Here is a 57,498-nt window from a genome sequence, read left to right as displayed (position 1 = left end):
CGAAGTCGGTGCCGAAGGGATGCGTCCAACTCGGCGGCGCGTAGAGCGCGCTGTTGTCCCGGGGCAGGTGCGCGGGGTAGAGCAGGGGGCCGAAGGCTCCCATCGCGGCGAACACGGCGATGATGACGACGCCGGCCATCCGGCTCGGCTTGCGGCGCATCACCCGCCACACGCCGCGCCAGAAGTTGCGCCGCAGCGTCGCGCGCGTGTTCCCGGCGGCTGCCCGGGGGATCGCCGCCTCCCCGGCGTCGGTGATGGCGGTCATGCCGAGCCTCCACTTCTGACCCGCGGGTCGATCGCGGTGTAGAGCAGGTCGGCGGCGATGTTGGCCACCACGATGCCCACCGTGATCACCAGGAACGTGCCGCCCATCAGCGCGTAGTCGCGGGTGCTGATGCTGTTGACGAGCAGCAGCCCGAGACCCGGATAGTTGAAGATTTCCTCGATGAAGATCGATCCGCCGAAGAGCATGCCGATCGACAGGGCGAGGACGGTGAACAGCGGGAGGATCGCGTTGCGGGCCAGATAGCGGAAGACGACGCCGCGCCTGAGCCCGCGGAGCTCGGCCGCGAGGATGAAGTCGTCACCGAGTACGGCGACCACGTTCGACTTCATCGCCAGGATCCACCCGCCGTAGCTCGCCAGCGTGTACGTCACGACCGGCAGTACGGCGTGGTGCGCCAGCGAACCGACGTATCCGGCGTTGAGGCCGGGGACGGCCTCGATCTCCACCGGGCCGCCGGACGGCATGATCGGCCACAGCGTCGCGAAGATCGCTGTGAGCAGGAGCCCGATGACGTACACCGGGACGCCGTGGAGCAGCGAACCGGACAGGGCGAGCACGTCGCCCAGCCGTCCCGACCGTTTGATCGCCGCGTAGACGCCCATGACGACGCCGAGCAGGAAGCTCAGCAGGGTGCCCGCCAGCACGGGGAGCACGGTCCACCGGGCCGCCGCGCCGATCAGCGTGGTCACCGGGACGCCCGGTGTGCTGAGCGACTGCCCGAGGTCGAGGTGGAGCAGCGAGCCCATGTATCCGACGTACTGCTCCCACAGGCTGCCGGTCGGGAGGAAGCCGTACAGCACGGCCGCGGCCCGCTCGGCCTGCTCGGGCGACATGCCCTTCTGGATCAGGCTCTCGTACTGCCCGGCGACGGGGTCACCGGGGATCTCCCGGATGATGACGAAGCTGATCGTGGCGACGACCCAGACCATGACCAGGCCGCGGACCAGATGGCCCGCCACCCGCCGGGCGACCGCGCCGCCGGGGAGGCGGCCCCTGCGGACGGCCGCGCCGCCGGGGGGACGACTCCTGATCGCGAGAGTCATGCCTGCCTCCTTCTGATCATTCCGAGCTGCATCCACACACCCGACGACAGCCGCAGCGCCTCGCTGTCGTCCGGGGGGAAGGCCGTGTACCGGGAGGTGTTCACGAACTGGGCGTTGACGTAGTCCCAGAGCTGGATGACCGGGAGCTGCTCGTTCGCCACCCTGGCGAGGACGCCGACGATCCGCTTCTGCTCGTCCGGGGCGGCGAAGTTGAGCCTGGCGGTCAGCTCGCCGGGGTTGACCGTGCCCGCCCCGGTGACCTGGGCGGTCTCGGCGCCGCCCATCCAGTTGCCCTGGGTGCCCGGCGCCACGTGCTTCAGCCGGCCGCCGAACATCTGCCAGCCGTTCGCCTGTCCGAACAGGCGCTGGTAGATGTTGTACGGCGCCGGCCCGAGGCCCATCAGCCAGAACCCGATCCCGTACTTGCCGGCCGCCAGATCACCCAGGTAGAGGGTGTAGTCGGCCGCGGTGATCACCTTCGCGTCGATCCCGTGGTCGTTGAGCTGACTGCTGATCGACTGGGCCGCCGAGACCCAGTCGGAGAACGACGCCGGCACGTGGATCTCGACCTTCCACGGTGTCCCGTCCGGCATGGCCCACGTGCCGCCCCGCCGTGTCATGCCTGCGGCTTTCAGCTCCGTCGCGGCTTTCACCGGGTCGAACCCGTAGCGGGTGAGGCTGTCGAACCCCTTGCCCAGCCAGGCCCGGGCCGCCTTGGCGTGGATGCCCGACGTGGTCGCCGCCGGGGTGCCGCCCTCCGGCGAGGCGATCCTGGTGACCTGGTTCCGGTCGATCAGGTAGGCCAGCGCCCGCCGCACGTGCACGTTGTCGTACGGCTTGAGCGCCTGGTTGAACGCCAGCGACGTGACCACGGGCGAGTAGCCCCGGACGATCCGGCTGCCGCCGGTCTGGCGGATGCGGTCCATGACGGCGGTGGGCACCGAGGTGAACGGCGCGTTGTCGAGCTTGCCGGCGATCAGGTAGTTCCAGATCTGCTCGTTGCTGGTGTAGTTGAGGACCTTGACCTTGTCCGGCACGACGGCGGCGCTGTCGTAGAAGTAGGGGTTCCTCTTCAGTAGCGCCGCGCCCGGGTTGACCCGTTCCAGTACGAACGGCCCGGCGGAGACGTCGTGCGGCGGCCGGAAGGAGATGACCTTGTCGGCCATCCCGGTGATCACGGACTTCGCGCGCTCGGCGGCGGGGCCGTCCGCACCTTGGGCGATCTTGAGTGTCTTCCAGAAGCCGGTGGGCAGCAGCCGGCCGTAGACGTGAGCGGGCACGATCACGGTGGACAGCAGGTTGTTGAGGAACATCTGGCTCCGGTTCGGACCCTGCGTGATGCTGATGGTCTTGGCGTCGACGACCTGGATCTCGGCCGCCGCACCCGCCGCCTTCGGGTCGAGCGCGTACGCCGTACCCCCCTGGCTGTAGGCGAGGCCGATCGAAACCCGGACGTCCTCGCTGGTCAACGGTTTGCCGTCGGACCACCTGGCGTTCGGCTGCAGGTGGATGACGACCGCCGACCCGTCAGGGGCGGCCGTCCAGCTCCTGGCGATCGCCGGGTAGAACCGGTTGGGGTCGGTGGGGTCGTTCTTGGGCCAGGCCAGTGCCATCCCGTTGTAGCCGTTGAAAACCGATCCCACCGGGTTGAACGGGTTGGTCGGCGCGCTGGCGTTGATCTGCTTGGTGCCGTCGATCGTGGTGTAGGTGCCGCCCGACCGGTCTGTCTCCGACTTCCCGGTGGTGCCGCAGGCCGTGGCGGTCACGATTGACGCCATGGCCACGATTGCCGTGAGTCGCTTCATCGACTTCTCCTGGTCCCCGATTGCCTGGACGATACGGGCGGTTTTGCGACGTAGTCAATTTTTTTCACGTAAAGAGTCAATGGTGGAGTTATTCTTTACCAACTCCTCTTACCTGCGAAAACGCAAAAACGGGCGCCCGTGGGGCACCCGTTTCGGTTGGCTGGAGGCGGTTATGCCTTGGCGGCGGCGCTCTCACCGGTGAACGCGGCCACGGCGCCCAGGCCGAGGTAGACCACACCGCTGGTGACGTCCAGCCGGCGGCGGGCGCGGGCGGAGCGGCGCAGCCGACCGGCCATGGCCGAGGCGAGCAGCGCGAAGGCGCCGTCGCTGGCCATGCCGAGCGCGATCCAGACCATGCCCAGCAGCAGGATCTGCGGGGCGATCGGCCCCCTGGAGGGGTCGGTGAAATGCGGCAGGAAGGCCAGGAAGAAGATCGCGGTCTTCGGGTTGAGCACGTTGACCACGAAGCCCTCCCAGAACATCCGGGACCGGGTCGCGACCACCGGTTCGGCCGCCTCGGTGTCGTCCGGGCGAGCCATCAGCTTCCGGATGCCCAGCCAGATCAGATAGGCCGCACCCGCGTACTTGACCACGGCGAACGCGGTCGCCGAGGCGGCCAGCAGGGCGCTGACGCCGAGGGCGGCGGCGGCCACGTGGACCACGGAACCGAGATGGATGCCCAGCACGGACACCAGCCCGGCACCGCGGCCCTGGGCGACGCTGCGGGTCACGATGTAGAGCACCGCGGGGCCCGGTACGAGCAGCAGGGCGAGCGTCGCGGCGGCGAACAGCGCAAGTGTTGTCAGGTCCGGCATGTCAGGATCGTAGGCTCACCCGACCTCTGCCCGCTCCGGGTTTTCCGGGGCGAGGATCCTGGTGAGCGTTTCGAAATGAGAGCGGTGTGACGGCGGCCTGGGTCGGGTGGACATCGCGCCGTGGGCCGACAGTCATCGAGATCTTCTCGGCACCGGATGACGGTGGATCCGTATGGCAGTGTTCCGACCATGTTGATCGTGATGAGCGGCCTGCCCGGCGCCGGTAAGAGTTCCGTGGCCCAGGAACTGGGCCGTCTGCTGCCGGCGCCGGTGCTGTCGGTCGACCCGGTGGAGGCCGCGATATGGCGAGCGGGAGTCGACCGCCGCCAGCCGACCGGACTGGCGGCCTATGTCGTGGTGGAGGCGCTCGCCTCCGACGTTCTCGCACTCGGACAGACGGTCATCGTCGACGCGGTGAACGACGCGAGGGCGGCACGGGAGCAGTGGCGCGGCCTTGCCCTCCGCCGGAACGTGGTGCTGCGCCACATCGAAGTGACCTGCTCCGACCAAAGTCTGCACCGGCGACGGCTTGAAAGCCGGCAGCGCGACATCGATGGTTTCGTCGAACCGGCCTGGGCGTCGGTGGAGGCGCGCCGCGCGAACTTCGATGCCTGGGATGAGGATCGTCTCGTGCTCGACTCCGTCGCTCCGCTGCCCGGCAACGTACGGATCGCCATGGCCCACCTCCGTGGGGCTCGCTGAAATCCTCTATCCGTTGTCGAACGTGGCACAAAAGGCAAGGGCGGCAGCCACGACGATCAACGGCGCGCTACCCGTTCTTTGATGTGCTCGTAAATCCTGTCGTCCATGGCCTCGGCGGTCAGGGGGCGCCCGCTGTTGAAAACGGGTAGTGCTCGGGCCTGGCTGGGGCGCGCCGAGTTGTCGAGCAACATCGCGATGCCCCGCCGGATGAGCTCGGCCTTACTGACCCCTGTGGCCGCGGCCTCGGCGTCCAACCGCACCTCAAGCTCTTCCGGGAGATAGACGGTTGTTTTCACCATGCCTTGTATGGTGCCATCCGCCATATGCGCCATGCTCAGATCGATGTCGGCGCCTCATCGAGGTCTCCCTGTTCCGGCGTGGACCTCGGCTGCCGGAGACCGGGTCGGATCGCCGAGGTCAGGGCGGTCAGCAGGGCGGTGGTCGCCGGGGGGACGGGGGGCCCGCCGTAGGTGGCGGCGTAGACCTGGCGGATCGAGCCGGGCAGTTCGACCGCGTTGACCTTCGGGTGGCGGTGGGCCCGCAGGGCGAGGCCGGGCAGAGTCGTCACTCCGATCCCCGCTGCCACCAGGGACTGCACGGCGACGATGTCGTCGGTGGTGAAGCAGATCTCCGGCTCGAATCCGGCCCGGCCGCACAGGTCGAGCAGGTGGCTCCGGCATCGGTCGCAGCCACCGATCCAGCGGCTGTCGCGGTGCGACGCGAGGGTGCCGGTCCGGCCGGAGGTGACCAGGTAGCTGGGGTCGTCCATCAGGTGGAGCAGCCGGATGCCGTCGTCCTCCGGTTCGGTGTCGTCGTAACGGAAGACCACGGCCACGTCCACGTAGCCGGCGCGGAGCATGCGCAGGGCCTCGGGCGGTTCGGTCTCGGTCAGGCGCAGCTCCAGGCCGGGGTGGTCCCTGGCGAGCCGGGCGGCGGCCTCCGGAACGAACGTGCTCAGGGCCGAGGGGAAGGCGGCCAGCCGGGCCCGGCCCGCGCGCAGCCCCACGTGCGCGGAGAGCTCGGCCGAGGCGGAGTCGATGCGCCCGATGATCTCGGTGGCCCGTTCCGCCAGCATCCGGCCCGCTTCGGTGAGCCGGATGCCCCGGCCCACCCGCTGGATCAGCTTGGCTCCGGTCTCGGCCTCAAGCTTGGCCAGGTGGTGGCTGACCGAGGGCTGGGAGTAGTGCAGCTCCCGGGCCGCCGCGGTGACCGATCCGTGCCGGGCGACGGCGGCGAGCACGCGGAGCCGTACAACATCGAGCATGTATCAAGGTTATCTATGAATAAGCGGGGGGATAGGCATTAGACGTTATGGATGGCCCGGCGCACCCTGGACGTATGGAAACCACGACACTCACCCGCCCCGGTCTGGCGGAACTGGTCACCGGGGTCCGGGAGCTGACCGGCCGGTCCACCGCTCCGAGGACGACGGCCTTCGCCGTGGCCGACCTGCTGCGTGAGCGGCTGCCCTCCCCGGAGATCCTCACCGAGGAGGAACGTCTCGGAGACCCCGCCCACTACGTCGGCCACACCCTCCACACCGAGGCGGCCTTCTCGATCCTCGCCGTGGTCTGGCGGCCCGGCCAGGAGACCGTGATCCACGACCACATCGCGTGGTGCGCGTTCGGGGTCCTGCAGGGGGTCGAGTACGAGACGCTCTACCGCCTCGACGGCGACCACCTGACGGAGATCGGCCGGACGGCCGGCCAGGTGGGAGAGGTCAGCGGCTTCGCCCCGCCCGGAGACATCCACCGGGTGCGCAACATCGGCGACGACACGGCGATCTCCCTGCACATCTACGGCGCCGACCTCGGCACCGCCCCGAGCAGCGTCCGCCGCGTCTACGACCTGCCCGTCCGCTGAGCTCCACGCCCGGTCGGTCAGCGGTCGGCCGGCCGGATGCGAAATGCGGTGCGCCCACGGGTAAGGGGCTCGATCGCCCGGAGGCCGCGCCGGTCGAGCAGTATCGTGATGCTCCCCCGGATCAGCTCTCGATCCCGGGCTTCCTGTCCCGGTTGAGGCTCTCCTTGATGGCCTCCAGGCGGGCGGCGCCCTCGACGTCGATGGCGGCGCGCTCGACCTCGATCATCCGGGCCTCCACCGAGTTGGAGGTCAGCTCGGCCTCACCGAGGGCGCGGGCGTAGCGCTTCTCGATCTTCTCGCGGACCTGGTTCATGGTCGGGGTGTCCCCGGCGGGAGCGAGCCCGGACAGGTCGCCCATGGCCTTGTTGAGCTGCTCCTGCATCTTGGCCTGGTCGAGCTGGGAGAGCAGGCGCATCCGCTCGGCGATCTTTTTCTGCAGGGCCATGGCGTTGTTCTCGACCGCCGCGCGGGCCTGGGCCGAGGACTGCCTGGCCCGCTCGTGCATCAACTGGGCGTCCTGCATCGCGGTCTCGGCCGCCACCAGCCGGGAGGCGAAGGCGCGGGCCGAGTCCTCGTAGGACAGCGCCTTGCGCTCGTCGCCGGCGGCCCTCGCCTGCTCGGCCAGCAGGACGGCCTGGCGGGCGTTGGCCTGGAGCTTCTCGGTCTCCTCCAGCGAGCGGGTGAGTTTCATCTCCAGCTCGCGCTCGTTGCCGATGACCGCGGCGGCCTGCTGGGAGAGCCGCTGGTGCTGCTCCTTGGCCTCCTGGATGGCCTGCTCGATCTGGACCCGGGGGTCGGCCAGCTCGTCCAGCCGGCCGGACAGGGCGAAGACCAGGTAGCGCCAGGCCCTGCGGATGACCTTGAACATGGGGGGCTCCTTAGCGATCCAGCGCGTCGCGAGTGATCTGTTCGGTTTCGTGCAGGCCCTGGCGGACCCCTTCGAGGTTGTCCGCGAGCTCGTCGAGCACCCGGGTCGGCTCCAGCGCCCCGGTCGCCGACATCGCCGACAGCTCCACCACCCGGGCGACGAGCTCCTCGATGCTGATCGTGCTCGACTCCATCCGGGCGAGCACCCGCTCCCTGGTCTCGGCGAGCCGGTCGGCCACGGCCTGCTGGGAGGCGAGCGAGGCGAGAGCGCGGTCGAGGTCACCGACCAGCTCCTTTTTCGCCCCCTTCCGGGCACGCGTCAGCCGCGCGTGCTCCTGCCTGAGCCGGTCGAGGTCGAACCGGGCGAGCGCGGTGCCGGTCAGCGAGGCCTGCTCGGCCAGGCGCTCCAGGGTGGCCGTCGAGTCGTCCACCTGGGGGCGCATCAGCGCGATCCGCTCGGCCAGCGGGCCGTGCCCCATGGAGGCGCTCAGCTCACCGAAACCGCGCGCGGCCGAACCGGCCCGCCGCAGCCAGGAGGCCTCCTGGCTGCCCGGCGTGACGACCCGGGCGGTACGGCCGTCGCCCCGCCCCTGGACGGCGGCGGTGGCCGCCTTGGCCAGCCAGACGGCGACCCCGACGAGTCCGGCGGCGGCCGGGTGCACGCTGACCGCCCAGGCGGCGCCCCCAGCGGTCGCGCCGAGCAGCAGACCCCATGGGTCACGTAATTCATCGAAAAATCGTGACATCAGAAGTTGGATACCACCGCGGTGAACACCTGGTCGATACTTCCGGGTTTCCGGGAGTCGTAGGCGGCCGCGTCGGTCGTCTCGGAGATCTGCCGGAGCACCTCGAGATCGGCGTCCTGACCGTAGGCGATGGTGAACATCCGCACCGACTCCTCGGCCGACTCGGCGCGCAGGTCGGGCAGGAGGTTCGCCAGCGAGACGCTGTCGGTGTCCTCGTTCTTGCCGTCGGTCAGGAAGACCACCGCGTTGATCGCGTCACCGCTGTGCCGGTCGCGCACATGCCGGTAGGCGGCGAGCGAGGTGTCGTAGAGGCCGGTCCCGCCGTCGGGGGTCAGGCCGTTGATCCTGGCCTTCAGCCTTTTGCGCTGGGCGTCGTCCACGGTGCCCAGCGGAGCCAGCTCCAGGTGGTCCTTGTCGCCGTCCCGCTTGGTGGAGAACATCCACAGCCCGACCTTGTCGTGCGGCCCGAACTGGGGCAGCGCGTTGATCGCGGCCTGCTTGGCCAGGTCCAGCTTGCTCTCGCCGGTGCCGGGCACGTCGGCGCCCATCGAGCCGGAGACGTCGATCACCATGAGCACGTTCGCGGGCTTGCGCAGGTCGGACCAGCTGGAGAGCACCTTGTCCAGCACGTTGGGGGCGGGCGGGCTGAGCGTCGTCTCCGGCTCGGCGGGGAGCAGGCCGTTCGCCTTGGTGATCAGCTTGCCGGCCTTCCCCTCGTACGACCGGAAGGCCGCGTCGGCGAACCGCTGCTGCTGCTCCGGAGCCTGCAGGTAGGCCAGGAAGTCGGCGGCCACCTTGCGCTTGGCGTCGTCCACCCACGGCGCGGTCAGCACGGCGTAGGGGTTGTCGGAGGAGAGCGTGCCTTCTTTGGGGTAGATCGCCACCAACGGCACCTTCGGCTTGCCGTGCTTGCCCAGGGTGCCGGGGTCACCCGTCGGGTTGCCCTGGTTGTAGTCCCAGACCGACTTCTCCTCCACGGCCACCGCGGAGATGTAGCTCAGTCCCGCTCCCGCGTCGTCGGCCCGCTGCAGGTTCGACAGGAATGTCAGCGTCGTGTCGCCGTAGTGCACGATCGAGCGTTCCACGCCCCGCACAAACTCCCGGGCCCCGGCATCGGCCACGTTCCGCTCCGACAGGTCGCCGGAAAGGCCGGTGGCGGCGAAGTAGGCGCCGACGGTGGCGTTCAGGCCGCTGGTGGAGAAGTTGGGGTTGGTCTTGCCCAGCCGGAACCGGCCCCACTCCGGATGGTCGTACTTGGCCCAGGAACCGGCCGACAGGTCGAGCAGGTCGGACCAGCCGAGTTTCTTGCCCGGCCAGCCCAGCGCCTCGGCCATCGGCTTGGGCATCGCGATGACCAGGGGCGTCTTGGCGATCGACGGGTTCTCCGGCGCGATCAGGGAGCCGGTGTCGTTCCCGTTGGCACGCTGCTGGAGCAGGGTGACCCAGCCGCTGCTGGCCGGCGACCAGACGTCCGGCCGGGGCCCGTCCTGGCGCTCGTCCCAGCCGCGGGCGAGCGCCTGCATCGCCCCGCCGCTGGCCTTGGTCTCGACGACGACGTCGGCGCAGCGCCCGCCGACCTCCCGGCCGTTGTAGCCGGCCGCGAGCTCCCGGAGCAGCTCGGCCTTCTCCGACGACGCGGCCACGGTCAGGGTGGTCCCGCCGTCCCCGCAGGCCTTGGTCTGTTCCGCCCCCTGCCGCCGGGACGGCTCGGTGCCCCCCATGTACAGCCGCAGACCGACGATCAGCGCTCCGGCGAGAATGATCGCGATGACGAACGGGGCGAAGTTCCTGCGCCGTCGCTGCGGCTGCTCGTACAACCCGGCCTCCCGGTGGTGTCAGTACTTATCCGACGAACGAGCCCCTGCCGGAGTTCGCCGCTACCGGAAAGCGTTCAGAAGTTGGAGATCACGCTGGTGAAGACCTGGTCGATGGTGTCCGGCCGGGAGGAGTCGTAGGCGGCCCCGTCGGTGGCCTCGGCGATCTTCTTGAGCACGCTCTGGTCGGCGCCCTCGCCGTAGCCGATGGTGAACAGGCGCACGTCGGAGTTGAGCCTGCGGAGCAGGTTGTCCAGATCGCTCCCGCCGGTCTTCTCGTTCTTGCCGTCGGTGAGGAAGACCACCGCGTTGATCGCCCCGCTGTCCCTGGCTCCGCGCATCCGCTCGACGGCCGCCAGCGTGGTGTCGTAGAGGCCGGTGCCGCCCCCCACAGTCAGCCCGCCGAGCTGGTCGCGGAGCGCCTTTCCGGACTTCGCCACCGTGTCGATCGGGACCAGCTCCCGGTAGTCGAGGTCTCCGTCCTGCGCGGTGGAGAAGGCCCACAGGCCGACCTTGTCGTCCGCGCGGAACTGCGGCAGCGCGTTGATCGCCGCCTTCTTGGCCAGCTCCAGACGGGTCTCGCCGGTGCCCGTCGCCTCCTCCTCCATCGAACCGGACTTGTCCACCACGATCAGCACGTTGGCCCGCTTGCGCAGCTCCGACCAGCTCCGCAGCACCTTGTCCAGGACGGTCGGGGTGGGCGGGCTGAGCGTGGTGATCTTCGCGTCGGGGACGACGCCGTTCTTCTCGACGGCCTGCGGACCGGTCCTGCCGTCGAAGGTGCGGTAGCCGTACTCCTGGAACCTCGCCTGGACCGGGCCGCTGTGCAGGTAGGTCAGGAAGTCGTCGGAGACGGCCTTGCGGGCCTGGTCCATCCAGGTCAGCGGGACGTAGGGATGGTCGGAGAAGAGGGTGCCCTCCTTGGGGTTGACGGCGACGAGCGGGGTCCGCGGCGGGGCGTGCTCGCCCAGGGTGGCCGGGTTTCCCGAGGGGTTGCCCCGGTTGTAGTCGGTGACCGAGTTCTCCTCGACGGTGATCGCCGAGATGTAGGCCATCGCCTCGCCCCGGTCGTCGGCCCGCAGCAGGTTGCCCAGGAACGTCATGGAGATGTCGCCGTAGTGCACGATCGACTGCTCCACGCCCCGCACGAACGACCTGGTCCCGCTGTCGGCCACATCTCCCGAGGTCAGGTCGGAGGTGGTGCCGGTGGCGGCGAAGTAGGCGCCGATGGTGGCGTTCAGGCCGCTGGTGGAGAAGTTGGGGTTGGTCTTGCCGAGCTTGAACTGGCCCCACTCGGGGTGGCCGTACTTCGCCCACCCCTTCGGATCGGACGCCAGCCCGGCCAGCTCCGCCCAGCCGATCGCCTTGCCCGGCCAGCCCAGCGCCTCGGCCATCGGCTTGGGCATCGCGAAGACCAGCGGCGCGGTCACGACCGGGACGGGCTTGCCGTCGGCGACCGGCACGGTGCCGTCGACGCCTCCCGCCTGCTGACGCAGCAGCGTCACCCAGGCGGAGGCGGCGGGGGACCAGACGTCCGGCCGCTTTCCGTCGGTGTCCTTCCACCCCTTGGCCAGCGCTCGCATCGCGGTGCCCGAGTTGGCCTCGTCGATGACCACCTCGGCGCAGCGCCCGCCCACGGTCCGGCCGCTGTAGTCCTTGGCGACCTCGCGCAGGATCCAGATCTTGTCCTGGGAGGACGCCACCCGGAGCGTCACCGACTCACCCGAGCAGGCGCTGGTCCTGCCCTCCTCCCCTCCGCTGCGGCCGAAGAACCAGCGCAGTCCGGCGATCAGCGCGATGGCCAGGATCACGGCGAGGACGTAGGGCAGGACTCGCCGGCGGGGTCGTGCGGGGGAATAGGCCACCGGCTGATCGTAGGAAGAACCGAATTACCTGGACAAGGGGTAGGCCGTTTCCTGCGGACCCATCGCCCACCGGAGGAAACGGCCTAGCCGGACACCCGCCGGTGCAGGAGATCGACGAGGGTGGCGTGGAGCTGCTCGATCGGGCGGTCCGGATGCAGCGCCCGGCGTTCGATCGAGACGGTCAGCACCATGCCGAACACGGCCGTCGCCGCCGTATCCACATCCAGGTCCTCCCGGATCGCGCCCTCGGTCACGGCCCGCCCCAGCACACCGGCGTAGACGCCCAGCGCCTGCTCGCGCAGCCTGGCCACCGCGTCCTGCCAGGCCGTACGCCACATCTCGGCGAGCAGCACCCGGGCGAACGCGCCGTACTCCTCGAAGAACCGGAGCTGCGCCATGACCACCGAGTCGAGGGCGTCCAGCGCGGGCTGCCCGGTGTCCGCCTCGCCCAGCGCGCCGGCCAGCCGTGCTATCCCGTGTTCGAGCAGCGCGGCGAAGAGCGCCTCCTTGCTGCCGAAGTTGTAGAACACGGTGCCCTTGGCCACTCCGGCGCGTTCGGCGATCGCGTCCACCGTGGCGGCGGCGTATCCCTGCTCCGCGATCACCTCCACCGCCGCGGTGAACAGCCTGAGCCTCGTCTCGGCCCGGCGGCCGTCCCCCTTCTTCGCGCCCGCGCCGGCCTTCTTCGCGCCCGCGCCCGCGGCGCCGGCCCCCCGCCGGTCCCGCTCCGCGCCCGCGCCGGCTCCCCACCGGTCCCGCTCCGTGTCCGCATCGGTCTCCCGCCGGTCCCGCTCCGTGTCCGCGGCTCCGGTCCGCTCTTCCCTCATGTGAGGCAACCGTAGATCAGAGCGCCAGTTCGGGGTGGAGCCGCCGCATCGACCAGGTGCGTCCCCTGTGCACGGCGTAGCCGGTCAGGCTCAGGCCCACCGCGACGGTCAGGGCCAGCACCCCGCAGGCCTGCCAGGCCACGGTGAGGTCGCCGCCGCTGATCAGCCGGCGCAGCGCGCTGACCACCCAGCTCATCGGGAGCCATGGGGAGATGGTCTGGAAGAAGCCGGGCGAGGTCTCGATCGGGTAGGTCCCGGCCGACGAGGTGAGCTGGAGCATCAGCAGCGCCAGCACCACGACCCGGCCGGGGGGACCCAGCAGGGCGTTGACCGCCTGCACGACCGCCAGGAACGCCGCCGCGGTCAGCAGCAGGATCCCGGCGACCCCGGCCCAGTGCGCGGCCTCCATGCCGAGTCCGAACCTGATCACCGCCAGCAGTACGCCCACCTGCGCGGCGCCCAGCACCAGGCCCGGCAGCCAGCCCGCCACCGCGATCCGCCAGGCGGCGGCCGTACCGGCCAGGAGTCGGGGGTTGACCGGGCGCAGCACCATGTAGCTCACCATCGCGCCGACCCAGAGCGCCAGCGGGACGAAGAACGGCGCGAACCCGGTGCCGTAGTTGGGCACCTCGTTGAGGACCTGGCCGGCCAGCTTGACCGGCTCGCTCATCATGTCGCTGCGGTCCGCCCGCTCGCCCCTGCCGTAGTCCGGGATCTGCCGGGCCCCGTCTCCGAGCTTGTCGCTCAGTTCCGCCGACCCGTCGGTCAGCCTGCCGATGCCGGTGGTGAGCTCCCCGGCGCCCTCGTGCAGGCGGCCCACCCCGCTGTCCACCCGGGCCGCGCCGTCGCTCAGCTTGACGAGCCCGCCGCCCAGCCGGGACAGTCCCGAGGTGAGCTGGACGGAACCGTCACCGAGCCGGCCCAGCCCCGAGGTGAGCTTGCCGCCCGAGGCCGCCGCGTCACCGAGGCCCGCCTCGACCTTCGCCGATCCGTCGGCCAGCCTGCCCAGCCCCTCGTCCAACTCGTTGATCTTGTCCCTGGCCTGGCCGAGCCGCTGACCCGCGGTCGGCGCGATCTCCGCCGTGCGGTCCGCGATCTCCGCGATCCGCCGGGCGTCCCGCTGGAGCCGGGCCGCCGCGTCGCCACCGCCGCCGGAGGCGGCTTCCAGCCCGGCCGTCACCTCCTCGGTGGACTGGGCGAGGCGATCGGCGATGGACCGGAGCCGCGGGTCCGCGTCCGGGTTGCCGTCCAGCCAGTTCTGCAACTGCTGCGCCTGCTGCCGGGCCTGGCCCGCGCCCTGGCTGACCCCGCCGGGCAGCGCTCCGGCGCCGTCGGCGACCAGGGCCGCGCCGTGCTCGACGGCCTCGGCGAGCGACCGCAGCCGCGTGCCGTTCTCCTCCAGCACCGGGATGACCTGGTCGGCCACCTTGTTGAGTTTCGGCACCTGCGCGTGGACCTGGTCGTAGGCCTGCGCGTTGCCGTCGGCGACCTGCTTGGCGCCGCTCGTGAGCTTGGCCAGCCCCCGGCCCAGCTCGCGTGATCCGTCCTCCGCCTGGCCCAGGCCCCGGGTCAGTTCGTCCGCTCCGGCGGCCAGCTTGCCGGTGGCGGTGTCGGCGCTGCCCAGTCCCACGGCGAGCTGGTGGGTGCCGTCCTTGGCCTGGCCGAGGCCGCTGTTCAGGGTGGACGCGCCCCGGCCGGCCTCCGCCGTGCCGTCGTGGAGCTCGTCCGCGCCGTCCGCGGCCTTGGCGGTGGCGTCGTGCAGCTCCCCGAAAGAGACGAAGACGTTGTCCCAGTAGTCCTTCAGCGCGGTACGGCTCGCCGCGTCCTTGACCTCGGCGAACACCGCGTCGGAGATCGTGCCCATGATGTAGCTGCGGCCGGTGTCCACCCGCACGCCCAGCTCGGCGGGGGTCGGTGTGCCATCACCGGAGGGGGAGGCGAGCCGGGCGCTGAAGTCGGCGGGGATCGTCAGCGACAGGTAGAAGCTGCCGTCGTTCACCCCGGCGGCGGCCTGCCGGGCGTCGACGGTGTGCCAGCCGAGGATCTCGCGGTCCCGCAGCTCCTCGGCCAGCTCGCGGCCCGCGTCGACCGTCTTGCCGTCCACGGTCGCCGGCCGGTCCTCCACGACCAGCGCCACCGGGATGTTCGCCAGGTTGCCCTGCGGGTCCCAGAACGACCACAGGTACAGTCCGGCGTAGAGCAGCGGCAGCATCACCACGCCCGCCAGCGCCGCCCGGGTCAGCCGCGACCGGGTGAACCGCCGCAGCTCCAGCCTGCCCAGCCGCAACGATCTCATCGGTCGCCTTCCTTCTTCGCCGTCTTCGCCGTTTTCGCCTTCTCCGCCGGTACGGCGGCGCCCATGGCGCTCGGCGTGCCCACGGTGTCCGGGCCGGGTAGGTGGACCGCCGGTGTGAGACCGCTCTCCGTGCAGGAGGCGATGACGGTCAGCCCCAGGTCGCCGAGGTCCCTCAGCGTCGCCCAGAGCGCCTCCAGCCGGTCCCCGGTCAGGCCGGCCTCGACGTTGTCGAGGACCAGCAGCCCCGGCTCGTCGAGCAGCGCGAGCGCGATCCCGAGCCGTACCCGCTGCTCCCGGCCCAGGTCGCGGATCAGGGTGCGGTCGTCAGGAGACGGCTCCAGGCCGGCCAGAGCCAGTGCGTGTCCGGCCTGCGATCTCTGCCGGCCGCCCCAGCGCAGGCCCGGTGACCGCTCACGCAGGTGCTCACCGACCGACAGCGCCTTCTCCAGGTCGTTCACCCCGTCGAGAAGGCCGAGCGCGGCGACGCGCCGGATGCCCCGCGGCCTGCCGTACCGCCCGACGGTCAGCGTGCCCCCGGTCGGGTTCATCCGGCCGGCCAGGGTGAGCAGCAGGCTGGTCCGCCCGCTCCCGGCCTGCCCGGTGACGGCGGTCAGGCTGCCCGGCTCGGCCGCGACGACGACGTCGCGGTAGACCCACCCGTGCGCACCCCGCAGGGACAGACCGTCCGCACGCACCGCGACCCCCTGGAACACCGCACTCTCCGATTCTTAAACTGACCAGTCAGTACAAAAACTATCACGTCAGAAACCATCGGTGAGCGGTACCTCATGCATGGGTGCCCGGGCGGGAAGAACGCCTCATTCGAGAACGCCCGGTGCCGCCGGAAGCGGCCGGCGTCGACGGTGCCATCCGGCACTTGGCCGACGCCGGCGACTTCGCCCCCGACCAGAACGCCGCTAGAACGCCGCGGAGCCGTACTCCTGCAGGAAGAGCGCCTCCGCCACGGCCGTACGGCGGAGCTCCTCGATGTTGACCCGCTCGTTGGGCGCGTGGATCGAGGCGTCGTCGTCCTCGGCGCCGAAGAGCAGGATCGATGCGGCGGGGAACTGCTTGACGAGCGTGGAGACCAGCGGGATCGAGCCACCGGCGCCGACGTCGCGCGGCGGGCGGCCGAAGGCCCGCTCCATCGCCCGGTTCAGGGCGGCCCGGGCGGCCCCGCCGGAGTCGGCGAGGTAGCCGGAACCCAGCACGTAGTCGCCGACGTTCACTTCGACGCCCCAAGGGGCGACCTGCCTGAGGTAGTCGACGACGGCGTCCACGGTCGTCTTCGGGTCACCCGCCGGAGGCACGCGCACGGTCACCCGGGCTCGCGCGAGCGCCTGGACCGCGTTGATGGCACCGGAGACGGTCGGCACGTCCAGGCCGGTGACCGTGATGGCGTAGGAGGCCCACAGGCGGTCGGCCAGCGTGCCGGAACCGACCAGGGAGACGCCGTCGAGCACACCCGCGGTCGCCCGGAACTCCTCCTCTGAGGGGCCGGAGCCGAGGAAGGCGCCACGCGGCAGGCCCGGCACCCGGATGTCGCCGTGGTCGTCGTGCAAGGTGGCCAGCATGCGGATCAGCGCCGCGAGGGCGTCCGGGGCGCCGCCGCCGAACGAACCGCTGTGCAGCGACTCCTTCAGGGTGCGCACCTCGACGGTGAAGGCGCCCATGCCGCGCAGCGAGGTGGTCACCGCCGGGTCGCCCACCGCGGGGTTGCCGGTGTCGGCGACGACGATCGCGTCGGCGCGGAGCAGTTCGGGGTTCCGCTCGACGAAGGCCTCAAGGCGCTCCCCGGCGTACTCCTCCTGGCCTTCGACGATCACCTTGACTCCCACCGGGAAGTTTCCCCGGAAGGCGCGGAGCGCGGCGACGTGGGAGATGACACCGGACTTGTCGTCGGCGGCGCCACGGCCGTAGATGGCTCCGTCGATCTCCGTCGGCTCGAAGGCCGGGGTGCGCCACAGCGCGGGGTCGCCCGCGGGCTGGACGTCGTAGTGCGCGTAGAGCAGCACGGTCGGCGCGCCGGGCGGGGCCGGGGCCTCGGCGTAGACGGCGGGGAAGCTCCCCTCCACCGGGATCTGCCGGACGTGTGGCAACCCGGCGCTCCGCAACAGCTCCTCCGTCACCGCGGCAGCCGCGTGCACCGGCTCCTCGGGGTGGCCGGGGAAGGCCACGGAGGGGATGGCGACGAGCCGCTTGAGGTCTTCGACCGCCTGGGGCAGGCCCGCGGTGACGGCACCCTCGATCTCGTCAGGACTCACGGCGTTCCCTCGCATCTCACTAACAGGTCGTTCTATCTGATCACAGCCGCCTGGTGGCGGTGTCGCACCTTGATTGCAGCACATCCCGTTTCCAGCAGAGAGGGATGAGATGCGCCCGAAGTCCGGACACTCCCGGACTGCACAAGCGGATTTCGTTGTTGTTACATGGCGATTTTGCGGATTCCGAAGTTCTTGAACTCTATTGCCACGTTTTCACTTGGCAAGTCGTTCTTCTGGCATGCACACTGGGGAGAGCTTCAGACCATCGAGGGAAGATAGCAATGACCCACCCTGAAAACACCGACGTGGCATCGCTCATGCAGGCCGCCCAGGACAACCTGTGGATGCACTTCAGCCGGCACAGCTCCGAAAAGGGCGCCGAGATCCCGATGATCGTGCGGGGCGAGGGCGCATACGTCTACGACGTACACGGCAAGCGCTACCTGGACGGCCTCGCCGGACTGTTCGTGGTCCAGGCGGGTCACGGCCGTAGCGAGCTGGCCGAGGCCGCCGCCAAGCAGGCCCAGGAGCTGGCCTTCTTCCCACTCTGGTCCTACGCCCACCCCAAGGCCGTCGAGCTGGCCCAGCGGCTGGCCGCCGAGACCCCCGGCGACCTCAACCGCGTCTTCTTCACCACCGGCGGCGGCGAGGCCGTCGAGAGCGCGTGGAAGCTCGCCAAGCAGTACTTCAAGATCACCGGCAAGCCGCTCAAGCACAAGGTCATCAGCCGCCAGATCGCCTACCACGGTACCCCGCAGGGTGCCCTGTCGATCACCGGCATCCCCGCCTTCAAGCAGATGTTCGAGCCGCTGGTCCCGGGCTCGGTCCGGGTGCCGAACACCAACCACTACCGTGCCGACGAGATCACCGGCGTCCCCGGCATGACCCCGGAGCAGTACGGCTACTGGGCCGCCGAGCGCGTCGCCCGCGCCATCGAGATGGAGGGCCCGGACACCGTGGCCGCCGTCTTCGTCGAGCCGGTACAGAACGCCGGCGGCTGCTTCCCGCCGCCCCCCGGATACTTCCAGCGCCTGCGCGAGATCTGCGACGAGTACGACGTCCTGCTCGTCTCCGACGAGGTCATCTGCGCCTTCGGCCGCCTAGGCACCATGTTCGGCGGGCAGAAATTCGACTACGTCCCCGACATCATCACCTGCGCCAAGGGCATGACCAGCGGTTACTCGCCGATCGGTGCCATGATCGCCTCGGACCGCCTGTTCGAGCCGTTCAGCAACGGCACCGAGATGTTCGCCCACGGCTACACCTTCGGCGGCCACCCCGTCTCCGCCGCGGTCGCCCTGGCCAACCTCGACCTGTTCGAGCGCGAGGACCTGCTCGGCCACGTGACCCGCAACGAGCCGGTCTTCCGCGCCACCCTTGAGGGCCTCCGTGACCTGCCGATCGTCGGCGACGTACGCGGCTCCGGTTACTTCTGGGGCATCGAACTCGTCAAGGACAAGCAGACCAAGGAGACCTTCGACGCGGACGAGTCCGAGCGCCTGCTCCGCGGCTTCCTGTCCAAGGCCCTCTACGACGCGGGCCTGTACTGCCGCGCCGACGACCGCGGCGACCCCGTGATCCAGCTCGCCCCGCCGCTCATCTGCGGTCCCAGGGAGTTCGACGAGATCGAGTCGATTCTCCGCTCCGTGCTGACGGAAGCGTGGACCCGGCTGTAGAGCACCGCCGTGCACGGCCCGCTCACCCGCGCCCGCCGTGCACGGCCGGCTCAAAGCCCGCCCCCCTGCCCGACCCGTGCTGTGACATCCCGTTGAAACTCCGAAAGGAACCCTAATGAAGATCGGCGTGCCTGCCGAGGTCAAGAACCACGAGTACCGCGTCGCCGCCACCCCGGCGGGCGTGCACGAACTGGTCCGCCACGGCCATGACGTCTACGTCCAGCGCGGCGCGGGCCTCGGCTCACACCTCCCCGACGAGGACTACCTGTTCGCCGGCGGCAAGATCCTCGACACCGCCGACGAGGTGTGGGGCGAAGCCGAGATGATCCTCAAGGTCAAGGAGCCGATCGCCGAGGAGTACCACCGCATGCGTGCCGGGCAGGTGCTCTTCACCTACCTGCACCTCGCGGCCGGCCGCGAGTGCACCGACGCCCTGCTCAGCCGGCAGGTCACCGGCATCGCCTACGAAACCGTCCAGGTCGGCAACACCCTGCCGCTGCTGGCCCCGATGTCCGAGGTCGCGGGCCGCCTCGCCCCGCAGGTCGGCGCCTACAACCTGATGCGCTTCAACGGCGGTCGCGGCATCCTGCCCGGCGGCGTGCCCGGCGTGGCCCCCGCCAAGGTCGTCGTCATCGGCGCCGGTGTCTCCGGCCTCAACGCGGCGCAGATCGCGGTCGGCATGGGCGCGGACGTCACGGTCCTCGACCTCAACATCGACCGCCTGCGGTTCATCGACGCCATCTACCAGGGCCGGCTGAAGACCCTCGTCTCGACCTCCTACGCGATCGAGAAGGAGGTCCTGGAGGCCGACCTGGTCATCGGCGCGGTGCTGATCCCGGGCGCCAAGGCCCCGACCCTCGTCTCCAACGAACTGGTCTCCCGCATGAAGCCGGGCTCCGTGCTCGTCGACATCGCCATCGACCAGGGCGGTTGCTTCGAGGACTCCCGCCCGACCACGCACGCCGAGCCGACCTACCAGGTCCACAACTCGATCTTCTACTGCGTGGCCAACATGCCGGGATCCGTCGCCAACACCTCCACCTACGCGCTGACCAACGCGACGCTGCCCTACGCGGTCAAGCTGGCCGGCCTGGGCTGGAAGTCGGCGCTCCAGCAGGACGCCGGGCTCGCGCTGGGCCTCAACACCCACGCGGGCAAGCTCACCAACGACCAGGTCGCACTCGCCCTCGACCTGCCGTCCGTGCCGGTCGCCGAGGTCATCGCCGCCTGACGGCCCGATCGACCGTCGCGTGCCCCGGACCCGTCGCGGGAACGGGGCACGCGCTCACGGATTGCCCAGCGCTTTTTCGAAGACCGAGGTCTCCAGGGTGAAGCCGACCGGGTCGGGCAGACGGAGCGGGCTGCCCACCGAGACGCGGGAGACGGTCTGGTACTCGCCGCCCTTCGGGTCGCTGAAAACGGTCACCGTGGCGGGTGCGGCGACCGGGTCGACCAGGAGCATCACGGGGACCAGGCCACCGGCGTACAGGTCGGGCTTCCTGTCACGGTCGTCGACGACGCTGCCGGGCGACACGACCTCGGCGACCATGATCAGGCCCGAGGAGAGCAGCTCGCGGTCGCCCCAGCGGGGGCAGTCGGCCGGAGCCAGCACGAAGTCCGGCTCGACCGGGTCGCGGGGCCCGTCGATGCAGACATCGACGTTTCCGCTGAAGCCGTCCCAGCCTCTCTCCTCAATGAGCGGAAGAAGCGCGCTGTACAGGCGCATTGCGATCCTGGCGTGCTCGGGGGTGCCTACCGGGCTCACTATCAGTCTCCCGTCGATGACTTCGGTGCGGAGCCCGGGCAACTGCGGAAGCGCATCGAAGAGCTCGCGTGCCGTACCGGGCAGGGGCTTGGACGCGGTCTCGGGGGATGGCCTCAGATCGGCGGCGTGCCGTCGCGATGTCATGAGCACGATTATGAGTTTCCCTTCGTGTCCTTGTGAACACGCTGAGTATCTCAAATGCGCCGTCGTGGAGTAGAGCTTCGGTAAAAACGCGGGGTCGGATTCGGCCGGGGCGGACCAGGCCGACTCATGGGCGATGACGACGAGCCGGGCGCGGCGGCTTGGCGCGGCCGGCGGATGTCCATCGGACCACGTCAGGACGGTGCTCGACGGCCGGCCGTACGGCCGGGGCGCCGTTGGAGCAGGAGTCGTCGCACCACCGGGGGTACCGGAGTGATCATCAGGGCGGGCAAGGTGCGACAATCTTGGACAAGTTGAAAAACAAGTGCTCCGTGGGAGGCTTTATGATCACTCGCCACCTGGCAGTGTCCGTCGCCGGGCTCTTAGCCGGCGGCTCCGTGCTCCTCGCACAGCCCGCTCTGGCGTCGCCACCGGATCAGGGGGGACCGGCGGACAAGAGGCCCGTCGCCGAGGGGTACGGCGGAGCGGTCTCGACGGTCGACCTGGATGCGAGCGAGGCCGCGCTGGGGGTGCTGCGCCGGGGCGGTAACGCGATGGACGCGGCGGTCGCGGCGGCGGCCACGCTGGGCGTGACGGAGCCCTACTCGGCGGGACTGGCCGGGGGCGGGTTCATGGTCTACTACGACGCCCGGCACAAGAAGGTCCACACGATCGACGGCAGGGAGACGGCGCCCCAGGCGATGACCGCGACCTCCCTGGAAGGCATCCCGTTCGACGACGCGGTCACCAGCGGGCTGTCGGCGGGAGTGCCGGGCAGCGTGGCGCAGTGGGAGCTGGCGCTGCGCCGGTTCGGCACCCTCTCACTCGGCCAGGCGCTCAAGCCCGCCATCAAGGTCGCATCCGAGGGCTTCACCGTCGACCAGACCTTCTACGACCAGACGGCCGCCAACGCGGCCCGGTTCAAGGACTTCACCTCCACCGCCAAGCTCTACCTTCCCGGCGGCGCCCCGCCGCCGGTCGGCTCCACCTTCCGCAACCCCGAGCTGGCCGACACCTACCGCCGGCTCGGCAAGGACGGCGGCGACTGGCTGTACGGCGGGCGGCTCGGCTCGGAGATCGTGGCCACGGTGAAGAAGCCGCCGCTCACCCCCGGCTCCACCCGCAACGTGCGGCCCGGCCTGATGGAGCTGTCCGACCTGGAGGCGTACCGGGCGATCGAACGGCAGCCCACGAAGTCGACCTACCTGGGCATGGACGTGTACGGCATGGCGCCGCCGTCCTCGGGCGGCTCCACGGTCGGTGAGGCGCTCAACATCCTGGAGGCGCTTCCCCAGGTCGGCATGCACGAGTATCTGGAGGCGTCCCGGCTCTCGTTCGCCGACCGGAACAAGTACGTCGGCGACATCCCGGGCGTGCCGCTGAAAGAGCTGCTGTCCGACGGGTTCGCCAAGGAGCGCGCCTGCCTGATCGGCGAGCGGGCGATGCCCAACCCGGCTCCGGCCGGAGAACCCGACGGCGGCTACGGGCCGTGCCAGCCCGCGTCTCCCGCACAGGAGAAGCCGACACAGCCCGAGGGCCCGGAGACCACCCACCTGGTCGTCACGGACCGCTGGGGCAACGTGGTCGCCTACAACATCACCATCGAGTCCACCGGCGGCAACGGCATCGTCGTCCCGGGCAGGGGCTTCCTGCTCAACAACGAGCTGACCGACTTCACCTTCGGTCCCGCGCTCGGCGACCCCAACCTCCCCGCGCCGGGTAAGCGCCCCCGGTCCTCGATGTCCCCGACGATCGTCCTGAAGGACGGGAAGCCGGTGCTCGCCGTGGGCTCGCCGGGCGGTTCCACGATCATCACCACCGTGCTGCAGATCCTGGTCAACCGCTGGGAGCTGGGCATGTCGCTGCCCGACGCGCTGGCCGCTCCCCGCGCCACCCAGCGCAACACCGCGCAGACCCAGGCCGAGCAGGGCTTCATCGACCGCTACGGTCCCGAGCTCACGTCCAAGGGGCACAGCTTCGCGCTGAATCCTGAGATCGGCGCGGCCACCGCCATCGAATTCCTCCGTCACGGAAGGCTCCAGGCCGTCGCCGAGCCCACCAGGAGGGGCGGCGGCAGCGCCCTGGTGGTGAGCGAGCGCCGTTAGCGCCGACTCCGTGGGCGGGGTGGCACCCGGCCGGTGGCTCTTCCGCCATGCCGGCCGGGTGCTCTCCGGTGGTCCGGCGGGTGCGCGCCTTCGCACGGGACGGACGCCCGGCGAGCCGGCCGGGGTGCGGTCAGCGGCGGGTCGGCGGGCCGTTCACCTCGCCGTTCTCTTCCTCCTCGCCGGCACCGGGGGCGGGTTCTCCGCCGGCGTCGGTTCCTCGGCCTGCGCGGGTATCCCGAAGCCGGCCCGGCGCGGTAGGCTGCAGCTCGTCCACGTGAGGTTGACGTTGGAGGCGTTGACCGGCATCCGGTCCGCGGCCACGTAGATCCCCAGAGCGAAGGTCAGCGCCACCAGGAACATCACGGCGACCCCCGGGAAACCCCCGATGAACTGGGTCGCCTTCCACGTGACCGCCCCCACCAGGCCGGACGCCGGCACGGTGAGCAGCCACACCACCGCTATCCGGGCCACCACCCCCCACCGGACGCCGCTGGGCCGCCTGCTCACTCCCGCGCCGAGGATCGAACCGCAGCACACCTGGGTGGTCGACAGCGGGAACCCGGCGTTCGACGCGGCGAGGATCAGCGCGGCCGAGGAGGCCTCGACGGCGAACCCCTGCGGGCTCCGGATCGTGGTCACCCCCTTGCCCATCGTCCGGATGATCCGCCACCCGCCGACGTACGTTCCCAGGGCCATCGCGGTCGCGCTGCTCACGATCACCCATGTCGGTACGGAGGCCTCGTTCCTGATCGTGCCCTGGACGATCAGGGCGAGCGTGATGACGCCCATGGTCTTCTGGGCGTCGTTGCTGCCGTGGGCCAGCGACACCAGTGACGCCGAGCCGATCTGGCCCACCCGGATCCCCCGGCTGCGGATGCGAGGGGACACGTTCCTGATGATCCGGTAGATGAGCCAGGTGCCGCCGCCGGCCGCGAGCATGGCCAGCAGCGGCGCGAGAACCGCCGGGACGAGGATGCTCGCCACGGCCGTGGTGCCGCGGACCGCGGATGAGCCGGCCGAGACGAGGGTCGCTCCCACCACCCCGCCGATGAGCGCGTGGGACGAGCTCGACGGCAGGCAGAGATACCAGGTCACCAGGTTCCACATCATGCCGCCCACCAGGCCGGCGAAGACGACGGTCAATGTGATGGCGTCGCCGATCACGATGCCCTCGGCGATCGTGGCGGCCACCTTCAGCGAGATGAAGGCGCCCAGGAAGTTCAGGACGGCCGCCAGGGTGACGGCGAGCCTCGGCGGCAGCGCCCTGGTCACGATGGATGTCGCCATCGCGTTGGCGGTGTCCAGGAACCCGTTGGTGAAGGCAAAGGCCAGCGCCATCGCGACGACGATGGCGAGCAGCAGCGGACCGACATCCATAAAGTGCACTTGAGCGCCTTTGTAGATAAGTAATCCATCCTTTTCGTAAAATTCAGGGTTTGCAGCCAGTGCTGCGCCCCGGGGCATACCCGCGACCACGGCTGTGCCCGCCTCCGGGCGGCCCTGGTCCACCGGCCCCCGTCTGCCGGTCTTCGCCCACCGGCTCCGCCTGCTCGGCGGCCGCCGACCCACCCCCGGATGCGGGGACGTGGGGATCAGCGGATGAGCTCGTAGGCCTCCGGCCGCACCCTCCGGGTGCGCGCCCAGTACTCGAAGGTGAAACCCGGCCAGATCGTCCGGTTCACGCCGTGCTCGTCCAGATACCAGCTCGTGCAGCCGCCCTCGTTCCAGACCAGGTCGTGCAGGCGGCTCTGGAGGCGGGCGTTGAAGGCGCGCTGGGCCTCGGGCCGGACGTCCAGGGCCCTGGCGCCGGTCTTCGACAGCAGGCGCAGGCAGTCGATCACGTAGCGGACCTGAGACTCGATCATGAAGACCACCGAGTTGTGACCTAGGCCGGTGTTGGGGCCGAGCAGGAAGAACAGGTTCGGGAACCCGGCGGTGGTGATCCCGTAGTAGGCCTCGACGCCGTTCCGCCAGGCGTCCTGGATCTTCTGTCCGCCCCGGCCGACGATCCGCTGATCGTTCAGCGCGTCGACGACCTTGAAGCCGGTGCCGTAGACGATCGCGTCGACCGCGATCTCCCTACCGGTGGAGTCGACGATCGAACGTTCCCGGATTTCGGCGGCGCGGTCGGTGATCACTTCGACGTTGTCCCTGTTCAGGGCCGGGTAGTAGTCGTTGGAGAGGAGGATGCGCTTGCAACCGATCGTGTAGTCCGGGGTCAGTTTGGCGCGCAGTGCCCGATCGGGGACCTGGTCGGCCAGATGACGCCGGGCCGTCTTCTCGTGCGCCTTCATCAGGCGCGGGTCGACGGCGAAGCCGAGGGCGCGGGTCTCCAGCGCCCAGTAGATCGCGTTGCGCAGCGCCCGTGCGGCACCGGGCACGGTGAGTGCCGCGCGCATCCGGGGGGAGATGGGGAAGTCGGGCCTGTTCTGGACCCACGGGGGCGTCCGCTGGAACAGGTGAAGCCGGGAGACCCGCTCGGCGATCCGCGGGACGAACTGAACGGCGGAGGCGCCGGTGCCGATCACCGCGACCCGTTTGCCCGTCAGGTCCACCGAGTGGTCCCACTCGGCCGAGTGGAAGGAAGGTCCCCGGAAGCTCTCCCGGCCGGGGATCTCCGGGAACGACGGCACGTGCAGCGCGCCGACCCCGGAGACCACCGCGTTCGTGGTGAACGTCTCACCGCCGGTGGTGCTCACCCGCCAGTGGCCGGCCTCGTCGTACTCCAGGCCGGTGACCTCCCGGCCGAACCGGAAGTGGGGTGTCAGGCCGTACGTCGTGGCGCAGGCCCGCAGGTAGTCCCAGATCTCGGTCTGCGGGGAGAACATGCGCGACCAGCTGGGGTTGAGCGCGAACGAGAAGGAGTACATGTGAGAGGGAACGTCGCAGGCACAGCCCGGGTAGGTGTTGTCCCGCCAGGTGCCGCCGAGGCTGCCGGCCTTCTCCAGGATCACGAAGTCGTGGTAGCCGGCCTCCTTCAGCTTGATCGCCATACCCAGCCCGGCGAAGCCGGAACCGATGATCGTTATTCCGGGGCGCATGCTCAAGGAGGTCTCCCTTACCCGCTGCCGGGAAACGCGAAAAGCGCCGAAGGCGATGCCGTCGGCGCTGTCGGTCCCCGGGCCTCTAGAGGGTGTCCGCCTTCTAGAGGATCAGGTAGGCGGCGATGGCGATGACGACCACCACCGCGACCGCCACCGCGATCGGCACGGTCAGCGACCGCTTCTGGGGTGCGGCCTCCGGCTCGTTCCGCTGCGCGAACGCGCGGAACTGCTGGGTGCTGCCGGACGGGTCGAGCTGAGGATCAGACATGGAGTCGACTTTATCGATATCGAATGCCCTTCAACACCAGTTTGTGCCACTTTTATGGAGGGTCCGTGGCCGGTGGGGCCGACGGCACGGGTGAGATGCGGTACTGAGGACGGGACCGCCGGTCAGGGCGGATAGCGTGGTGTCATGCTCCGGATCCTGTTCTCTCCTCGCGCGCTGGTGCTCCACCTGCTCGCGATCGGAGCGCTTGTCGTCTGCGGACTGCTCGGCCGCTGGCAGCTCGGCGTCTTCGAGGACTCGGGCAGACCTCACGCGACGCACGACCCGGCCCCGGTGGCGGTCGGCACCCTCAGCCAGCCCGGCAGGCACATGACGAGCGACATCGTCGGCCGCCAGGTGACGGCGCGGGGCACCTTCGACGGCTCCAGGCAGCTGCTGGTGGCCGAGCGGGACGGGGGGCTGTGGCTGCTCGCCCCCCTCGACCTCGGAGACGGCACCTCGGTCCCCGTCGTACGGGGCTGGGTGCCCAGGGCCGGCGACCCGGCCGCCGCCGTGCCGGCGGGCACGGTGACCGTCACCGGGCGGCTGCAGCCCTCGGAGGCCACCGACAGCGTGCAGCGCCGCACCCGGCAACTACCGCAGGGGCAGGTGCTGACCGTGTCGTCGGCGGAGCTGATCAACCTGTGGCAGGGCGTGAAGCTGCGTGACGGGTTCGTGGTGGCCACCGCGCAGTCCCCGGCCCCGGCCGTCGCCGCCAAGCCGGTGAGCATGCCGCCTCCGACCGAGGCCGGTGGCCTCACCTGGCGCAACCTCGCCTACGCCGCCCAGTGGTGGATCTTCGGACTGTTCTCGGTCTTCATGTGGTGGCACTTCGTGCGCGACATCCTGCGGAGCCGTACGGCCGCGCGGGACCAGGAGCAGGAGAAGAAGTCCGGCCCCGAACCGGCCGCCGTCTGAACTCGCATATCGTTTCCGTGTCCGCACTCCCAGACCGAGGTAGATGACCGTGGAATCCGCCCTCAAACCCTTTCGCATCCTGGCGTACATCGTCGGCGTGATGCTGCTCGTCCTGGTCACGTGCATGGTGCTCAGGTACGGGTTCGGCATCGAGGGCCCGTCGAAGATCGTCTCTCCGATCCACGGCTTCCTCTACATGCTCTATCTGGTGGCCACGATGAACCTCGGCATGAAGGCCCGCTGGTCGTGGCCGTACGTCGTGGGAGTCATGCTGGCGGGCACCGTTCCGCTGCTCTCGTTCGTGCTGGAGCGCAAGGTCACCCGGCGGGTGGAGACCGAGCTCGCGGCCGTGACCGCCTGACCGCCCCGGCGATCGCGCCGGCCGGTGGACGGCCCGTTCCTCGATGGGGAACGGGCCGTTTCCCGTGGTGTCAGCGGCCGAGGCCGCGCTTGCGGGCGCGCTTGAGCCGCGCACGCTGGGACGGGTCGAGCATCAGGTAGCCGACGACCGGGGCGGCGACGACCCCCAGGATGACCAGCAGGGTCAGCCAGCCGGGCAGGATCCACCATGCAAGGACAACCGCTATCCCGGCACCGATCGCGTACTTCTGGACGGGCGACATCCTCAACATCCTCCGAACGCGGAGCCGGTGCCCCGCCTGGTCTTCATTGTGCGTCGTCCGTCCAACGTGTGGGCCGGCCGCCATGGTTCCATCCGAGATATATCGTGATTGGCCGCTGCGGGCTTGAGCGATCCTACGCGCGTCCGGGCGGCGTGGAGCCGCGCGGCACGCACGGATCCCGGCCCGTCGACGACCATGGGTTCCGTCATGCCCGCGGAGCCGCGGAGCGGAGCGCCGAGGCGGAGTCGCGGAGCGGAGCCGCGGAGCGGAGCGCCGAGGCGGAGTCGCGGAGCGGAGCCACGGAGCGGAAAGCCGGCTCGTCGACGGGCGCTCCGTCCGGATCGCACCTTGGGCGGGCCGGATGTCCAGGGCAAGATCGAGTTGGTTAGTTTGGCACTCCGTCGACGGATTCGAGCGAGCATCGGAGGATGGAGACCGTGAGCGGCACCGAGCCGAGGGCGGCACGCGCCGAGCTCAGCGCGATCGGCCAGGCGCTGGCGATCCTCGGTGATCGATGGGTGCTGCTCATCCTGCAACGGGCGTTCCTGCTGCGGATCCGGACCTTCGCCGGGTGGCGGGACGCGCTGGGAATCTCCGATTCGGTGCTCGCGGCCCGGCTCAGGGAGTTGGTCGACCACCAGATCTTCGAGCTGGCCGCCTACCGGAACGGGCGGACGCGATACGAATACCGGCTGACGGAGCGGGGACTGTCCCTGTGGGCGCTGCTGGTGGCCATCCACTCGTGGGAACGCGGCTGGGCGGACCGGGGGCGGCTACCGCTGCTCCGGCACGATCTGTGCGGCGGTGACGCGGAGCCGTACCTCGGGTGCGGCGGGTGCCGGAAGCCGATGAGCGCCCGCGACACCCGTGTCGAGCCCGGCCCGCTGGCCAGGTTCCCCCGGATCGGCCTGCCCCGCCAGCACCGGCGCACGGTCCGCCCCGGTGGCGTGGCCGACCTGATGGGCTACTGCCCGGACTCGATGGAGATCCTCGGCGACCGCTGGAGCACCAGCGTCCTGGTCGCCGCCTTCCTGGGGATCCGCCGCTTCGTCGACTTCCAGTCCGGCCTCGGCATCGCCCCCTCGATCCTCACCGACCGCCTGCGCCGCTCCGTCGAACTCGGCGTCTCCGACCCGCTGCCCGACGGCTCCTACCGCCTGACCGACAAGGGGCTGGCCTTCTTCGAGGTCTTCGCCTTCCTGATCGACTGGGCCCAGCGCGAACTGCCCGCCCCCGAGGGCTCCGCCCTGACCGTCACCCACGGTCCCTGCGGCGCTGCCCTCGACCCGATCCTGCTCTGTACGGCCTGCGGCCGGTCACTCCGCCGTCGCGAGGTCCACTTCGTCCTGAGTTAGAGCTCCACCGAAGTTCCCGGTCCGGACATGTCATGGTCCGGACATGTCATGGTCCGGACCATGACATGTCCGGACCGGTCGTGGCCCGGGAGACTTCGGGCGTCCGGGTGTCCGGGCGTCCGGGGGCGCGGGGGATGCGGGGGTGCGGGGTGCGAAAGCCCGGTGTGACCACTCCGAACGGCGGTCGAGTCGCGATCCGGATCACAGCCGGGCGGGTGGTGTGTGCGCCGCCACCATCACACCGGGCTCCGATGAAACGCGGCTTGAACTGCCTCGATATCCAAAGCTATATCGATATTCAAGTGATATCGATATTGGACACCATCTTGACTGATCTGGTTTGCTCCGTCTATCTGCTGATCAAGAGCAAGGACATGGAATGCGACACCTTGATGCCCGCCGCCTCCCCGCGACCCTGAAGGCGACCGGACTGGCGATCTCCATCCTGGTGGGCGGTACCGCCTATGGCGTGAACGCCGCTTCGGCCGACAGCCAGACGATCTCACGGGCCGAGGTGGCCCGGACCGGGACGGGAAGCGCGCAGGCCGTCCTCGACGACCTGCGGGTGCCGTCCCGCGAGGTCGACGCGCACAGGCGGCTGCGCGCGCTGGAGGTGTCCTCCAAGAGCCGTATCGGCGCGGTCGCCTTCGACACGGCCACCGGCAAGACGGTCGTCTACCGGTCCGGCGAGCGCTTCCCGATGCTCTCCACCTTCAAGGCGCTGGCGGCCGCCGCGGTGCTGAAGAAGGCCCGCACCTCCGACCCGGGGCTGATGACCAGGGTCATCCGCTGGAAGTCCAGCGAGGTGAAGGAGAACTCACCGGTGACCGAGAAGCACGTGGCCGACGGGATGACCGTCGCCCAGCTGTGCGATGCGGCCATCACTCAAAGCGACAACACCGCGGGCAACATGCTGCTGAAGCAGATCGGCGGCCCGGCGGGACTGACGAAGTACATCCGCACGCTGAAGGACCCGATCTCCCGCCTGGACCGCTGGGAGACCGAGCTCAACGACTGGAACCCCAAGGAGAAGCGGGACACCACCACCCCCGCCCTCATGGCCCGCAACCTGCAGAAAGTCACGCTCGGCAACGCTCTCGACGCCAGGGACAGGGCCCAGCTGAACGCGTGGCTGCGCGCGAACAAGACCGGTGACGAGCGCATCCGCGCCGGACTCCCCAAGTCCTGGATCATCGGCGACAAGACCGGCGCCTCCTCGCACTACGGGTCCACGAACGACATCGCCGTCATCCGGACCTCTGCGTCCGCGGCACCGCTGATCATGACCATCTACACCACCCACCGGACCGCCGACGCCCCCAACGACAACAAGGTCATCGCCGACACCGCCACCATCCTCGCCCGCGCGCTCGGCAAGCTCCGTTAGCAGCTTTCGCAATTCTCCGCGTTCCAGCTCGTGTCAGCCCTTGCGGGTGAGCTTTCCCACGATCCAGCCGGCCGCCATGAGAGCATCCTGCCTGATCTTCTCCTGGGGCTCGCCCGCGAGCTGCTGGTACTGGACCTCGACGATCAGGTTGTTGACGCGGACGACCACGGTCGAGCTGTAACCGACACTGGTGACCTCGCCGGCGAACGCCTCATTCCCCAGCCCGCCGACCTTGCGGGGTGCCGTCTGGGTCCGTCCGTCCGCGGTGCCCGCGGAGCGGGTGCCACCCGCGAAACGGCCGGCGAACACCCGGGCGGCCTCCGCAGCCCCCCGATACAGCTTCGGGGTGACGCTGAGCTGACGCTGAAGACTACGGGGTTCGCTGGAGTCGGCGGCGCCCCAGATGCACATGCCCCCCCAGTCGTTCGATTTCGCCCGCACTCCGAGCCGCGCCAGCTGTTCGGCGGTCAACAGCTCGCACGGCTGGGGGCTCTTGCTGAAGGGGCCCGGATCCACATAGGAGGCCGAGGGGGACGCCGGGGCCGGCGTGGGGTCACCGGACACACCCCACATCACTCCGCCGGTGACCGCGAGCGCGGCGACGACGGCGGCCACGGTGACGACGACGGGTCTGGGACGCGAACTCCTGGGCTTACGGGTGAGGCTCTCCAGAGACAGGCGGATCGAGGTGGCATCGAGTTGATGTGCGGGATCGGCTGACAGCAGGCTCTCCACGAGTGGAGCCAACGGGCCGGCGCCGGCGGGGCCGGCTGCGGGGGCGGCCAGGGGGGTCCCGTCCCCCATCCGGGGGACGGTCTGGGGTCCGGTCTCCGGCATCCGCCCCTCGACGGCGGTGAACAGGGTGGCGCCCAGGTCCCGCAGGTCGTCGGCCGGAGCGGAGGACGCGATCCCGGTCAGCACGACCCGGCCGTCGGAGGCGAGCAGCACGGTCTCGGGGGCCGCCGCGAGACGGACGCCCCCCTCGTGGGCGGCGGCCAGCGCGTCCAGCACGCGCAGGCCGATCTCGGCCGCGCGTTCGGCGGAGAGCGGCCCGTCGGAGCGGACGGTCTGGATCAGCGAACGGCCCTCGATCGTCTCCAGGACCAGCCACATCCGGTCGGGGGCGGAGACCACGTCGTGGAGGGTGGCGATGTCAGGGTGCCGGAGGCCGGACGCGGCGCGGATCTGGCCGAGGAGCCAGTCGCGGTGCGGGCCCGGAGGCGGGAGCCGTATCTCGGAGATGGTGACGTCGCGGTTGAGCAGCTCGTCACGGGACCGCCAGGTGGTGCCTGTGCGGTCGCGGCGCTCCAGCAGCCGGTACCGTCCGGCGAGCAGGTGGGGATCGGTCATTCCCGGTGCTCCGCGGCCCGGGATCCCTCAGTCACGGTTGTTCAGCTCCTCAGCGATCAGACGGGCGACGCGGAGAGCATGGCGGCGTAGTCCCGTGTCGACGCGTTTCCCCTTCTTCGAGACGTTGACCTGGACCAGCAGATTGCCGACCCGGAAACGGATCAGGGCACTGACCCGGTCCAGGGCGCGGAGATCGTAGCCGAAGGCCTCCTTGCCGACCCGGCCGACGTCCCGGAGCGGGCCGACCGAGCCGAGGGGGCCGGTCCCCACATCGGCCTTGGTCTTCGTGCGTTCGGCGGCGAAGAACTCGTGGGCCACATCAGGGGCGGCCTTCCCCTGCACGGAGGCGTGGTGGGCGACGGAGACGCGGAGCCGCCGGACATCGGACGGGCCGTCCCAGCTGCAGGCCGCCTCGTCGTCCTGCTTGGCGGGCATGTCCGTCGGAGAGGTCGCCCCGGGCACCACGGTCCGGCTCTGTGCCTCGGTCAGCAGCGTGCACGGCTCGGGGGCGGCGGCGAACCGCCCGGGAGCGGCGTCGGCGACGGGAGGGACCGTGACCGCCGACTCACCCGAGGACGTCACGAGCACCACGACGGCCACGCCCGCCACCACGACCGCCGCCGCTCCGGCGAGCCACCCGGTACGGCGGCGGAGCCTGGGCGGAGCCGCCTCCCGCGCCGTCTCCTGCGGGGAGAGCGGACCGGCGGGCAACCCCTGGACGACCCGCTGCAGCGCCACCCGGAGAGCGGCCTCTCCGGGGCGGTTCCGGGGATCCTTCGCCAGTACGGCGAGCAGCACGGGAGCCAGGCCGCCCGCCCGCGCGGGCAGCGGGGTCTGCTCGGTGAGCACCGCACCGAGAGTGGCGACCGGCACGCCGCGCTGGAACGGGCCCCGGCCCTCGACGGCGGTGTAGAGGGTCGCCCCCAGGGACCACAGGTCGGCGGCGGGCCCGTCGCCGGTGCCGCGCAGCCGTTCCGGTGCCATGTAGCCGGGGGAGCCGACCAGCGCGTCCGGGGAGGTGAGCTGGACGTCTCCCTCCAGCGTCGCGATGCCGAAGTCGGTCAGCAGCACCTCGCCGTCGTGGGCGAGCATGATGTTGGCCGGTTTCACGTCACGGTGCACGATGCCCCGGCTGTGCGCCAGGGTGAGCGCGTCGAGCACCGCCAGGCCGATCGCGGCCACCCGCTGCGGTGGGAGCGGTCCGTCCCGGCGGACCACCTGGGCCAGGGAGCGCCCCCTGACCAGGTCCATCACGATCCACGGGCGACCGTCCTGGACGATGACGTCGTGCACGGTCACGATGGACGGGTGCCCCAGCCGGGCGGCGGCTCGGGCCTCCCGGAGAGTCCGTTCCCGCATCTCGGTCCGTTGCGCCTCGGGGAGGGCCGGGTCGAGCTTGACCTCCTTGATCGCCACCTCTCGGTGGAGCAGCCCGTCCTCGGCGCGCCAGACCACGCCCATCCCGCCCGCGCCGAGCCGTTCGATCGCCCGGTAGCGGCCCGCGAGAACGGGCAGCGGCGGATCAGCCATTGGTCTTCAGGGACTGGGTGAGCCAGCGGGCGACCTGCTGGGCACCTTGCGCGATCTTGCCGTCGCGGTCCTCCTTGACGCCGCCCCGCTCGTAGTCGACCTGGGCGATCAGGTTGCCGACCCGGAAGACCACGGTCGACTTGTAGGAACCGCCGTAGAGGTTGATCGAGCTGGAGCCGCCCGTGGTGAAGGCCTCCTCGCCTATCCCCTTGAGGTTCTGGGGCGGCGCGGGCTTCGGGGTCGCGTACTTGCCGCTCTCCACGGAGTCGTTCCGCTTTCCGGCCAGGTACTCCTTCGCCCGCTCGACCCCGGAGGCGTCCGGTTTCTGAGCGACCAGCCGTACCCGCAGGTCGAACTTCTCCGTGCTGGGCTTGCGCCAGTCGAGCTGGTTGAGCCAGTCGCACGCGCCTGTCTCGACCTCCGAGCTTCTGAAGCCCGGTACGACCTCCTCCGCCTGTTTCTCGTCGAGCAGGCTGCAGGCCCGGGGCACGGTGGCGAACAGTCCCTGGGCGCCCGCGGTGGGCACCGCGGTGGGCGCCGCGGCGGGCGCGCTCTCACCGGACGCCGAGGTGAGCAGGACACCGACGGTGACCGCCATGCCGACGAGCAGGACGCCGGTCAGCGCGACGATCGGACGGGGTACGAGCACCCCGCCCCGCGATCCGGAGCGCTCGGTCGGTCCCGTCTCCTCACCCGGAGTTCCACGCCGCTCACCCGGAGCTTCGCGCCGCCGGGAGACGCGGACGAGCTCCTGCGAGCCGGGTACGTCGTTTCCGGGCTGGTTCCCGGGCGGGACCGGTGCGGGCCATGGCGAGGCGGACAGGTCGAAGGCGGGCTGGGGCGGCATGGTCGCCGCCGGATCGAAGGGCGGGACCGGTGCGGGCCGTGGTGGGGCGGACAGGTCGAAGGCGGGTTGGGGTGGCATGGTGGCCGCCGGATCGAAGGGCGGTTCGGGTTCGGGCTCGGGTGTCGCCGCCGAGGTCAGCACCGCGGCGGTGATCTCCAGGTCAGCTCCGGAATCAGAGTCGCCGGGTCCAGGGCCGGGTCCGGGGCCGGATCCGAGCCCGGGGCCCGGGGACGGGGCCGGCAGGCCGCCGGGTGACGCCGCGGGCAGCAGGCGTGCGGAGGACGGCTCCGCGGGCGGAAGGGGTGCCGCGTCCCCGGGGGCCACGCCACCGTTCCGGGAGATGTCCAGCAGGATGTTGCGCAGGGTGCCGGGATCGGGGCGCTGTCCCGGGTCGCCGGAGAGCAGGCGGAACAGTATCGGGCCGATCGGCCCCGCGTTGTCGAGGGATCCGCCGGGTGACGGCGGGCGGCCCTCGACGGCGGTGTAGAGGGTGGCGCCGAGTGACCACAGGTCGGCTGCCGGGCTCGTCACCCCTTCGGGGGCGGTGAAGGTGGGGGAGCGGAAGGTCGGCGTGCCGAGGATGATCTGGTCGTGGGGACCGATCAGCACCGAGCCGGGCCGGACGTCACCGTGGAGCATCCCCTGGTTGTGCACGATCACGAGCTGGTCCAGCACGGCCAGGCCGACGGTGGCGGCATGCTGTGGCGTCATCGGCCCGAACCGCCCGATCGTCTGCTCCAGCGAGACCTGCTCCAGCACCGCCGGGCTCGGTGCGCCGTAGAAGGCCGGTCCGGTGCCGTTGTGTCCGCCGGAGTGCCTGCCCTGCGGCCGGGAGACGTCTGGATGGTTCATCGGGGAGTCGCCTTCTGCTTGTTCAGCGCGTTCGCGACCCAGGTGGCCGCGGTATGGGCACCGGACCGGATCGCGGTGCCGTCCTTGCTGCCGTCCACCACGGTGTAGCCCACGTCGACGACGAGGTTGTCGACCCGGAGCACCACCTGGCTCTTCTCAAGCCTGCCGGTCTTGCGGTTCTCGTAGAGGTCGTAGCCGAACGCCTCGTCCCCGACCGGCTTGACCTCCAGCGGGGCGGTGACGCGGGCGGACCGGAGCCCGGCGTCGATCTCCGACCAGCTCCAGGCGGTCTCCCCGTTGGGCCGGGTGCCGTTGCGCTGGTTCACGAAGAGCTCGTGGGCCTGGCGTGGGCTCTTGCCCCACTGCTTGCTCGTGCTCGAGGGGGCCACCTCAAGGCCGACGCCGGAGGTCGCCCACTGACAGCCTCCCTCGTTGGTCGGCTGCCCCTCGGTTTTCAGAGCCGGCAGGAGTTCCTTGACCGTGGCCGCCTGGACCAGCTTGCACAGGTCCACCGGAGTGGCGAAGGCCCCCGGTTTCTCGCTGAGCTTCACCGGCGTGGCCGGCTCCGTACGGTCCGCAGTCAGCTGGGACACGCCCACGGTGGCTCCGATGACCATCGCGACCACCGCCACCTCGGCGACCGCCCACAGGACCGTGCGTCCGCCGCGCGGGGCGGGAGCAGGGGAGAGTGAGGCGGGTGCCGGGAGAGGCGGCACCGCCTCGGGACGGGATCCGCCGGGAAGCGGAGCCGGACGGCCGAGGGCGAGCTCCTGCAGAGCCCGGGCGACGGCCTCGAAGGACGGCCGGGCCTCGGGAACGGGGGCGAGCATGAGCATCAGCAGCGGGCCCAGCTCGCCCGCCCGCTCGGGTGGTCGGGCCGGTTCGGTGAGCACCCGGCTGATCGCCGAGATCGGTGTCTCGGCCGGGTGCGGGGGCATGCCTTCGACGGCGAAGTAGAGCGTGGCGCCCAGGGACCACAGGTCGGAGGCGGGGCCGCTGCGCTCGCCGCGCAGCCGTTCCGGGGCGATGTAGTTGGGCGAGCCGACCAGGTGGCTGGTTCCGGCCGTCGCGTCTCCCTCGAGCACCGCGATGCCGAAGTCGGTGAGTACGGCCCGGCCGGTCCGGGTGAGGAAGACGTTTCCCGGTTTGACGTCCCGGTGCATCACTCCGGCGGCGTGCGCGGCCATGAGCGCGCTGATGATGCTCACACCGATCCTGGCCGCCTGGCGGACCGGCAGCGACCGCCCGCCGCGGACGGTCTGCTCCAGGGACGAGCCCGACAGCAGCTCCATGATGAGCCAGGGCCGTTCCTGCTCGACGACCACGTCGTGAACGGTCACGATCGACGGATGCTTGAGCCGGGCGGCCAGATTGGCCTCCTGGAGCGCCGCCGCGCTGATCTCCTCCCGCCGGACGGGGTCGAGGTCCGGTGGGAGCCGTACCTCCTTGACCGCCACGTCACGGCCGAGCATCTCGTCGGCGGCAAGCCAGACGGTGCCCATCCCGCCCTCGGCGAGGGGGTTGAGCAACCTGTAGCGGCCCGCTATCACTCGACTGTCGATCCTGCTCACCCCGTTCGATGTCCCATCGCGGACAGAAACATAGCCACTTAGCGCCTTATGGACCAATGAATGAGTCTCGCTGCCTGTTCGCCGGCAAGGTTCCAGAGGGCTGTGTGGTCCATTTGCATCCTTGATGAGTGGTTTTATCGGGTACGGCGGGTCATGCCAGAGCGCTGTGGCCGGGGTGGTACGGGGGTTCCTTGTGCGCGCTGCGGGCGGGTGTTCCGGGGTTCGGCTGTTCGTGCTGCGGATGTTCTGGGGCTTGGTTGTGCGTGCTGCGGGTGTGCGGGTGTTTCGGTTTTCGCGGTGCGCGCTGTGGGTGTTTCGGTTTTCGCCGTGCGCGCTGCGGTGGGTGGGTGTTCCGGCCGGCCGTCGCAGTCACCGTCTCGTTTTTCAGGCCTCCGGCCTGACGGGCGCGGTGGTCACGGTTTTTTATAAGCCGGCCGGAACACCCACCCACCTCCGCGCCAGGCTGCCTGGCCGTACGGCGTGCGGACCGTAGCCGCTTGCTTTCGGGCCGCCCATGGGTCTCGCTGACGCTGAAGCAATCCGCTTGGGGCCGTTCAGGGCCGGTCGCCGTAGCTGACGCGTTCCTCTCCGACCAGTGCAGGGCTGAGCACCGTTGCTGAAGCCCTGCTCTCCCACGCTCTCCCACTGCTTCAGGGCCGGTCGCCGTTGCTGAAGCGTTCCTCTTCCACCGCTTCAAGGCCGACCGCCGTAGGGAGGAGAGGCCGGAGCATCGGGACGGAAGTGCGGGCTCGCCGACAGGTGATCGTTTGTTGGGAAGTGCACGGTCGGATTGCCCGAGGGGCGTGCACTTCTCAACAAACGATCTTCATGAGGGCGTATCAGGGAATGGGGAGGCGGAGTCAGACAATGCTTGGAAGGCTCAGCAGGCGATACGCCCACCGCTATAAACCAGGGAGGGACTTGTGACGGACAGGGAGGTACTGACGGGTGGCGTCAACGAGGTCGTCAGGATCGGGACGACCGTGCGCCGGCCCGTCGGACCGTGGACTCCGATGGTTCACGGCCTTCTCCGTCACCTACGGGACCAGGGCTTCACCGCGGCCCCGGCGGTGCACGGTGTGACCGACGACGGCTTCGAGATCCTGGACTTCATCCCGGGCCAGGTGAGCAACTATCCGATGACGCCCGCCGCCGCCTCCATGCGGGCTCTGGAGAGCGCGGCGGAGCTGCTGCGGGCCTACCACGACAGCACGCTCGGATACGCGAGGGACGTGACCGACGGATGGATGCTGCCCCCGAGGACGCCCACCGAGGTGATCTGCCACGGTGACTACGCCCCGCACAACTGCGTGTTCGAAGGGGACGAAGTGGTGGGGATCATCGACTTCGACACGGCACACCCGGCCCCTCGGCTCTGGGACATCGGGTACGCGGTGTACCGCTGGGCGCCGACCGGCAGAGTCGAGGACCGCGACGGGTCCGGGACGCCGGAGGAGCAGGCCCGGCGGGCCCGCGTCTTCTGTGACCGCTACGGGCTGGACGCGGCCGGCAGGGCCGGTCTGATGGACACCGTCGTCGCGCGGCTGCACGCGCTCGTGGACCTCATGCGGAGCGAGGCCGCACGTGGGAATCAGGCGTTCGCCCGGCATCTCGAGGAGGGGCACCATCTGCTGTATCTGGCGGACGTCGAGTATGTGGAGGAGCAGCGCGGCGTCTTCGACCGGTATCTCCTGGCCACGTGACCGCTCCGCAGATGTTCGGTCAGCTTGTTGACTTCCTCCCAGGGCTGGAGGCCGGGTCTTCACGCTCAAGGAGATGTAATGAAATCCTGGGGTTTCGGATGCCTTCCGCTCTGTTGTGGGGGTCATCTATCGTCGTGCTTCACACCGTGATCGCCGGATTTCCACAGCGCCGGGTTTCCCCAGGTTCCGGACGTGCGCGAAAAAGGGAACCGGGGTTCAGGCAGGGGAGTCTCCGTAAGAGGGGAAGAGGTGGGCGTTGGCCGACCGCCGCCCGCTGAAACCGGCAGACCCCGAGCGGATCGGTGACTACCTGCTGACCGGTGTGCTGGGCGAGGGCGGCCAGGGCATCGTCTACCGTGCCCGGACCCCCACCGGCACCCCCGTGGCGATCAAAGTGCTGCAAGCCCATACGGCGGATGACCCCGGCGCGCGCCGCCGCCTGCTCCGCGAAGCCGACATCGCCCGCCGGATCGCCCCCTTCTGCACCGCTCGCGTCCTGGACATGGGCCTGCACACCGACCGCCCCTACATCGTCAGCGAATACATCCCCGGCATCACCCTGCACGACCTGGTGGCCACCACCGGTCCCCGCACCGGCAGCGGCCTGCACCGCCTGGCCGTGGCCACCTTGACCTCACTGGCCGCCATCCACCGCGCCCACATCGTCCACCACGACGTCAAACCCGCCAACATCATCCTGGGTCCCGAAGGCCCCGTCGTCATCGACTTCGGCGTCTCCCGCGTGCTGGAACACCTGACCCCCCGCTCCGGCCCATTCGGCACCCCCGCCTACATGGCACCCGAACAATTCGCACAACAACCGGCCGGACCCGCCGCCGATCTCTTCGGCTGGGCCGCCACCATGGTCTACGCCGCCACCGGCCACCTCGCCTTCACCGGCTCCACCCTGCCCGCCCTCATGTACGCCATCCTCACCGGCCCGCCCGACCTCACCGGTGTCACCGACGACCTACGCCCCCTCCTGAGCGCCTGCCTGAACAAACACCCCCATGACCGCCCCAGCGCCGCCACCCTGCTTCGCCACCTCACCCACGACACCCCCGGTGACCGATCCGACCATCCCTCGGCTCCGAAGGTTCCGGCGGAGCCGAAGACTCCTCAGGCTTCCGCCACTCCGGTGGTCCCGGTGCCTCCAACGGCGCTGGAAGCCCCGTCGGCTCCGGAGTCTCCGGTAGCACCGGCGGGTGGCGATCCGCTCCGGACCGCGCCACCGCCGGCAGGCATGTCTGCCGTACCGGATGCTGCCCGTCGGCGCTCGCGGCGCCGTGTCCTGCTGACCGCGCTCACCGCCGCCGCGCTCATCGCCGCCGTTCTCCTCTGGGCACGCACCCCGAAGGGGAACGAGGCGTCCGTCCGGGCACGTCCGGCGACCACGTCCGGAAGCTCGTCGGGTGCTCCTGCGCCCGGTGTCCTGTCCGTGGCGATGGGGGAGGTGGGCGGCCGGGCGGTCGCGGTCTCGGGTGGTGACGACGGCACGGTGCGGATGTGGGATCCGGTGACGGGCCGCCAGACCGGTACGCCCTTGGCCGGCCATGCGGGGGGTGTCCTGTCCGTGGCGGTGGGGGAGGTGGGTGGCCGGGCGGTCGTGGTCTCGGGTGGTGACGACGGCACGGTGCGGGTGTGGGATCCGGTGGCGGGCCGGCAGTCCGGTGTGTCTCTCGGCGGTCACGCCGGGGTTGTCCGTTCGGTGGCGGTGGGGCGGGTGGGTGGCCGGGCGGTCGTCGTCTCCGGGGGTGACGACGGCACGGTGGGAGTGTGGGATCCGGTGACGGGCCGGCGGGTCGGCCCACCGCTGAGCGGCCACGTCGGTGTCGTCCGTTCGGTGGCGGTGGGGCAGGTGGGCGGTCGGGTGGTCGCGGTCTCGGGCGGCGACGACGGCACGGTGCGAACGTGGGATCTGATGGCGGGCCGGCAGCTCGGTGAATCCCTGACCGCCCACGTGGGGACCGTCTGGTCGGTGGCGTCGGGTCAGGTCGACGGAACGCCGGTCGCCGTCTCCGGCGACGGTGCCGTGCGGGTGTGGGACTTGGCGGCGGGCCGGCAGGTCGGTGTGCCGTTGACCGGTCAGGGGAGGTCTGTTCGTTCGGTGGCGTTCGGGCAGGTGGGCGGCCGGGCGGTCGCCGTTTCGGGTGGTGACGACGGCACCGTGCGGGTGTGGGATCTGGCGGCGGGCCGGCAGGTCGGTGTGCCGTTGACCGGTCAGGGGAGGTCTGTTCGTTCGGTGGCGTTCGGGCAGGTGGGCGGCCGGGCGGTCGCGGTCTCGGGTGGTGGCGACGGCACCGTGCGGACGTGGAACATCGCCGTTCCGGACACACCCTCGGCGATTTCCGATTGATAGTCGGATGGAACGGTCGATAGAGTTGCCGTCCCCTCGAGTAAGAGGAGGTGAGGAGTGGATGTTCGCCACCATGATCACGTGCTCCCGCCTCGGGCGACAGGCCGCCTGAGATCCGGAGAGCGCACGCTTTCTCGGAGTTTCACTTGACTGATCTGCTGTTCCGTCCGCTCGCAGCGGGCGAGTTCGACCTGTTCCACAGCTACGGCCCGAGGCCCGCCTCCGGTGTCGGTGCGCGCACCCTTCCCTTCGAAGAGCTCGGCTACCGGCCGGAGTGGCTCTGGGTAGCGCTGCGCGGTGACGAGGTGGTCGCCCGTGCCGCGTTCTGGGGTCCGCCGGGCTCCGAGCACCCCTTCAGCCTCGACTGGTTCGACCCGGGCACCGGTGCCGACCGGATCGAGGTGGGCGCCGCGCTGCTGCGGGCCGCCTACGCCGCGCTGGTCACTCCCGGATACTCGACGCCCGTTGGTGCGCGGCCCGACTTCCACCTGTTCCTGCCGGCCGACTGGAACGAGCGGCCGGATGCCGTGGCCGACGTCGCCGACCGGGTCGAGGCGGCCGAGAAGGCCGGACTGCGCCCGTTCGTCGAACGGCTCAACCTGCGCTGGATCCCCGAGTACGGCCTGCCGCCCAGGTCCACCCGGCTCACCTTCACGCCCGCCACCGACGACGCGCTCATCCTCGACCTGCTGGCCAGGACCTTCCCCGACAGCCTCGACGCCTACAGCGTGACCGACGCCGAGAAGCACGGTGTCGGGAGAGCCGCCGAGATCATCCTGGATGAGGTCGCGGGCTTCCCCGGCGGGCGCGACCGCTGGCGGCTGGCCCACGACGCCGCCGGTGACCTGGTCGGCATCGTGATGCCCACCCGCAACTCCCGCTTCGCGACGATCGGCTACATCGGGGTGGACGCCGCCCACCGGGGCAACGGCTACGCCGCCGACCTGGCCGCCGAGGCGTTGCACATCTTCACCGCCGAGGGTGAGACCGAGGTCGGGGACAACACCGACGTGGGCAACGCGCCCATGGCGGCGGCGTTCGCCCGGATCGGCTACCGGATCACCGGCCGCCGGATGATCATGGTCTGACCGGTCGGGGCCTCCGTCCGCGGGGGCCCCGACTCCGGGAGCTCGCCCGACCGAGTGCGCAGAACCTGCACAATTCACCGCAGGTCATCTGCACAGGCCCGGTCTACGCTGCCGGATATGACATCCCCTCAACAACGACGTGTCCTCGTGGTGGAGGACGACGAGACGATCGCGCGGGCCGTACGGCAACGGCTGGCCGCCGAGGGCTTCGACGTCCATGTCGTCGGGGACGGGGAGGGCGCGCTCGCCGCCTACGCGAGGTCCGCACCCGACGTGGTGGTCCTCGACCGGCTGCTGCCGGGCCTCGACGGGCTGGAGGTGTGCCGGCGGATGCAGTCCGCCCGCCCGGTGCCGGTGCTCATGCTGACCGCGCTGGGGGAGGAGACCGACCTGCTCGTGGGGCTCGGGGTCGGGGCCGACGACTACATGGCGAAGCCGTTCAGCATGCGTGAGCTGGTCGCCCGGGTGCATGCGCTGCTACGGCGGGTGGAACGGGCCTCCCAGCTCGCCGTGGTGGACACGGTCATCCGCGCCGGTGACGTCGAGATCGACACCGCCGAGCGCCGGGTCTACGTGCGGGGCGCCGAGGCCCAGCTCACCCGGACGGAGTTCGACCTGCTCTGCCGCCTCGCCGAACGGCCGGGCCAGGTGTTCGAGCGGGAGCGGCTGCTCTCCGACATCTGGGGTTTCTCCGAGGCTGCCGCCACCAGGACGGTCGACAGCCATGTGCGCGCCCTGCGCCGCAAGCTCGGCCCCGGCGTCGTCCGGACCGTCCACGGAGTCGGTTATGCCCTCGTCCGCCGGTGAACCGATCACCGGTTCCGACACTCGAACACTGGGATGCGTCAACAATTGAGACCCCTCGACTTCCTGGGCCGGATCAAGGTCAAGCTCGGCCTGGTGATCCTGCTGGCCGTGGCGGCGGCGTTCGTCGTCAACGAGGTCGGCATCAACGCCGGATACTCGCGCAACGTGCGGGTCGCGGTGGCCGTGGTGCTGGCCCTGATCATGGTGCAGCTCCTCGCCCGGGGGATGACCAAGCCGCTGCGCGAGATGGCCGCCGCCGCGCAGACCATCGCCAAGGGCCGCTACGGCCTGCGGGTCGCCGCGACCTCGCGTGACGAGGTCGGCGAGCTCGCCCGGGCCTTCAACGCGATGGCGGCCGACCTGGGCGAGGTGGACCGGCAGCGGCGCGAGCTGGTGGCCAACGTCAGCCACGAACTCCGCACGCCGATCACCGCACTCCGGGCGGTGCTGGAGAACATGGTGGACGGTGTTTCGGCACCCGACCAGGCGACGCTGGAGACGGCGCTGGCCCAGGCGGAGCGGCTCGGCCGGCTGGTCGCCCAGCTGCTGGACCTGTCCCGGCTGGAGTCGGGGGCCCGGCTGATCGAGCTGGAGGACGTCGAGCTCGGTCCGCTGTGCGACCAGGCGCTGCGGGAGGCCGTACTGGCCAGGGACGGGGTCACGGCCCGTTGCGAGGTGGCCGCGGAGCTGAACGTCCGCGCCGACCCCGACCTGCTGGCACAGGTGCTGGCGAACCTGCTGGACAACGCGGTGCGGCACAGCCCCGACGGCGGGGTCGTGGTGCTGGCCGCGGTCGCGGCGGGAGAGGGGGTACGGCTGCGCGTCACCGACGAGGGACCGGGCATCCCGGCGGAGGACCGGGCACGGGCCTTCGAGCGCTTCTCCCGGCTCGACGCGGGCCGGGCCGCCGACGACGGGGGCGCCGGTCTCGGCCTCGCCATCACCAAGGAGATCGTCGAGCTGCACGGCGGCTCCGTCCATGTCGAAGAAGGTGCCGGCTGCCGTATCGCCGTCGACCTCCCAGGAAGGATCACGATGGACGACCCGGACACACCCGACCCCTCCATGACCCCTCCCGTGCCGGAGGCGCCGCCTTTCGAGCCGCCCGGGTCCGTGCCGGACCTCTCCGGAGGAGCCGGGCATGCGGACGTCCCGGCACCGTTCGCGCCCGATCCGGAGCCGCACCACGCGGACGCCGTCGTGCCCTCCGCCGGGAGGGCCGCCATCGTGGAGCCGGTCCGCTCGGACGCTCCCGAGACCGCCAACCCGGATGCCGCTCCCACGCCGGCCCGGCCTGCCGCCGCGGAGCCGGTGCCCGCCGGGCACGCTCCCGTTCCGGTGCCGGGCGAGGTCGAGGCGGCCCCGCCCGTCCCGCACCCCGTCCCGGCCTTCCCTCCCGTGCCCGTGCTCCGCGGTTCGCCCGCTCAGCCGCCGGTGCGCAACTGGGGTGCGGCGTTCCTCGGGGTCGTCGTCGGTGGTCTCATCGGCCTGCTGGGCGCCGTGGTGCCGGCTTTCGTCCTCATCTCGGTGGCTCCCCTGCTGGGCATGCTGGCCGGAGTCCTCATCCTCGCGGCCGGGGCGTTCGTCGGTACGGTCATCGGCGCCACCACTCCTCCGGCGTCCGGCGGCGCATGGGGGCGCGGTGACTCGCTCGCCCACCTCCCTTCGGCGTATTCGCAGCGCCCGGCCGTACGGGTCCGGGAGACCGTGGCGGCCGGAGGCGCGGCGGGCGAGGCCCTGCGGCGGCCGGAAGGCGGCGGTGACGTGGTGGGGCGGAGGGGCGTGGCCGTCGAGGAGGGCGACGCCCGCCATCCGGCCGGGCCGCAGGAGGGCGGCAGGCCGTCGCGGGAGCCGGGAGACGCCCCCCGGCTCCAGGGGAACGACGGCCTGCCGCCGGGGGGTTACGTGGCACCGCCGGTGTTTCCCCGGCCGGAACTGCCGGTCAGTCCCCGATGGGTGGTGCCGGTGTGCGCCGCCGCCGGGCTCCTCGCCGCGTTCCTCCTGCCGGACAGCGCGATGGGTCTGGGGTTCGTGCTGGTCGCCGTCGCCATGGGGTCGGCGGTACTGCCGATCGTGCGCCGGAGGATCACCCCGTGGTCGGTGACACTGGGAGTGATCGCGTACGGGCTGGTCGCGGTGGCGGTGTTCAGGGACGCGGACTGGCTCGTCGGGCCGCTCCTGCTGGCCGGGTTCCTGCTGGCCGCGCTCGCCCTGTCGGGGGCCGGGCGGGGCTGGCTCGCCGTGGCCAGAGGCGGGGCGTCGGTGCTGCTGGGGCTGCTGCCGGTGCCGTGGTTCCTGGCGGCGCAGGTGAGGACGGGGAAGGTGCCGCTGCGCCGGCGGATGTTGCCCGTGCTGCTGGGCGGCGGCCTGACCGTCGTGCTGGTGGTGGTCTTCGGGGCGCTGTTCGCCTCGGCGGACGCGGTCTTCGCCAACACGGTCGAGCAGCTGTTCGCCGGTCAGGACTGGGCGTCGTCGGTGCCGCTGAGAGTCCTGCTGTTCGTGGTCTTCGGGGCCCTGGTCGCCTCCGCCGCGCTGGTGGGCCTGCGGCCGGTGGCCGATCCGGAGGCCCCCGGCCTGCGGCTCAGGGTGAGCCGTGGTCTCTGGGTGACCCCCCTCGTCGCGCTCAACCTCCTGTTCGCCGTGTTCGTGGGGATGCAGCTGACGGTGCTGTTCGGCGATTCCCGGTGGGTGGACTCGGCCACCGGGCTGACCTACGCCGAGTACGCCCGCTCGGGGTTCTTCCAGCTCGTCGTGGTCAGCGTGTTCGTGCTGGCGATCGTGGCGGTCGCCTCGGGGGCGCTCCGGCTCACCGGACACGACCGGTGGCTGATGGCCGGGCTGCTCGGCCTGCTCTGCGCGTTGACCCTGGTGATCCTGGCCTCCGCGCTGCACCGGCTGGACCTGTACGTCGAAGTCTACGGATTCTCCCGGCTGCGAGCCTCGGTCGAGGCGGCCATCTGGTGGCTGGGCGGGGTCTTCGTGCTGGTCCTGATCGCCGGCGCGGTACGGCTGGCGCGGCGCGGGGGCGCCGGGTGGTTCCCCAGGACCCTCGTCGCGATGACGGGCGTCGCGCTGCTGGCGTTCGCGGTGTGGAACCCGGACCTACGGGTCGCGGAGACCCAGCTCACCGTCCGGGGCGTGCAGCAGATCGACCGGGAGTACCTGGGCGACCTCGGGGCGGAGGCCGTACCGGCGCTGGACCGGCTGCCCGAACCGTCCCGCAGCTGCGTGCTGCGGGACGTGGTCCTGGCCAACGACCTGCGGTCACCCGACGCCTGGAACGGCTGGAACCTCGCCCGGCAGCGGGCACGGGAACTGCTCGAACGGCGGCCGGTGCTCGAAAACGTCACGTGCGTCCAGGAGCCCTCCCGGCTGTACCTCCCTTCCCAGGACTGACGATCGCAGCGCACCCGGCCGACCTTGAGTGATTGAATTCGACCATGTCATTCGATGTGGTGATCACGGGCGGCCGGGTGCTGGACGGCACCGGCGCTCCGGCCTTCCGGGCGGATGTCGGCATCACCGGAGACCGGATCGCCGCGGTGGGCCGGCTGGGCGGCGCGGAGGCCGCGACGGTGATCGACGCGTCCGGCCGGCACGTCATGCCCGGTCTGGTCGACTGCCACGCCCACGGGGACGCCCTGGTGTTCGACCAGGAGGTGCAGCTCGCCGCGCTCCGCCAGGGCGTGACCACATTCGTCCTGGGCCAGGACGGCCTGTCCTTCGCGCCCGCCTCCACCCCGGCGACCTTCGCCTACGCCACGCGCTACTTCGCGGCCGTGAACGGAACCCACCCGTCGGCGGACGGCCCGATCAGCGTCCGGGAGCTGCTGGCCGGCTACGACCGGGCGACCGCGCTGAACACCGCCTACCTGCTGCCGCACGGCACGATCCGCTACGACGTGATGGGCGCCGCCGAGCGGGCCGCGTCCCCCGCGGAGCTGGCCCGCATGCTCGCCCATGTCGAGCGCGGCCTGGCGGAGGGGGCCGTGGGCCTGTCGACCGGCCTGGAGTACGCCCCGGGGCGCTACGCGGACGCCGGGGAGATCGCCGCGCTCTGTGCGCCGCTGGGCGGCCTGCCGTACGTGACGCACATGCGCGGGTACGGCGCGCAGGCGGGAACGGGCATGGCCGAGGTGACGGGCATCGCCCGGCGGTCGGGTGCCGCCGTGCACGTCTCGCACTACCACGGCCCGGCGTCGGCCCTGCTACCGCTGATGGACCAGGCCCGCCTCGACGGGCTTGACGTCACCTTCGACACCTACCCCTACCTGCGGGGCAGCACGATCCTGGCGATGGTGGCGCTGCCCTCGTGGATCCCCGCCGCCGACACCGTCCGGGCACTGGAACTGCTGGAGTCCGAGCCGGTCGAGTGGGACCCGGCGATCTGGCCGAGGATCACCCTCTCGCACGTGCCCGGCGCCGAGTGGGCCGAGGGGCTGTCGCTCCCGGCCGCCGCCGCCGAGGCGGGGGTCGAGCCGGGCGAGTTCTGCCGTCGTGTCCTGATCGACACCAGGCTGGAGGCCGGTTGTGTGACGGCCCGTCCCGACGAGGGCCCCGAGGGTGAGGAGTCGGTCCGCGCGATCCTGCGCCACCCGTGCCACACGGGCGGCTCCGACGGCATCTACGTCGGTGGTCACCCCCATCCCCGGGGCTACGGCGCGTTCGCCCGGATGCTGGGCCACCACGTCCGCACGACCGGGGACTGGACGCTGGAGCAGGCCGTCGTCCATCTCTCCTCCCACCCGGCCCGCCGCTTCGCCCTCGCCGGCCGGGGCCTGGTCCGCGCCGGGCAGACCGCCGACCTCGTCGTCCTCGACGCGGCGGAGATCTCCGACCGGGCCACCTACGCCGCCCCGCGCACCCTGGCCACCGGCGTCGACGACGTCCTCGTGTCCGGCGTCCCCGTCCTCACCGGAGGGAAGCTCACCGGAGCCACTCCCGGACGGGCACTGCGCCCCTGAGGATAGGGTCCTCCAAGGCGACCGGAGAGGGGCGTGGGTTGAAGGGGATCGTGGACCCCGGCGGTGCCGTGGGATCGTCGCTGTTCGGCGGGGCGTTCACCTTCCCCGTGATGGTGGCGCACCGCGGCGCGCTGGCGCACAACATCGCGACGCTCGCGGCCTTCGCCAGGGAGTACGGCCTGATCCTGGTCCCGCACGCCAAGACGACCATGTCACCCGAGCTGGTCCGGGCCCAGCTCGACGCGGGCGCCTGGGGGCTGACGGCCGCCACTCCCAGCCAGGCGCTCACACTGCGCGAGTTCGGCGTCTCCCGGATCCTCCTGGCCAACCAGGTCTTCGACCCGGCGGGCCTCGACGCGCTGGCGGCCTGGCTCGACGAGGAGCCGTCGGCTGAGTTCCTGTGTTTCGTGGACTCGGTGGCCGGGGTGGAGACGCTGTCCGCGCACGCGGGGCGCAGGCCGTTCCGGGTGCTGGCCGAGCTCGGGCACGAGGGCGGACGGGGCGGCAGCCGCACGCTCGACCACCTGCTGGGGGTCGCCTCGGCGGCGCAGGCGGCGGACGGTGTGGAGCTCGCGGGCGTCGCCGGGTATGAAGGGTCGCTGGGGTCTGCCGCCGAGGTAAGGGCCTACCTGCACCGGCTGCTGGAGGCCCTTGAGCATCTGCGGGTGCGCGACCCGATCTTGTCGGTGGGCGGCAGCCAGTGGTTCGACGTGATCGGCCGGGAGCTCGCCGCCTGCCAGGCCAGGATCATGTTGCGCAGCGGCGCCTACGTCTCCCACGACGACGGCTACTACCGCGAGCGCACGCCGTACACCCGGATCGAGGGCGAGCTGCGGCCCGCTCTGGAGATCTGGGCGCACGTGCTGAGCGTTCCCGAGCCGGGCCTGGCCGTCGTCGGGTTCGGCAAGCGGGACGCCCCCTTCGACGAGGGGCTGCCGGTGCCGCGCGGGGCCGTCGCGGACGCCGTGGTGCTCAAGGTCCAGGACCAGCACGCCGTCCTGCGGCTCGCCCCGGGTTCGCCGGTCAAGCCCGGGGACCTGGTCTCCTTCGGCATCTCCCACCCGTGCACCGCTTTCGACAAGTGGCGGGTCATGCCGGTGGTGGACGACGACTATGTGGTCGTCGACCTGATAACGACTTCGTTCTAGTTCGTTTGATCCCTACAAGTTTGATCCCTACAAGGAGTGGTGAGATGAGCGGCAAGCAGGAGCTGCTGACCGACGAGGGAGCGGCGCCGGTCGGCGCCTACTCCCAGGGCCTCGTGGTGGGCGACTTCGTCTACACCTCGGGTGCGGGCCCCCTGGACCCCACGACCGGCGAGGTCGTCGGGACCGACGTGGCCGAGCAGACCCACCAGGTGATGCGCAACCTCGGCGCGATCCTCGCCGTCCACGGCCTGGGCTTCGACGACGTGGTGAAGTCGACCGTCCACCTGCAGCATCTCAAGCGTGACTTCGCCGCCTACAACGAGGCCTACAAGTCCTACTTCACCAAGCCGTACCCGGTCCGCACGACCGTCGGGTCCGACTTGATGGACATCCTGGTCGAGATCGACTTCGTGGCCTACAAGCCGCGTTAGAGTCTGACCGACTGCGTGGGAGGGCGGCGGTTTGGACAGCTCGTTGTACGTCTATGTCGAGGACGTGCGGGGGGAGGGCCTGGAAGAGGTCCTTGACCGGGTCGCCGGATACGGGGTGGCGGGCGTGACCGTGGCGGCGGCCTGCCACGGCGCCCGTGACGTCACCCCGCACGGCGGATCCCGCGTGACGATCCGCAGGGACGGCGTGCACTTCACTCCGCCCGAGGACCTGTTCGGCGGGCTCCGCCTGGTCCCACCCGTCCAGGAGGGCGCCGAACAGGAGCCGCTGGCGGCCCTGCGCCTGGCCACCGCCGCGCGTGGCCTGCGGCTGCACGGCTGGGCCGTCTTCCTGCGGAACACCACGCTGGGCCTGGCCAACCCCGACGTGACGGTGCGCAACTGCTTCGGCGACCGCGGCTCGCCCGCCGACCTGTGCCCCTCCCATCCGGACGTCCGCCGCTACGCCGTGGCGCTGGGCCGGGCGGTGGCCAGGCAGGGGGTGGACAGCGTGGTCGCCGAGGCGCTGCACTTCGCGACCTTCGGCCACGGTCACCACCCCGAGCGCAGCTCCGTCCCGCTCGGGCCGATGGACGTCTTCCTGCTCGGCCTGTGCTTCTGCGACTTCTGCATGCGCCGCGCGTCCGACTTGGGGGTCAAGGCCGAGGTGGCGCGCGAGGAGTGCGCCAGGGTCGCGGGAGGCGTGCTCGACGGTGACTCGCCCGCGCAGGGCGAGGTGACCCGGGCCGCCCTGACCGCCTACGCCGGGCCCGAGGTGGTCGCCTACGCGCGGGCCCGCTCGGAGGTGGTGACCTCGCTGGTCTCGGAGGTCTCGACGGCCGTGGCCGCCGAGGGTTCCTCGATGGTCTTCCTCGACGCGACCGGCTGGTTCAAGGGCCAGGCCGACGGACTGCCCTCGGCCGCGCTCGCCGCGCACGACTCGTGGCAGCTCGGCGTGGACCTGGTCGCCCTCGGCGACCTGGTGCCCTCACTCGGCGTGCTCGCCTACGCCCGCGACGCCGCCAGGGTCGCCGACGACGTGGGCGCCTACCGCCGTTCGACGGGCAGGCACCGGGAACTGCGGGTCGTGCTCCGGCCCGGACTGCCCGACACGGACTCGGCCGACCGGCTCGACGCCAAGGTCCGCGCCGTCCGGGCCGCGGGCGGCGACGCGATCGACTTCTACGCCTACGGGCTCGTGCCGTACCCGGTGCTCGACCGCATCCCCGGCGCGCTCTCCGGCTGACGCACCCGTCTCACGGCCTGCCCCGTCCGTCGTCCGGCCTGCCCGCCACGGGTACGGGGTGCCACCGCTCTCCGGTGAAAGCATCGGCCGCCGCAGGGCGGCCTGGCTCACCTCGTGGTGATCACCCCTGTGATGCCGGGCGGCGGGGAATGAGCAGGGCGGGAACGACGGCGACCGCGACGATCATCAGGCTCCACCGGAAGGTCGTCGCGAAGGTCCCGACGCCCGTGCCCTGCGAGCGGATGAGGGACTGCAGGATGACGGCGGTCACCGCCGCGCCGAGGGCGGACCCCACCCTGATCAGGATCTGCGATGCTGTCGCCGCCCCGGGAAGGGCCGGCCGGGGCAGGGTGCGGTAGGCGGACGCCATGATCGACGGTGTGACGAGTCCGTGCCCGAGGCCGATGACGAACATCGCGGCCGCCATCAGCGCGGGGCCGGTGGAGACGTCGACCCGGGTGCAGGCGAACATCCCGGCGAGCACGATCAGGATTCCGGTGACGCCGGGCCGGTGGGGGCCGAGCCGGTCGGTGAGGCGTCCGGCGATCGGCATGGTGACGATCGCGCCCGCCCCCATGGGGGCGACCAGCAGGCCCGCCGCCAGCACGCCCGGCCCCGAGACGGTCTGGGAGTACAACGGGACCAGCAGCAGCACGCCGAAGACCCCCACGGAGTAGACGAACAGGGTCACCGTCGATGCGGTGAAGGCCCGGTCGCGGAAGAGCCGCACGTCGAGCAGGGCGCGTCCGGCCCCGCGCAGTGAGTGGGCGACGAACGCCGCCATGAGCACGGCGCCGAGCAGCAGCCCCACGAGCGCCTGCGTGCCGGTCGTCCCCTCGCCGACCTGGGAGAGTCCGTAGACCGCTGCGGCGAGGCCGGGGGAGAGCAGGGCCAGGCCGAGGAGGTCCAGGCGGCTTTCCGGACGGCGCTCCTCGTCACGCGGGAGCAGCCGTACGGCCAGCAGCAGCGCGACCGCGCAGACCGGCACGTTGACGTAGAACATCCACCGCCAGCTGAGATGGTCGAGGAGCAGCCCACCGGCCAGCGGGCCGAGTGCGGGAGCGAGCATCCCCGGGATCGAGATCACGGCCATCACCCGCCCCAACCGCTCGGGGCCCGCCGCACGGGTGAGCATGGTCTGTGCGACCGGCATGAGGAGTCCGCCGCCGATGCCCTGCAGCGCCCGGAAGACGATCAGGGATCCGGCCGACCAGGCGGCACCGCACAGGACCGACCCGGCGCCGAACAGGGCCAGCGAGACGATCCAGGTCGCCTTGGCGCCGAACCGCCCGATCGCCCAGCCGGTGATCGGGATCGTCATCGACAGGGCCAGCAGGTAGCCGGTGATCACCCACTGGACCGTGCTGAGCGAGGCGTCCAGGTCGCGGCCGAGGACGTTGAGCGCGACGTTGACGATGGTCGTGTCGAGCGTGGTCATGATCGTGCCGAGCACCACCGCGATGGCGACCCCACGGAGCGCGGGGTCGAACCGGGCGGATGGCGGAGCCTGCGTCGCGGTCATCCGTGGTCACCTTTCCGTACGCTGTAGCGTTTTTCCGTACACCGTATCAGTAGGCCGCTACGCCGTACACTCGAGCAGGTGGGAACCGAACACGCACAGGGACCGGTCTGGGCACGGGAGGCGGCCAGGCGCCGCCCGAAGCTGACACGCGAGGCGATCGTGGCGGCCGCGATCAGGATCGCCGACGGCGAGGGGGCGGACGCCGTCTCGATCCGCCGGGTGGCCACCGAGCTCGGAGCCCGCGCGATGAGCCTCTACACCCACATCGAGCGGAAGGAGGACCTGCTCGACCTCATGACGGACGAGGTCAGCGCCGAGATCCTGATCAAGGGGGAGCTGCCGGGCGACTGGCGTGAGGCGATCTCGGCCATCGCGCGGCGCACGCGGGAGATGGTCCGCCGTCACCCCTGGCTGGTGGACCTCGTCTCCCGGCGGCCGAATGCCAGTCCCAACGGACTGCGGCACGCCGAGCAGTCGCTGGCCGCACTGTCGGCCCTGCCCCTCACGACGGAGCGGAGGCTGTGGATCATCGCCGCGGTCGACGACTACACCATGGGTTCCGTGATCCGGGAGGTGCTGCACACGCCGCGCAGGTACGGAGGGGCGGAGGCGGAACGCGACGACCTGATGCAGCCCTACCTGCGCGAACTCGTCGACAGCGGTGAGTTCCCCCACCTCGCGCCGCTGCTCGGCGGCGGCGTCCCGAACGCCGGTGGCGGTAGCGACGAGGACTTCGAGCGCGGCCTGCGCTGGCTGCTCGACGGCATCGCGGGGGATCTCCTCCGGGAGTGATCGGCCGATCTCGTGTCGGCCGTCAGGCCACGCCGTCGAGGACCGCCGCCACCGCCGCCGCGGCGAAGCCGTCGTCGAGGGGGAGCCCCCGGAAGACCGCGCGGAGCCACACCGCGCCGGCGAGCAGATCCATGATCATCATGGGGTCGGCCGTGTCGCGCAGTTCGCCGCGCCGTCTCGCGCGGTCGAAGACGGCGCTCTCCCCGGCGAACCGGTCGGCGAAGAAGCGCTGGGCCGCCCCGGTCCACCTGCCCGCGTAGATCATTCGGCTCGCTGCCGGTGTGCCGTGGCATACTCACCGGCGTGGGGTGGCAAAAGGAGCAAAGCGTTCTTATCGGGCGGTTGGTGGAGCTTGACCGCCTGTCCGCCGTCCTCGACTCGGCCGCCGCCGGGCTGGCCGGGGTGGCCCTCGTGGGTGGCGACGCGGGCATCGGCAAGACCCGGTTGGTGACGGAACTGGGGGAGCGGGCCAGGGCCGCCGGCTTCGCCGTGCTGGTCGGACAGTGCGCCGAACTCGGCGACGCGCTGCCGTACCTGCCGCTGGCCGACGCCCTGCGCGGTGCGCAGGGCGAGCTGCGCGCCGCGATCGACGCCCGGCCCGTCCTGGGCCGGCTGCTGCCCGGGAGCGCCGACCTCGGCCCGGAGACCACCTCCGGCCTCACCCAGCAGCAGCTCTTCGGCTCGATGCTCGGGTTCCTGGCCGCCCAGCCGCTGCTGCTGATCCTGGAGGACCTGCACTGGGCCGACCAGTCCACCCGTGACCTGCTGGTCTTCCTCAGCCGGATGCTGCAGACCGAGCGGGTCTGCCTGGTCGGCACCTACCGGACCGACGACCTCCACCGCCGCCACCCGCTGCGCCGGGTCCTCGCCGAGCTCAAGCGCCTCCCCTCGGTGACGGCCGTCGAGCTGCACCCGCTCGACCGCGGTGAGATGGCCGACTACCTGGCCGCCCTCGGCGGCGACGCCCGGATGATCGGCGAGGTCGTCGACCGCGCCGAGGGCAACCCGTTCTACGCCGAGGAGCTCCTGGAGGCCGCGACCGAGGGCTCCGCGATGACCGACGGCCTGGCCGGTCTGCTGCTCTCCCGCGCGGAGTTGCTCTCCGACGCGGCCCAGCAGGTGCTCCGGGGCGCGGCCGTCGCGGGCCGCCGGGTCGACCACGACCTGCTCCGGGAGGCCTCCGGACTGGAGGAGCTGGCTTTCGAGGAGGCCATGCGGGAGATCGTCTCGCGTGGGCTGCTCCGTCCCAGCGGGGAGTACGGCTACGCCTTCCGGCACGCCCTGCTCCAGGAGGCCGTCTACACCGACCTGCTGCCGGGCGAGCGGACCCGGATGCATTCGGCGTTCGCCCGCCTGCTCACCGCCCGGAAGGGGGCGGCCGCCGAGCTCGCCTATCACTACCTGGCCGGGCACGACCTCGCCGAAGCGCTGTCCGCTTCGGCCGAGGCCGGACGGCGGGCCGAGCGCCTCGGTGCCCCCGCCGAGGCGCACCGTCACTTCGAGCAGGCACTCGGCCTCTGGGACCGGGTCCCCGACCCCGAGCGTCTCGCCGGGATGGACCGCGTCCGACTCGTCCTGCGCACCGCCGCCGCGGCGGCCGACACGGGCGACAACCACCGGGCCATCGCCCACCTCCGGGAGGTTCCCCCGTCGGCCGAGGTGGGCGAACGGCTCGCCTACTACCTCTACGACTCCGACGACGTCCCGGCGGCGATCACGGCCGCCGAGGCGGCCGTGGCCGCGGCCCCTCCCGGAACCGCCGTCCTCGCCAGGGCGCTGGCCACCCTCTCCCGCGCGCTCAGCTGGGGAGTGCGCCAGCCGGAGGCCAGGCGCCTCGCCGACCGCGCGCTGGAGGTCGCCAGGGCCACGGGGGCGAGCGACGCGGAGAAGGGTGCGATGATCGTGCTGGGCTCCTGCGCGGAGTTCGAGGGTGACCTCGTCCGAGCCCAGGAGCTGTTCGGCGCCGCCGCCGCCGTCCGGGACTCCGGTGATCTGGCCATGGATCTGCGTGCGATCTTCCAGCACGCCCGGATGCAGTTCGAGCAGGGCTCCATGACCGTCGCCGCCGCGACCGCCGACAGGGGCATACGGCTGGCGACGGAGACCGGGCTCTCCTGGAGCACGTACGGAACCGACCTGCGGTTCCTCCAGTTCCTGATCCACTACATGGCGGGGGAATGGCCGCAGGCCCGGGAGACGGCCGCCGGATTCGGCACGCGTGCCGGCAATGTTCCCGAGGCCGTCCTCTCCTCCTTCGCACTGTTCGTCGAGGTCGCCACGGGGACGCCCGCGGTCGAGGAACGGCTGACCTGGCTCCGGCCGTTCTGGTCGGACTCCCTGGTCGCCTACATGTCCAGGGGGCTGGCCGCCGAACACGCCCTGTGGCAGCGGGATCCCGGGCTCGCCCTGGAACACGCGACCGCGGTCCTCGACGCCATCAACCCCGCCGACGCGGGCAACCTCCGTATCGGCGCGGTCGCGCTCTGGGCGCTGGCCGACCTTGGCCGCACCGACGGCGCCGACGAGCTGCTCGCCCGCGCGCGGCGGGCGGCCCGGCCCGGGATGGGATTCGAAGGACGCGCCTGGCTGGCGCGGGCGGAGGCCGAGTGGCATCGCGTGCACGGCCGCGCCGACGTCGAGGCGTGGCGGGCGGTGGTCGAGGCGTTCGGCGCCGGATCCGTCTACGAGACGGCGCGCTCCCGGTGGCGGCTGGCCGAGGCGCTGCTGGCCTCGGGTGACCGCGCCTCGGCGCTGGAGGAGTGGCAGCGTGCGGTCGAGGACGCCACGTCGCTGGGCGCCCGGCCGCTGGGCGCGGCCCTGGCGGAGCTGGGCCGCAGGGCCCGGTTCACCTCGGGCCCGGCGGGGCCGCTCACCAGCCGTGAGCAGGAGGTGCTCGCACTGGTGTCCGAGGGCCTGCCCAACCGTGAGATCGGCGAACGGCTGTTCATCGCGCAGAAGACGGTGAGCGTGCACGTCTCCAACATCCTGGGCAAGCTCGGTGCCTCCTCACGCACCCAGGCCGCCGCGGTGGCTCGCAGGGAGGGCCTGCTGTAGGGCCCGTCGAATTCCCGGTCAACCTCCGGGGTGGGCCGTCAGCCGTCGCGTGTGGTCAGGGCCAGCTCGCGGACGACCTGGATGAGCTCGGCAGGGTCGAACGGCTTGGTGAGGTAGGCGTCGACTCCGATGTCGAGTCCCCGGCGCTTGTCGTCGTCCTGCGCCCTCGCGGTGATCAGGACCACCCTGATGTGGCGGGTCTCCTCGTCGCCCCGGAGCCTGGTCGCGGTCATCCAGCCGTCCAGCCTGGGCATCATCACATCAAGCGTGATCACGTCGGGCATCACCTCAAGCACCCGATCAAGGCAGTTCTGTCCGTCGTAAGCGGTCTCCACCTGGAATCCCTCCAAGGTCAGGTTGACCGCGATGAGCTGTCGGATGACCTCGTCGTCATCCACCACCAATACCTTGCCCGGAACGTCGCCCACGGCCGTGAGGCTAACTCCTCAGAGTCGGGTCACGCGCGGTTTTCGGCGGATGCGTACGGACAACCGTCCATGGGCGGCAGGTGTTCCCCCCGGGTGGACGGGCTCGGCCTCGTAGGTGTGGATGGTTTCGGCGTCCTCCACAGAATTCGGTTCGGCCCCTTGGGGATGACCCGGCCCCGCAGATCCTGAGGCCTCGATCGTTCATCGAGCCCAGGGAGGGCACGCATGATCACGACAGTTCTCACCGCCACCGTTCTTGCGACGGTTCTCGCAGGGGGCGGCCCGCAGGCGCCCACGGGACGGTTCTGCTCACAGGTCGCCGATGCCTGGAGGCCGCTGCTGTCCGGTGCCGAGTCACCGGACAGCCTCCATGCGTGGTTACGGGAGATGATGCGCGTCGCGCTCGTCGCCGCCTGTGAGCTCGGCCGCACGAGTCCGGGGCTTCCGGCGCAGACCACCCGCGCCGACGCCGGGGACGGCATCTCGGCCCCGGGCCTTCCCCGAACGGCGGACGCCGCCGAATCCTCCGGGTCGGCTGCTCCCGGCGTCACGGAACCCGCCGCCCCTCCCGCGGGCTCCTCCACCGGCGTCACCGAATCCTCGGGTCCTCCCGTGGGCTCCTCCACCGGCACCACCGAACCCGCCGCCCCTCCTGGACTCACGTCTTCCGGCGGCACCGGCCGCTCCGCTCCTCCCGGGTCCACGTCCCCCGACGTCACCGGTCCTTTCAGGCCCGGATCCTCTTCGCGGGTTCAGCGGCCCGCCGACAGTTCCTCGGAGAGGCCGCCGAAATCCGAGACGTCTCACCACCCGTCCGCGGCCTCCCGGTCGCCACGCCGTCTGTCACCGGGACAGACGGCGGTGACGGCGGCCCTCCGCCATGTCGGCAGGCCGTACGTCTGGGGCGGTGGTTCAGGCGACGGACCGACCGGTGGCGGGTTCGACTGCTCCGGCCTCGCCCTGCATGCCTGGTCCAAGGCGGGGGCCGCACTCACCCACTACACCGGAAGTCAGTTCAGACAGGGCCGCCGCGTGCCGTTCTCCCAGCTCCGCCCGGGAGATCTGGTCTTCTTCGGTGGCGGCGCCGGAGACCCGACCCACGTGGGTGTCTATGTGAAGGACGGCGTCATGGTGCACGCCCCGAAGACCGGTGACGTCGTCAGGACGACGAACTTCGCCGACTCTCCCTACTACCGCTCGCGCTACCGTGGAGCCGTCCGCCCGGTCTCCCGGACCTCTGCCTGACAGAGCCGGTGCCCCTGAGATCACCCGCTTCGCGCTGCGAGTGTCAGTTCCCCTCCAGATGCTGGTAATCTAATCACTCGTTGGCCCCCTTAGCT

General features: G+C 71.1%; 47 protein-coding genes and 1 tRNA gene (2 of these 48 running past the window's edge). 22 read left to right on the top strand and 26 right to left on the bottom strand.

What is annotated here, in order from left to right:
• The 4 genes from OHA77_RS13325 to OHA77_RS13310 form a co-directional block, all read right to left on the bottom strand.
• Positions 1-265: the beginning of an ABC transporter permease gene (locus OHA77_RS13325; RefSeq protein ID WP_326820319.1), read on the bottom strand. 665 nt of this gene lie to the left of the window's left edge; 265 of the gene's 930 nt are visible here — the first part of the coding sequence; its start codon is at positions 263-265; the stop codon falls past the left edge of the window.
• Positions 262-1,329: an ABC transporter permease gene (locus OHA77_RS13320; protein WP_406318357.1), complete on the bottom strand. Its 1,068-nt coding sequence runs from the start codon at positions 1,327-1,329 to the stop codon at positions 262-264. Before OHA77_RS13320 ends, OHA77_RS13325 begins: the two co-directional genes overlap by 4 nt.
• A complete protein-coding gene (locus OHA77_RS13315) occupies positions 1,326-3,134 on the bottom strand; it encodes an ABC transporter substrate-binding protein (RefSeq protein ID WP_406318355.1) in 1,809 nt (602 codons plus the stop codon). The genes OHA77_RS13320 and OHA77_RS13315 overlap by 4 nt, the downstream gene beginning before the upstream one ends.
• A gap of 170 nt (positions 3,135-3,304) precedes the next feature.
• Complete coding sequence (locus OHA77_RS13310; protein WP_406318353.1) at positions 3,305-3,949, bottom strand: LysE family translocator; 645 nt, start codon at positions 3,947-3,949, stop codon at positions 3,305-3,307.
• Positions 3,950-4,138: 189 nt separating this feature from the next.
• On the opposite strand from OHA77_RS13310, the gene OHA77_RS13305 reads away from it, so the two are divergent.
• Positions 4,139-4,651: an AAA family ATPase gene (locus OHA77_RS13305; protein ID WP_406318351.1), complete on the top strand. Its 513-nt coding sequence runs from the start codon at positions 4,139-4,141 to the stop codon at positions 4,649-4,651.
• A gap of 56 nt (positions 4,652-4,707) precedes the next feature.
• Here OHA77_RS13305 and OHA77_RS13300 read toward each other — a convergent pair whose 3' ends face one another.
• Positions 4,708-4,950 (bottom strand): ribbon-helix-helix protein, CopG family, encoded by a 243-nt coding sequence (locus OHA77_RS13300; RefSeq protein ID WP_406318350.1) that lies wholly within the window; start codon positions 4,948-4,950, stop codon positions 4,708-4,710.
• A gap of 35 nt (positions 4,951-4,985) precedes the next feature.
• Positions 4,986-5,915, bottom strand: a complete 930-nt coding sequence (locus OHA77_RS13295) for a LysR family transcriptional regulator (RefSeq protein ID WP_406318348.1) — start codon at positions 5,913-5,915, stop codon at positions 4,986-4,988.
• A gap of 74 nt (positions 5,916-5,989) precedes the next feature.
• On the opposite strand from OHA77_RS13295, the gene OHA77_RS13290 reads away from it, so the two are divergent.
• A complete protein-coding gene (locus tag OHA77_RS13290) occupies positions 5,990-6,514 on the top strand; it encodes a cysteine dioxygenase family protein (protein ID WP_326820326.1) in 525 nt (174 codons plus the stop codon).
• A gap of 121 nt (positions 6,515-6,635) precedes the next feature.
• Here the strand turns inward: OHA77_RS13290 and OHA77_RS13285 are convergent, their stop codons facing one another.
• The 8 genes from OHA77_RS13285 to OHA77_RS13250 all read right to left on the bottom strand — a co-directional run bounded on the left by OHA77_RS13285 (position 6,636) and on the right by OHA77_RS13250 (position 17,193).
• Positions 6,636-7,382, bottom strand: coding sequence for a PspA/IM30 family protein (locus OHA77_RS13285; protein ID WP_406318346.1), 747 nt, complete (start codon positions 7,380-7,382; stop codon positions 6,636-6,638).
• A gap of 10 nt (positions 7,383-7,392) precedes the next feature.
• Positions 7,393-8,127: a hypothetical protein gene (locus OHA77_RS13280; RefSeq protein ID WP_406318344.1), complete on the bottom strand. Its 735-nt coding sequence runs from the start codon at positions 8,125-8,127 to the stop codon at positions 7,393-7,395.
• A complete protein-coding gene (locus OHA77_RS13275) occupies positions 8,127-9,944 on the bottom strand; it encodes an extracellular solute-binding protein (protein WP_406318343.1) in 1,818 nt (605 codons plus the stop codon). Before OHA77_RS13275 ends, OHA77_RS13280 begins: the two co-directional genes overlap by 1 nt.
• Before the next feature lie 74 nt (positions 9,945-10,018).
• Positions 10,019-11,806, bottom strand: coding sequence for a substrate-binding and VWA domain-containing protein (locus OHA77_RS13270; RefSeq protein ID WP_406318341.1), 1,788 nt, complete (start codon positions 11,804-11,806; stop codon positions 10,019-10,021).
• Positions 11,807-11,889: 83 nt separating this feature from the next.
• On the bottom strand, positions 11,890-12,633 hold the full coding sequence (locus OHA77_RS13265; protein ID WP_406318339.1) for a TetR/AcrR family transcriptional regulator: 744 nt from the start codon (positions 12,631-12,633) through the stop codon (positions 11,890-11,892).
• A 16-nt stretch (positions 12,634-12,649) separates the two neighbouring features.
• Positions 12,650-14,929, bottom strand: a complete 2,280-nt coding sequence (locus tag OHA77_RS13260) for a YhgE/Pip family protein (protein ID WP_406318338.1) — start codon at positions 14,927-14,929, stop codon at positions 12,650-12,652.
• Positions 14,926-15,642: an ATP-binding cassette domain-containing protein gene (locus OHA77_RS13255; RefSeq protein ID WP_406318337.1), complete on the bottom strand. Its 717-nt coding sequence runs from the start codon at positions 15,640-15,642 to the stop codon at positions 14,926-14,928. Before OHA77_RS13255 ends, OHA77_RS13260 begins: the two co-directional genes overlap by 4 nt.
• A gap of 204 nt (positions 15,643-15,846) precedes the next feature.
• Entirely contained in the window at positions 15,847-17,193 is a 1,347-nt protein-coding gene (locus OHA77_RS13250; protein WP_406318336.1) for a M20/M25/M40 family metallo-hydrolase, read from the bottom strand.
• Between the two features lie 281 nt (positions 17,194-17,474).
• Here OHA77_RS13250 and OHA77_RS13245 point away from each other — a divergent pair, with 281 nt between their 5' ends.
• Positions 17,475-18,869, top strand: a complete 1,395-nt coding sequence (locus tag OHA77_RS13245; protein WP_406318334.1) for an aspartate aminotransferase family protein — start codon at positions 17,475-17,477, stop codon at positions 18,867-18,869.
• Between the two features lie 115 nt (positions 18,870-18,984).
• Entirely contained in the window at positions 18,985-20,100 is a 1,116-nt protein-coding gene (gene ald, locus OHA77_RS13240) for an alanine dehydrogenase (protein WP_326820336.1), read from the top strand.
• Positions 20,101-20,154: 54 nt separating this feature from the next.
• On the opposite strand, the gene OHA77_RS13235 is transcribed toward ald, so the two are convergent.
• Entirely contained in the window at positions 20,155-20,778 is a 624-nt protein-coding gene (locus tag OHA77_RS13235) for a Uma2 family endonuclease (protein ID WP_406318332.1), read from the bottom strand.
• Positions 20,779-21,119: 341 nt separating this feature from the next.
• On the opposite strand from OHA77_RS13235, the gene ggt reads away from it, so the two are divergent.
• Positions 21,120-22,880 (top strand): gamma-glutamyltransferase, encoded by a 1,761-nt coding sequence (ggt, locus tag OHA77_RS13230; RefSeq protein WP_406318331.1) that lies wholly within the window; start codon positions 21,120-21,122, stop codon positions 22,878-22,880.
• A gap of 153 nt (positions 22,881-23,033) precedes the next feature.
• On the opposite strand, the gene OHA77_RS13225 is transcribed toward ggt, so the two are convergent.
• The 3 genes from OHA77_RS13225 to OHA77_RS13215 form a co-directional block, all read right to left on the bottom strand.
• Positions 23,034-24,257, bottom strand: a complete 1,224-nt coding sequence (locus OHA77_RS13225; protein ID WP_406318330.1) for an anion permease — start codon at positions 24,255-24,257, stop codon at positions 23,034-23,036.
• 215 nt (positions 24,258-24,472) lie between these two features.
• Complete coding sequence (locus OHA77_RS13220; protein WP_406319819.1) at positions 24,473-25,921, bottom strand: flavin-containing monooxygenase; 1,449 nt, start codon at positions 25,919-25,921, stop codon at positions 24,473-24,475.
• Positions 25,922-26,024: 103 nt separating this feature from the next.
• Positions 26,025-26,192, bottom strand: a complete 168-nt coding sequence (locus OHA77_RS13215) for a hypothetical protein (protein ID WP_326820341.1) — start codon at positions 26,190-26,192, stop codon at positions 26,025-26,027.
• A 144-nt stretch (positions 26,193-26,336) separates the two neighbouring features.
• On the opposite strand from OHA77_RS13215, the gene OHA77_RS13210 reads away from it, so the two are divergent.
• On the top strand, positions 26,337-27,107 hold the full coding sequence (locus tag OHA77_RS13210; protein WP_326820342.1) for an SURF1 family protein: 771 nt from the start codon (positions 26,337-26,339) through the stop codon (positions 27,105-27,107).
• A gap of 43 nt (positions 27,108-27,150) precedes the next feature.
• Positions 27,151-27,468 carry a DUF3817 domain-containing protein gene (locus OHA77_RS13205; protein WP_326820343.1) on the top strand — a complete coding sequence of 106 codons (318 nt, stop codon included), beginning with the start codon at positions 27,151-27,153 and terminating at the stop codon, positions 27,466-27,468.
• 70 nt (positions 27,469-27,538) lie between these two features.
• Here OHA77_RS13205 and OHA77_RS13200 read toward each other — a convergent pair whose 3' ends face one another.
• Positions 27,539-27,730, bottom strand: a complete 192-nt coding sequence (locus OHA77_RS13200) for a hypothetical protein (protein ID WP_326820344.1) — start codon at positions 27,728-27,730, stop codon at positions 27,539-27,541.
• Between the two features lie 428 nt (positions 27,731-28,158).
• On the opposite strand from OHA77_RS13200, the gene OHA77_RS13195 reads away from it, so the two are divergent.
• The gene (locus tag OHA77_RS13195) at positions 28,159-29,085 is read left to right on the top strand and encodes a winged helix-turn-helix transcriptional regulator (protein ID WP_406318329.1); all 927 of its coding nucleotides are present in this window, start codon (positions 28,159-28,161) and stop codon (positions 29,083-29,085) included.
• 379 nt (positions 29,086-29,464) lie between these two features.
• The gene (gene bla / locus OHA77_RS13190) at positions 29,465-30,472 is read left to right on the top strand and encodes a class A beta-lactamase (protein WP_406318327.1); all 1,008 of its coding nucleotides are present in this window, start codon (positions 29,465-29,467) and stop codon (positions 30,470-30,472) included.
• Between the two features lie 33 nt (positions 30,473-30,505).
• Here the strand turns inward: bla and OHA77_RS13185 are convergent, their stop codons facing one another.
• From OHA77_RS13185 to OHA77_RS13170, 4 genes are read right to left on the bottom strand one after another with little or no spacing between them, the layout of a single operon-like run.
• Positions 30,506-31,822 carry a hypothetical protein gene (locus OHA77_RS13185; RefSeq protein ID WP_406318326.1) on the bottom strand — a complete coding sequence of 439 codons (1,317 nt, stop codon included), beginning with the start codon at positions 31,820-31,822 and terminating at the stop codon, positions 30,506-30,508.
• Between the two features lie 27 nt (positions 31,823-31,849).
• Positions 31,850-33,352 carry a serine/threonine-protein kinase gene (locus OHA77_RS13180; protein WP_406318325.1) on the bottom strand — a complete coding sequence of 501 codons (1,503 nt, stop codon included), beginning with the start codon at positions 33,350-33,352 and terminating at the stop codon, positions 31,850-31,852.
• Positions 33,345-35,051, bottom strand: coding sequence for a hypothetical protein (locus OHA77_RS13175; RefSeq protein ID WP_406318324.1), 1,707 nt, complete (start codon positions 35,049-35,051; stop codon positions 33,345-33,347). Before OHA77_RS13175 ends, OHA77_RS13180 begins: the two co-directional genes overlap by 8 nt.
• The gene (locus OHA77_RS13170; protein ID WP_406318323.1) at positions 35,048-36,622 is read right to left on the bottom strand and encodes a serine/threonine-protein kinase; all 1,575 of its coding nucleotides are present in this window, start codon (positions 36,620-36,622) and stop codon (positions 35,048-35,050) included. The genes OHA77_RS13175 and OHA77_RS13170 overlap by 4 nt, the downstream gene beginning before the upstream one ends.
• Positions 36,623-37,545: 923 nt before the next feature.
• On the opposite strand from OHA77_RS13170, the gene OHA77_RS13165 reads away from it, so the two are divergent.
• The 9 genes from OHA77_RS13165 (at position 37,546) to OHA77_RS13125 (ending at position 50,362) form a co-directional block, all read left to right on the top strand.
• Complete coding sequence (locus OHA77_RS13165; protein WP_406318321.1) at positions 37,546-38,325, top strand: phosphotransferase enzyme family protein; 780 nt, start codon at positions 37,546-37,548, stop codon at positions 38,323-38,325.
• A 256-nt stretch (positions 38,326-38,581) separates the two neighbouring features.
• Positions 38,582-40,681, top strand: coding sequence for a protein kinase domain-containing protein (locus OHA77_RS13160; protein ID WP_406318320.1), 2,100 nt, complete (start codon positions 38,582-38,584; stop codon positions 40,679-40,681).
• Positions 40,682-40,827: 146 nt separating this feature from the next.
• Positions 40,828-41,769, top strand: coding sequence for a GNAT family N-acetyltransferase (locus OHA77_RS13155; RefSeq protein ID WP_406318319.1), 942 nt, complete (start codon positions 40,828-40,830; stop codon positions 41,767-41,769).
• Positions 41,770-41,886: 117 nt separating this feature from the next.
• Positions 41,887-42,576, top strand: coding sequence for a response regulator transcription factor (locus OHA77_RS13150; RefSeq protein ID WP_326820354.1), 690 nt, complete (start codon positions 41,887-41,889; stop codon positions 42,574-42,576).
• A gap of 45 nt (positions 42,577-42,621) precedes the next feature.
• On the top strand, positions 42,622-45,972 hold the full coding sequence (locus tag OHA77_RS13145) for a DUF4153 domain-containing protein (RefSeq protein ID WP_406318318.1): 3,351 nt from the start codon (positions 42,622-42,624) through the stop codon (positions 45,970-45,972).
• Between the two features lie 44 nt (positions 45,973-46,016).
• Positions 46,017-47,540 carry an amidohydrolase family protein gene (locus tag OHA77_RS13140; protein ID WP_406318317.1) on the top strand — a complete coding sequence of 508 codons (1,524 nt, stop codon included), beginning with the start codon at positions 46,017-46,019 and terminating at the stop codon, positions 47,538-47,540.
• Positions 47,541-47,578: 38 nt separating this feature from the next.
• Entirely contained in the window at positions 47,579-48,688 is a 1,110-nt protein-coding gene (locus OHA77_RS13135; RefSeq protein WP_406318315.1) for an alanine racemase, read from the top strand.
• A 44-nt stretch (positions 48,689-48,732) separates the two neighbouring features.
• Positions 48,733-49,119, top strand: a complete 387-nt coding sequence (locus tag OHA77_RS13130) for a Rid family detoxifying hydrolase (protein WP_326820358.1) — start codon at positions 48,733-48,735, stop codon at positions 49,117-49,119.
• A gap of 31 nt (positions 49,120-49,150) precedes the next feature.
• Positions 49,151-50,362, top strand: coding sequence for a hypothetical protein (locus OHA77_RS13125; protein ID WP_406318314.1), 1,212 nt, complete (start codon positions 49,151-49,153; stop codon positions 50,360-50,362).
• Between the two features lie 121 nt (positions 50,363-50,483).
• Here the strand turns inward: OHA77_RS13125 and OHA77_RS13120 are convergent, their stop codons facing one another.
• Positions 50,484-51,884, bottom strand: a complete 1,401-nt coding sequence (locus OHA77_RS13120; RefSeq protein ID WP_406318312.1) for a DHA2 family efflux MFS transporter permease subunit — start codon at positions 51,882-51,884, stop codon at positions 50,484-50,486.
• A 78-nt stretch (positions 51,885-51,962) separates the two neighbouring features.
• Here OHA77_RS13120 and OHA77_RS13115 point away from each other — a divergent pair, with 78 nt between their 5' ends.
• Entirely contained in the window at positions 51,963-52,676 is a 714-nt protein-coding gene (locus OHA77_RS13115; RefSeq protein WP_406318311.1) for a TetR/AcrR family transcriptional regulator C-terminal domain-containing protein, read from the top strand.
• A gap of 22 nt (positions 52,677-52,698) precedes the next feature.
• Here the strand turns inward: OHA77_RS13115 and OHA77_RS13110 are convergent, their stop codons facing one another.
• Positions 52,699-52,941 (bottom strand): TetR-like C-terminal domain-containing protein, encoded by a 243-nt coding sequence (locus OHA77_RS13110; protein WP_406318309.1) that lies wholly within the window; start codon positions 52,939-52,941, stop codon positions 52,699-52,701.
• An 80-nt stretch (positions 52,942-53,021) separates the two neighbouring features.
• On the opposite strand from OHA77_RS13110, the gene OHA77_RS13105 reads away from it, so the two are divergent.
• Positions 53,022-55,730, top strand: coding sequence for an AAA family ATPase (locus OHA77_RS13105; protein ID WP_406318308.1), 2,709 nt, complete (start codon positions 53,022-53,024; stop codon positions 55,728-55,730).
• A gap of 38 nt (positions 55,731-55,768) precedes the next feature.
• Here the strand turns inward: OHA77_RS13105 and OHA77_RS13100 are convergent, their stop codons facing one another.
• The gene (locus OHA77_RS13100; RefSeq protein ID WP_326820364.1) at positions 55,769-56,158 is read right to left on the bottom strand and encodes a response regulator; all 390 of its coding nucleotides are present in this window, start codon (positions 56,156-56,158) and stop codon (positions 55,769-55,771) included.
• A 225-nt stretch (positions 56,159-56,383) separates the two neighbouring features.
• On the opposite strand from OHA77_RS13100, the gene OHA77_RS13095 reads away from it, so the two are divergent.
• Complete coding sequence (locus tag OHA77_RS13095; protein ID WP_406318306.1) at positions 56,384-57,403, top strand: C40 family peptidase; 1,020 nt, start codon at positions 56,384-56,386, stop codon at positions 57,401-57,403.
• A gap of 83 nt (positions 57,404-57,486) precedes the next feature.
• Positions 57,487-57,498: transfer RNA gene (locus tag OHA77_RS13090), tRNA-Arg, on the top strand (it continues 63 nt past the right edge of the window).

The organism is Streptosporangium sp. NBC_01639 (genome assembly GCF_045209755.1).
GTDB lineage: Bacteria > Actinomycetota > Actinomycetes > Streptosporangiales > Streptosporangiaceae > Streptosporangium.
The sequence above is the reverse complement of the archived record's forward strand: the minus strand, read 5'-3'. Positions and strand labels throughout refer to the sequence as shown.

Excerpts from the sequence above, each read along its gene's own strand:
- OHA77_RS13320 (WP_406318357.1), bottom strand. The coding sequence starts at position 1,329 with ATGACTCTCGCGATCAGGAGTCGTCCCCCCGGCGGCGCGGCCGTCCGC.
- OHA77_RS13315 (WP_406318355.1), bottom strand. The coding sequence starts at position 3,134 with ATGAAGCGACTCACGGCAATCGTGGCCATGGCGTCAATCGTGACCGCC.
- OHA77_RS13310 (WP_406318353.1), bottom strand. The coding sequence starts at position 3,949 with ATGCCGGACCTGACAACACTTGCGCTGTTCGCCGCCGCGACGCTCGCC.
- OHA77_RS13305 (WP_406318351.1), top strand. The coding sequence starts at position 4,139 with ATGTTGATCGTGATGAGCGGCCTGCCCGGCGCCGGTAAGAGTTCCGTG.
- OHA77_RS13300 (WP_406318350.1), bottom strand. The coding sequence starts at position 4,950 with ATGGTGAAAACAACCGTCTATCTCCCGGAAGAGCTTGAGGTGCGGTTG.
- OHA77_RS13295 (WP_406318348.1), bottom strand. The coding sequence starts at position 5,915 with ATGCTCGATGTTGTACGGCTCCGCGTGCTCGCCGCCGTCGCCCGGCAC.
- OHA77_RS13290 (WP_326820326.1), top strand. The coding sequence starts at position 5,990 with ATGGAAACCACGACACTCACCCGCCCCGGTCTGGCGGAACTGGTCACC.
- OHA77_RS13285 (WP_406318346.1), bottom strand. The coding sequence starts at position 7,382 with ATGTTCAAGGTCATCCGCAGGGCCTGGCGCTACCTGGTCTTCGCCCTG.
- OHA77_RS13280 (WP_406318344.1), bottom strand. The coding sequence starts at position 8,127 with ATGTCACGATTTTTCGATGAATTACGTGACCCATGGGGTCTGCTGCTC.
- OHA77_RS13265 (WP_406318339.1), bottom strand. The coding sequence starts at position 12,633 with ATGAGGGAAGAGCGGACCGGAGCCGCGGACACGGAGCGGGACCGGCGG.
- OHA77_RS13260 (WP_406318338.1), bottom strand. The coding sequence starts at position 14,929 with ATGAGATCGTTGCGGCTGGGCAGGCTGGAGCTGCGGCGGTTCACCCGG.
- OHA77_RS13245 (WP_406318334.1), top strand. The coding sequence starts at position 17,475 with ATGACCCACCCTGAAAACACCGACGTGGCATCGCTCATGCAGGCCGCC.
- ald (WP_326820336.1), top strand. The coding sequence starts at position 18,985 with ATGAAGATCGGCGTGCCTGCCGAGGTCAAGAACCACGAGTACCGCGTC.
- OHA77_RS13235 (WP_406318332.1), bottom strand. The coding sequence starts at position 20,778 with ATGACATCGCGACGGCACGCCGCCGATCTGAGGCCATCCCCCGAGACC.
- ggt (WP_406318331.1), top strand. The coding sequence starts at position 21,120 with ATGATCACTCGCCACCTGGCAGTGTCCGTCGCCGGGCTCTTAGCCGGC.
- OHA77_RS13225 (WP_406318330.1), bottom strand. The coding sequence starts at position 24,257 with ATGGATGTCGGTCCGCTGCTGCTCGCCATCGTCGTCGCGATGGCGCTG.
- OHA77_RS13220 (WP_406319819.1), bottom strand. The coding sequence starts at position 25,921 with ATGCGCCCCGGAATAACGATCATCGGTTCCGGCTTCGCCGGGCTGGGT.
- OHA77_RS13215 (WP_326820341.1), bottom strand. The coding sequence starts at position 26,192 with ATGTCTGATCCTCAGCTCGACCCGTCCGGCAGCACCCAGCAGTTCCGC.
- OHA77_RS13210 (WP_326820342.1), top strand. The coding sequence starts at position 26,337 with ATGCTCCGGATCCTGTTCTCTCCTCGCGCGCTGGTGCTCCACCTGCTC.
- OHA77_RS13205 (WP_326820343.1), top strand. The coding sequence starts at position 27,151 with ATGACCGTGGAATCCGCCCTCAAACCCTTTCGCATCCTGGCGTACATC.
- OHA77_RS13200 (WP_326820344.1), bottom strand. The coding sequence starts at position 27,730 with ATGTCGCCCGTCCAGAAGTACGCGATCGGTGCCGGGATAGCGGTTGTC.
- OHA77_RS13195 (WP_406318329.1), top strand. The coding sequence starts at position 28,159 with ATGGAGACCGTGAGCGGCACCGAGCCGAGGGCGGCACGCGCCGAGCTC.
- bla (WP_406318327.1), top strand. The coding sequence starts at position 29,465 with ATGCGACACCTTGATGCCCGCCGCCTCCCCGCGACCCTGAAGGCGACC.
- OHA77_RS13185 (WP_406318326.1), bottom strand. The coding sequence starts at position 31,822 with ATGACCGATCCCCACCTGCTCGCCGGACGGTACCGGCTGCTGGAGCGC.
- OHA77_RS13180 (WP_406318325.1), bottom strand. The coding sequence starts at position 33,352 with ATGGCTGATCCGCCGCTGCCCGTTCTCGCGGGCCGCTACCGGGCGATC.
- OHA77_RS13175 (WP_406318324.1), bottom strand. The coding sequence starts at position 35,051 with ATGAACCATCCAGACGTCTCCCGGCCGCAGGGCAGGCACTCCGGCGGA.
- OHA77_RS13150 (WP_326820354.1), top strand. The coding sequence starts at position 41,887 with ATGACATCCCCTCAACAACGACGTGTCCTCGTGGTGGAGGACGACGAG.
- OHA77_RS13140 (WP_406318317.1), top strand. The coding sequence starts at position 46,017 with ATGTCATTCGATGTGGTGATCACGGGCGGCCGGGTGCTGGACGGCACC.
- OHA77_RS13130 (WP_326820358.1), top strand. The coding sequence starts at position 48,733 with ATGAGCGGCAAGCAGGAGCTGCTGACCGACGAGGGAGCGGCGCCGGTC.
- OHA77_RS13120 (WP_406318312.1), bottom strand. The coding sequence starts at position 51,884 with ATGACCGCGACGCAGGCTCCGCCATCCGCCCGGTTCGACCCCGCGCTC.
- OHA77_RS13110 (WP_406318309.1), bottom strand. The coding sequence starts at position 52,941 with ATGATCTACGCGGGCAGGTGGACCGGGGCGGCCCAGCGCTTCTTCGCC.
- OHA77_RS13095 (WP_406318306.1), top strand. The coding sequence starts at position 56,384 with ATGATCACGACAGTTCTCACCGCCACCGTTCTTGCGACGGTTCTCGCA.